Raw genomic sequence first — 57,671 nt, 5'->3', positions numbered from 1 at the left:
AGAATCTTCAGAATTTTTACATTCTCTATCCCCTCTTTTGCAAGAAGAATACAGATTTTTTGTAGCAGATATATTGAAAATTCCTTTAAATCTCATTGTTCCTAGCTATAAAGGGAGTGCAAAGGTTTATCCAAAAAATATAGCCCCAATATCTATCAAGGGCAATACTTATGATAGATTAGAAAATCTTGTCATAAAGTATATTTTAGAGGATAGATCCTTGCTTGATATGGCAGTGGAATATATTGATGAGCGAGTATTCCAATATAAGAAAAAAGAATTTTGTGCTTTATGTAGAGGAGATTTTCAAGATGAGGGGCTCATTGGTATAGAGATCGATGAAGAGTTACTCTTGCGAGAAAATGGATTTAAAGATGAGTTGGTGATGTTGATTTTAAAATACAATCAAAATCAACTTGAAAAAGTAATAAATGATTCCAATTTGAATTTTCAGGAAAAAAGCTTCAAAATCAGACAGATAAAAAATAATATTATCAGATTACGAAAAGGAGAATTGATAGGGGTATGAAAAAAGCATTAGCATTATTCAGTGGTGGGCTTGATAGTATGATTAGTATGAAACTACTTAAAGATCAAGGTATTGAGGTTGTTGCACTTCATTTTAATATCGGCTTTGGGGCAAACCGTGATAAGCTTGAATATCTTCAAAATGCTAGTGCTCAAGTTGGGGTTGAGCTCAAGATTTGTGATATTAGAGATCAATTTTTTAATGAAATACTTTTTAGTCCAAAATATGGCTATGGAAAATTTTTTAATCCTTGCATTGATTGTCACGCCAATATGTTTGCACACGCATTTGACAAACTTTTGGAACTCAATGCTGATTTTGTTATCAGTGGAGAAGTGATTGGTCAAAGGCCTAAAAGTCAAAGGAGACAAGCCCTTGATCAGGTTAAAAAGATTATCAGGGAGATAGGTCAAAATCCTGCATTTGATGATATTGTTAGCCACGATGAAAAAGATAGTTCTAAACCTTTTTATCTTGATGAACTTATTTTAAGACCAATGAGTGCGAAGCTTTTGGAACCTACTTTTCCTGAGAGGGCAGGTTGGGTAGATAGAGAAAAACTCTTAGATGTCAATGGCAGAGGACGAAATAGACAACTATCTATGGTTGAAGAATTTGGTTGGAAATATTATGAAAAACCTGGTGGGGGTTGTTTATTGACTGATATGGGTGTGAGTTTAAAACTCAAAGATCTCAGTTCGCATCGAAAAATGGTGATAGAAGATACCGTGATGGTAAAAGTTGGACGCTATATGGTGTTAGAAAATGGTGCTAGATGTATTATCGCTAGAAATGATGAAGAAAATTACAAGCTAGACAAGCCTCATCCATTGATGGATAAAATTGAATTACTTGATTGTGTTGGTCCTATTGGATTGGTCGAAAAAACTGCAAGTGATGAAGATAAAATTTTGGCAGGAAGGATAGTGCTTTCTTATGGAAGAACTCAGATGAATCAAAGCTATAAAGTCAAGATTGGAGAAGTATTGATGGAACTTTTCCCTTATGAAAAAGAGAAAGCTAGAAAGTTTTTGTTGTTCAATACCTAAGAATTATACTAATCTGCCAAGTTATTTTTTTAATTTGATCCAAATTGATACAAAAACATCTCAATTAGGCTATTTCAAGTGGTTAAGAAATTATTATGTCGAGGATTTAAAAATAGAAATTATCAGACATTAAGAATTATTTAAAATATAATACCTAAAAAATGCTATTTAGGTTAGCCTATTGACTATTTATCTTCAAATAATTCTCATTACCTAGATTTAATCAGTCTAGTTCTGTTTTTTTGGGTAACATAAATGCCACGATAAGTGCAATTACAAGCATAATCGTAATATAAACAAAAAATCCATTTTCAAACCCCTTTTCTTTGAAACTCAGTGCCAAAGCTGGAGCGGTTCCACCAAATATTGTATTGCCTATTGCGTAAGATAATCCTGTTCCTAGTGCCCTAATATGTGTTGGGAAGAGTTCAGATTTTAAAATCCCTGCTACAGAAGTATATAAACTCAATATTGCTAAAAATAGCGTTATGATGAAAAATGCCATTGTTGGAGTATTAACCTGACCTAAAGCGATCATTAAAGGATAAGTGCATAGGGTTGCTAAAATGCAAAAAGCTATCAATAGGTTTTTGCGTCCTACTTTATCACCAATAGCCCCAAAAATTGGTTGAAAAACAACATAACAAAATAGCGCACCTAGCATTATGTAATTAGATGTCTGAGAAGCGATTCCAGTGCTATTTATCATAAATGTTTTGGTATAAACGGTGAAAGTATAAAAACATAAAGAACCAGCAGCTGTAAATCCTAGAACCATAAAAAATGACCTTTTATATTTCAAGAGTTCTTTCAAAGACCCCCTATTTTTATGCATCTGAACATCTGGCACTGTATCATGCATTTTTTTTCTAGCTAGTAATGATAATAAAGCCAGTACTCCTCCAAAGGCGAATAAAATTCTCCAAGCATACGAGCTAAGCTCTGATTGTGTGAAAAAAATTTCCATTATCACCGCTGATAAAACCGCAAGAAGTTGCCCACCAATGAGCGTGACATATTGAAAAGATGAATAAAATCCTCTATGTCCCTTGCTTCCAAGTTCAGATAAATAGGTTGCAGCGATTCCATATTCTCCCCCAACGCTAAGCCCTTGAATTAATCTAGCAATCAGTAAAAAAATAATAGCAATATCTCCTACTGTCTCTTTGGTAGGTAAAATAGCTATCAAAAAAGATCCTATCCCCATTAAAATGACCGAATAAACCATTGATTTTTTACGCCCAATTCTGTCTGCCAAAGATCCAAATAACCAGCTACCAATAGGTCTCATCAAAAATCCAAGTGCAAAAATAGCATACACAGAAATAAGCTCTATGGTTTTGTTATCTGATGAAGAAAAAAGATGAGCAAAATAATGAGCTGTAAAAGCATAAATGTAAAAATCGTACCATTCTACAAGATTGCCAGATGAGGCTGCAATGACAGAGGTGATTTTTTGTTTTTTGCTGAGAGTTTTTGATTCCATAAGAGCCTTTCGTCTAGTTGAATTATTTGTTTGGTGCGAGATTATGTCATAAAAATATTTGTTAGTGTGTAAAATAGTTATATTTGAATATCTTTTTGAAGTTAAATTTTTACTAGAAGTAACATTATTCAGATTATAATAAGTTTGATTGCAGTTTGAGTTGAAGGGTTTAGAAAAAACAAATTCTTGAACTCAATCTGTGCTTAAATGAAAATCTTCTCAAGAATACAAGAATACGTTCATGTATTTAGTGATATAAAATGCTATTAGTGAAAATATATAAGCCACAATGGTGGTAAAAATAAACAGATACAAGACAAATTTTATCCCCCCAGCTTCTTTGCCAAAGGATATTGTAGCAGCAAAACATGGAATATAAAACATCACAAAAACAATAAAAGCTATTGCTGTTGGCATACTAATGTTTGCTTTGAGGGCATTTCTGAGTCCTTCAGAATCTTCTGCGGCTGCATCCCCCAAGGAATATAAAACCCCCAATGTGGAGACAACCATTTCTTTTGCTGCAAATCCCGTGATGATAGAAATTGAAAGTCTCCAATCAAAATTCATAGGTGAAAAAATGGGTTTGAGGGCTATTCCAATACGTCCTGAATAGCTTTGCTGAAGGGATAATTCTTCAAGTTCATTTTTTAATTCTTCAATCTTTTTTTGCTGTTTTTCTTTTGAGATGTTTTTATTTTTTTCAATGGCAATGATTTTTTTCTCATAAGTTTGATGCAATTCTGGATTTTTGGGATAATGTGAGGCAAACCAAACCAGCATAGAACCTAAAAAGATGAATGTAGCTGCTTTTTTGATAAACATTAATACTTTCGTATATATACTAAACCAGATGATTCTATAGCTAGGGATCCTATATTTTGGCATTTCCATCACAAAGGGCTCATCTTTTCCCCTAAAAACACTCAATTTGAGAAATTTTGCCATCAACAAGGCTATTAGGGCTCCTAATATGTAGATTCCAAAAAGTGCTATTCCAGCGTATTTATCAGAAAAAAATGCTCCCACAAAAAGTACATAAATAGGCAATCTTGCACTACAGCTCATAAACCCAATGATAAATAAGGTGATGAGTCGTTCATTTTTGTTTTGCAAAGTTCGTGTTGCCATATAGGCAGGAACAGAGCAACCAAAACCAGTCACAAGGGGTATAAAACTTTTGCCATGAAGTCCAAATTTATGAAAAATGCCATCAAGTAAAAAAGCAACACGGGACATATAACCTGTAGCTTCTAACAAAGATATGCCGAAATATAAAATAATAATTAGGGGCAAAAATGATAATACCGCTCCAACTCCACCTATAATGCCATCTCCTATCAAAGAGGCAAAATCCTCATTTGTTATATATGTTTTCACAAGCGATCCAAGATTATCAATACCATCTTGAGCTAAGTCTTGCAGTACTCCACCGACTAAAAAACTCATATTAAAAAGCATGAACATCAAAAGAAGAAAAATAGGCAATCCTAAATATTTATTTAACATAATGGCATCAATTTTTTGAGTTTGATGAAGTGATTTGTTTGGTCTAGATAAAACCTCTTGTGCCGCTCCTTTTCCAAAAGATAAAGCATCAAAGATGAAGATATTTTGGACATTATTTTCTTTGGAAAACTTGTAGAGGTTTTGAATACAGTTATTCACAACTTTTGAAAGTTCTAACCAACAACCCTTGTTATGTAGATATGAATAAATCCTTGTTTGTTGAGATAGTAGCATCACAGAGATTTCTCTGAAAGAAATATTTTCTGTGCTCTGATGGGATGTTATAAAAGTTGAAATTTCTGGATAAGATTTTTGATGCAAAAAATCTGATAAGGTCTGAATTTGAGATTCTATAAAATCAGCATATATTCTTTTAGGCGGGGTGAATTGATTTTCATAGAGTTTTATTATCGATTCTATCAACAAAGTAGTGTTTAGATTTTTATTTGCAGAAGTTGGAATACATGGGACTCCTAGTATTTCTGAGAGGAGTTTTTCATCGATAGTAATATTTTCTTTTTGTGCTTCATCCCACATATTGAGTGCGATGAGAGTTTTTTTGTTTTTTTCTAAAACTTGAGCACTTAAGGCTAGATTTCGTTCTAAGTTTGTCGAATCGACCACATTCAAAATGATGTCATAAGGTTCATTGTCTAAGAAATCTTTGGTGATTTTTTCTTCCATCGTGAAATCATTTAAGGAATAGGTGCCAGGAAGATCAATAATGGTGATTTTTGTGTTGTTATAAAATAGGTAAGCTTGGGCTTTTTCTACTGTTACACCCGTAAAGTTGCCGACCTTAAGGTGTGCTCCACTGATACTATTGATGAGGGAACTTTTCCCAACGTTAGGTTGTCCCACTAAAGCTACGATAATCTCTTGCATATTTCTCTCAAATAATTTTTTTCCAATTATACACAAATTAAGATTAATTATTATTATGAGGTTGTAGAGAGTGCTTAGGTCTTTGCAATCTTAAAAAGAAAGCCTGATACCACCATTTATTTGCGTTGTATTGGGAATATTGATAGCATCTTTGTGAGTATTGAGAATATTTAGTACTCCAAAAACATTATTCGTGAAGCCTATTTCTGTAGAAAAATCAACTTCATTTTGCCTAGAAGATATTCCATAAGAGGTGCTACCATAGGTAAGGGAAAATTTGAATTTTTGTACATTTGCACTGATGCTTCCATATATTAAATTTGCATTTGGTTGTGTTTTGATGGCTCTTCCTCCCCAAATAAAAAACGGATCAATATTATCACCCATAATTCCTAGATTGCCCCAGCCTGAATCTTTGCTTGTATGAATATAGCCTGCAGAAATTTCAAAGTATTTCATTCCAAAAAATATTTTTGCATCCAGTGCTGAAGCATTGTGAATATAGCCACTATAGATAGGATTACCTTCAAAACTATAAGCATACCCAATATTTCCTCCAACAAAAAAATCTGAAATATTAAAGCGTCCATCAAGACTAGCTCCTAAAGCAGTGAATATTTTGGGTGTGAAAAATGTGTACGCTTTGATTGTAAATGTTTCAGTGATATAGTATTTTGCAGCAATATTGACTAGGCCAAAATCAGAATAGGGATTGATTTTTTCAAAGGAAGTCATTTGATAATACGCCACACGACCATAATCGTGTGCCCAAAATCCTTCAAGCATAAGATTATCAATGGAGCGATTGCGTATCCATATGCCATCACTCATTGTATTTATCCATTCATTAGGAATAGTGAATCTTCCTGCTTTGATATTGGTATCTCCATCAAAGTATTCAAAAAATGACTCAGCTAATGTAGCTTTATTTTGATTAAAAAAATCCTTTGAAGAATCTCCATTCCCATAGGAGGTGATGAGGTCTTTGTGCACGTTCCAAAGCGATGCCCCAGCCCTAAAACCAATAGCGGCACGAACATATTTGTAGAACCCAGATGTATAGCTGAGTCCTACACTTCCTTGCAAGTATCCTGTTTTTCCTAGATAGCTGTATGTAGCGATATTGTTTGGAGTTAAGATGGTGGCATCACCTTTATTCAACCCTTGATAATCCCCATAAAAAATCACATCACCTTTAGAGACTCCATTTTTTAGTGCCTCATCAATGCTATCATAAGCCCAAATGCGAATAGATCCAAATAGTAAAAGAGGTATGATTTTTAATAAATTTCTCATTTCGCTCCTTATTTATAGCCATAGATTATCTAATAATCTTGTCTTTCCAACTTTTGCAGCAATGAGTGCAATGCTAGAATTTTTTTGTATATATGCGATAGGGTTAAGATCGTGATCGCAAATATCTAGATATTCTACATTCAAGTTTTCAAGTTCAATTTTAGCCAATTCTATTAGGATAGAAGTTTTTAGCTCTCCTTTTTGAACAGCTTCAGCAATTTTTTTCAGTGCGGTAGGGATTTTGAGTGCTTCTAATCTTTCTTCCTTGCTTAAATAAATATTTCTTGAACTCAGTGCCAAGCCATCAATGTCTCTTTGTGTAGGACAGGGAATAATTTTGGTTTTTAAAAAGGTATCTTGTATCAATCTTTTGATAATAAGTAGTTGTTGAGCGTCTTTTTCCCCAAAATATGCGTGGTGAGGAGTGCTGAGATGCAACAGCTTTAAAACGATACGTAAAACTCCATCAAAGTGTCCTTCACGAATAAAACCCTCATGTGTATAACCCATATTTTTTGGTGGCCTGAGTGATATTTCATCATCTTTTGGATACATTTCAGTGGGATTTGGAGCAAAAACCACAGCCACTCCATTTTCTTCACAAAGTTTGAAATCTTTGTTTAAATCTCTAGGATACTTGCTAAAATCTTCATTTTCACCAAATTGGGTTGGATTAACAAAAATTGATACAATGGTTTGAGTGTCTTTTTTTCTAGAGCATTCTATGAGGCTTTTGTGACCATTATGTAGTGCGCCCATTGTAGGAACAAGCCCAATGATAGAATCTTTAGGAAGAGAGTCTTTATAATCAATAAGTTCTTTTTTGGTCTGTATGAGTATGGTTTTCATCTTATCTTTTCCAAAATCCTTTCAACAACTTTTTTTGGATTATCAGCTTTGTAGATAGGTCTTCCTATAACGATAAAATCTGAAAGAGCCTTTTTCGCCCCCTCTATATCAGAAACCCTTTTTTGATCATCGCTATCTTCAGAAAATGGACGGATTCCAGGTGTTAGCGTCAAAAACCTAGAATCTGTGTTTTTCTTGATATTCTCGCTTTCATATACTGAACAAACCACCCCATCAAGGTTGCTTTTAAAAGCTAATTTTGCCAAAGTTTGAACATGCTCATCTAATGGCATGTTGTAGATGTATTTGAATTCTTGCGGACTAAAACTAGTCAGCGCGCTGATGGCAAACACTAAGGGACGCTTTTGGATTTTATTTAGACGCTCCATAACTGTTTTCATCGCTATTTCCCCACTACTTGCGTGTAGAGTAATCATATCCACATTGAGTTTGGCACATTCAAATGCTGCATCTGCCATTGTATTTGGAATATCATAGAGTTTTAAATCTAAAAAGATTTTAAAATTTCCATCTATTTCTCTGATTTTTTCAATAAATTCTTTTCCATCTCTGATATAAGATCTTAAACCCACTTTTATCCAAATTGGAAACCCTTTTAATGACTCCAAAAGTTCTAAATTTTGTATTTTTTCTTCAAGATCTAAAGCAACACATAACTGCATTTATTTCCTTCTTTTTTGATAAAAAATATATCCCAAAGCAATAATAATAACAGATCCAATCGTTATCACAATGATTTTATGTAAATGGTTTTTAATATCTAACTCGCCTGAATCTAAAGAAGCAGAAGTGAAGGTTTTAATAATCGTTTCTATATTTACATTATAGCCCATCCACGTTCCTATGTAATATCCAAAACAGGTCAAAATAACTACCCATATCCCAGCCCCAATTCCTGTATAGATGCAGAATTTTACTAGGTTCATTTTTGAAAGTCCAGCAGGGAGTGAAATATATTGTCTGAGTACGGGAATAAGTCTGCCTAAGAATGTACTGATTTCGCCGTGTTTTTTGAAATACATTTCCATTTTTTCCATTGTTTTTTCACTGAAAAAGAAATATTTTCCATACTTGATAATAAAACCTCTACCAAACTTCAATGCAAGGAAATAGTTAAATAAACTTCCTGCTATGCTTCCTAATATTCCCATTGTGATTACTACGTAGATATTCATTTCATTTTTATAAACCAAATATCCTGATGGGATCATCACAACTTCAGAAGGAAAAGGAAAAAAACTTGATTCTAAAAACATCATTAAAAAAATGCCCAAATACCCAAAACTTCCAACAAATTCAACAATAAAATCAATGATCTGCGACAAAATATCCTCCAAAGCTTTGGAATACTGTTTTGATATTATATGCTATTACTTTGGTATAATTCAAGACTTTAGTTTTTTTGATATAGAAGGTAAGAATGAGAGAGTTATTTGAAGGTGCATTGAAATTTCAAGAAGACGATTATAATAAATATAAAGATTTGTATGAGAGTTTGAAAAAACATCAAGAACCTCATACTCTATTCATTACTTGCGTGGATTCTAGAGTTGTTCCAAGTATGATTACTAACGCCCTACCTGGGGATTTATTTGTAGTGAGAAATATGGGTAATATTATTCCTCCTTATCGTGAAAATGATAATATAATGCGTGCAGGTTATCTTGCTACGACTGCTTCAATTGAATATGCACTTAACATACTAGATATCAAAAACATTATTATTTGCGGTCATAGTAATTGTGGAGCGTGTAGTGCTGCTTATGCTCCAGAAGAAAAACTTCAAAATGCTCCTTATGTAAAGAAATGGATTGAACTTCTTGAACCTGTGAAAAAAAAAGTAAAAGCTCTTTGTCCATCCAGTAAAGCAAAAGAACTTTGGCTAACTGAACAAATCAATATAGAGCATCAGTTAGAAAATTTAATGACCTATCCATTCGTAGAAGAACGTTTTGATAGGGGAGAGATAAATATTTATGGTTGGTATTACATTATAGAAACAGGTGAGATTTTTAATTACAATATGATCACACGTGAATTCAAACCTATTAATAAGGAAAAAAAATAATGACAAAAATGATACTTTTAAGTGGTCCTTGTGTAATAGAGAGTTATGAAAATCTTCACACTGTTGCTAAGGGCATGAAATCTATAGCTCAAAATCCAAAAATCGATTTTTATTTCAAAGCAAGTTTTGATAAAGCCAATCGAACAAGTCTTGAAAGTTATCGAGGACCAGGACTTGAAGCTGGAATGGAGATGTTAGCTCAAATTAAAAAAGAGTTTGGCTACAAAATCATCACCGATATTCACGAGAGTTATCAGGCTCAAAGTATTGCTAAAGTAGCTGATGTCATACAGATTCCTGCATTTTTGTGCAGACAGACAGATTTGATTGTAGAGGTAGCAAAGACAAATAGCATTGTCAATATCAAAAAAGGTCAATTCATGAATCCTGAAGACATGAAATATTCCGTTCTTAAAGCTATCAAGACAAGAGGTGGAAACAGTGCAGAATATTCTCAGGCACAAAAATATGGGGTTTGGTTATGCGAGAGAGGCAGTAGTTTTGGATATGGAAATCTCGTTGTGGATATGCGTAGTTTGGTGATTATGAGGAAATTTGCTCCCGTGATTTTTGATGCAACTCATAGTGTGCAAATGCCAGGAGGGGCTGGAGGAAAAAGTGGTGGTGATAGTTCTTTTGTACCTTATTTGGCAAAGGCGGCTGCCGCAGTGGGTGTGGATGGCTTTTTTATGGAAACACATCCTAGCCCTAAAGATGCACTAAGTGATGGTCCAAATATGGTTTGTTTGAATGATTTGGGAGATTTGGTGGAAAAAATTTTAGATATACAAGGAGTTTTGAAATGAATATTATTGAAGGAAAAATCAGTTTAAAAGGTGATGAAAAAATTGCAATCATAGCAAGTAGATTTAACCATATCATAACAGATAGGCTTATAGAGGGGGCAAAAGATAGCTTTTTGAGACACAATGGGGATGATAAAAAACTTGATTTGATTTTAGTTCCAGGTGCCTATGAATTACCCTTTGCACTTGATCGAGTTCTTTGTAGTGGAAAATATGATGGGGTTTGTGCTTTGGGAGCTATTATAAGGGGTGGTACCCCTCATTTTGATTATGTGAGTGCGGAAGCTACCAAGGGGATAGCCAATACAACTTTAAAATATAGCACCCCTGTGAGTTTTGGAGTATTGACTACAGATAACATTGAACAAGCTATTGAAAGAGCTGGAAGCAAGGCAGGAAATAAAGGTTTTGAATCAATGAATGCATTAATAGAGCTTATTGATTTATATAGACAATTAGGTTAAAGATGGCGACAAGAACTCAGGCTAGAGAAGCTGTAGCGGGACTTTTGTATGCTTATGATAGTGGAAATACTAGTATCAGGGATTTTGCACAAAACATACTAGGAGAAAAAAAAATAAAAAATAAACAGCAAGATTTTGCACTAACTCTTTTTGATGGAGTAATTGCAAATATCCAAGAACTTGATAATTTGATTAAAACTCATTTAAAAGATTGGGATTTTGAAAGACTTGGAGGAATGGAGAGGGCCATTTTGAGACTTGGGGCATATGAGATTAAATTTACCCCTACAGATTCTCCTGTTATTATTAATGAGGCTGTTGAACTTGGAAAAATGTATGGCGGAGATAATGCCCCCAAGTTTATCAATGGAGTCCTAGATTCTTTATGTAAAATCAATAAAGATATTTTTAAAGAAGCTTCTAGATAGTCATTACCGAATCCTAAAGTTTATTTTTATTGGATTTATAAACGTATTATTTGGATGCTATTGTGGCAATTATACTAGGACAAAACACATCATATTAGGAAGAAGGATATTGTCTATGATGGAATAAATTTCTAGAGCTTAAGAGCCACAATACAAGAAGATTTTGAGCTCAATTATATTTTATGATTCTAGCGTCATAGAAGCAAACACATTGATTCCCTAAGAGATAAAAGTCATACTAGAAGGAATCGCCATCGTAGGAAAGAGTTTAAGAGGATATTCTGAAGGTATCCATCACCTACAAACTATTGAATATATCAAGGAGATTGCAAGCTAAAAAGAAGAACTATCACAATGGCAAATTAAAACAATACATTCGCTCATATTAAAAAATATTGACAATAAAAATGCTGGAAAATATCAAAATGCAATGTCAAAATAAGCAGTGCAAAACATATTCTCGCTGACTATTGAATCTAAATGATGAGATGATAAATTTCATCAAGTGGTGTCAAGAAGACACACAGAAACTACATCCAATCATTGGTGCATCTAGGGTGCATATTCATTTTATTAGCATACATCCCACAAAATTGGTTGTCCTCTTTTTTTAAGTATCTCAATCGTTTTAGTATCTAATTGTTTGCCATGCAAGTAAGCTTTAGCTGTTTTGTATTCTAGCAAGGATTCCTGGTTCCCACTCCTAGCTTCTTCATAAAAATAGCTGAGTTCTGTGATGTCTTTCATATGTTTCCTTTAATATTTTTATAGTGACCTACCATATCGTGATGCTTTGTCTTTCTTGTAGGGCTGGATTTTTAAATTTCATTTTGTGTTTAAGATTTCTATCAGAATAAAAGGTTATAATTCGCTCAGGAAAAGGCAACTGGTTTCGGTCGCTTCCGTCGTGAGAAGCACCTTTTCCCCTGTTACCCACTACGATTCTAAATCTCACTCCATCTTTATCTTTCCATTCATAAATCCTACTACCGTTATTATCAATATAAGGTTCTTTATGGTTTTTAAGATACTCTCGTATGGAATTGCCCATATCAAGTAATTCATTTTGACTCACATAGCCTATGTTTTTTGGATTGCTATGCCTAGCATTGATATGACTTGCTCCAAAGCCACTATCATTTTTGTGTCTCCCCTTTTCGAATAAAATAGCCTTATCAATAGAGTCCAAATCTTCTTTTATGACTGTGGATTTTTTATTATTATAAGCCACATTATAAATCCCTCTTTTTTCTTTTTGAATTTGTTTTGTAAAGGCAGTGTGGATTTCCTCTTTTTTATCTGGAAAATAATGCAACAAGACATTCTTCAATACATTCTTATTTCTTTTTAGCAAGTATTCAACTGCTTTGCCTCCTAAAACAGCACTCAAGCCTCCTAGTAACATATCACCTTCATCATTCTTGCCATCTTGGTTGTAGTCTATCTCTAAGCCTGAGATTGCCCCAAATAATCCTATCCCTGCATAGGGGTGGGATTGGATTTTTACTTGTAATTCTTTGATGAGTTTTATGTGTTGTTTTGTTTTTTCTTCGAGTTCTTTTTGTTTATCAAATTTCTTCAGAGAATTCTTGAGTATTGGCAAGGTTGTTTGTGCATTTTTGAGTTCATCTTGCATTGCTATGAGTCTTTGGGCTTTAAAGTAATTGTCTATTTTTATGAGGGCTCCATTGGTTTTAAACTCTTGTTTTTTTGTGGTGCTAATAAGATAGCTTTGCTCACTTACAGGGGAATGTGCGATGAGATCAATACTTCCAAATTCACGTTTAGAAAAAGAAGCTTCAATGATAAAGCCATTGTATTTATAGATATTTTGGATTCTTTCATCGATTTTAATCTGATCAAGTGCATCGGCAAGTCCATTGTTTTTCTCTCCTCTGATGTACGTAGTATTCCCTATTTGAACTGTGTTTCCGCCTTTGTTAAACGCCTCCATATCTGTTTTAAAATCTTGTATTTCTTTGGGTTTGTATTTGATTAGTTTTTCTAAAGCGTTTATTTCTCTATTAGTCCGCAAATTGATATTGGCGATGTTTTTTTGCAAGGCTTGAAGACTCTCAATGTCTCTTTTAAGATTCAAGATATCTAGATGTCTTTTATCTTCTAATGTAGCTGCTTGAATTTCTGCAAAGTTTAAAACTTCATCGCCTATATCTTCAATCTCTCTACCACTGAGTTCTCCTTTTCTTAGCTGAGAGATGAATTTTGATTTGGTCAGAAGCTTTTCAAATATCATCGTATCTAACATTCCTTTAGTAACATAGGTGTAGATATTCACTTTGAATGTATCTTTTCCGTATTTATCATAAAGACTATTGCCTTGTCTGATAGCACGGCCATTTCTTTGCTCTATATCAGCAGGTCGCCAGGGGGCATCTAGATGATGAATCGCAACGATTCGCTCTTGCACGTTTGTTCCTGCTCCCATCTTACTAGTAGATCCTAGCAGGATTCGCACTTCACCATTATTGACTTTTTCAAACAATTCCGCTTTTTTCTTATCTGTGTCAAAATCATGAATAAAAGCGATTTCTTTTTCTGGGATTCCTTGTTTGATTAATTTCTCTCTAATATCTTCATATACAGAAAATCCATCACCATTAACGACTTTGATATAATCCGCCCCACCTTTATCTTTTAAAATCTGCTCTGCTTCTTCATTTCCTTGCTCTATTGCTTTAAGAAGGTTATCGAGTTCTTGTTTTGCTTTGGGATTTTTATTTTTGGGCGTACTCATATCTAAAAATACAAGTTGGGTGCCCTTATCTTGTTTATACTGCTCATATTCTTTCAAGATATTGGCGATGCTTTGATTGATTTTAGAATCAGGAGAGTCCTCAAACAAGGGGTTTATGAGTCTCATATCCAAGCTCCCCTTCTTCCCATCGGTAGTGACTTTGAGATAATTGTCTTTTGAAGAGTCTAATCCATTATCAATAGCTTTGCTTCGCTCCATAATTTCTTGCATAAATTTCTCTTGTAAAGGACTCTTTTTGATTTGCACGGTAATAAAATCTGCTTTTGGCAAATCAAACTCTTTGCCCTGAAGTTTTAACATTGCTTCCACATCTTCATTTACTATCACATCAGAGAATTTTTTGTATTCTTTGATAAGTTCAGGCATATTGATATAGCCAACCAGGCGATTAGCGAGTTTAAAATCCCCTTTGGGGTGGTATTCAAATCGTGTTTGTACTTTTCCAAAAGTCTTGCTCCACTGATCAAAACTATGGATTCTTTTTTGCTCCAATCCTTTATAATCAAGGTATTTCTGAAGGGTATAGAGTTCAGCGATTGAATTGCTGATAGGCGTTCCTGTAGCAAAGACTATTTTTTTATTGTTGTCTTGCAAATAGCGAGTTTTCATAAAGAGATCAAAGGCTTTTTTTGAGCCTTTTTGATTGCCTAATCCTGAGATGTTTTGCTTAGAAAAAAACTCTAAGTTTTTAAATTCGTGTGCTTCATCTAAAAATAAAGCATCAATGCCTAATTCTTCAAACGTGATGGTTTCATCTTTTTTGCTATCCATTAGCTCTTGAAATTTTTTTCTTTTTGAAGCAAGGGCTTGTTCGAGTTTTTTTATAGAAAGTGGATTGACCTTATCAAATTCTTTTATGGCTTCTTCAAAAATACCGATTTGTTCGCTCATAAAATTTAGCTCAGATTGTTTGCTCATAGGAAGCATTTCAAAGTTGCTATGCCCTATAATGATAGCGTCCCAATCTCCTGTGGTGATAGCAGAAATAGTTCTTTGTCTGCTCTTTTTATCAAATTTTCTAGTGGCTAGGATATTTGCATTAGGATAAAGCCTAGCAAACTCTGACCCAAATTGATTCACGATGTGATTGGGCACGACGATGAGAGGTTTTTGTGCTAGTCCTAATCTTCTTAGTTCCATCACGCTTCCTACCATCGTATAGGTCTTCCCTGTACCAACAGTGTGATCTAAAAGCGTACTAGGAGAGCTTATGATGCGATAGATTGCATTTTTTTGGTGAGGACGCAAATCTATCAGATCGCTAGAACCTTCTAGTTTCAAAAAATCTCCATCAAAGTTTCTAAGTTTAGTGCTATTAAAAATATCATTATAAATATTCTCGACACTCTCAGCCCTTTTATAATCTTCATAAATAAAATTCTTAAAAGCTTCTTTGAGTGCTCCTACTTGTTGATCTAAGGCCTGTTGCCCTTGTGAATCAGGGTAAAATAAATCTCCTTCTTTTTTCCCCATATTGATTTTTTTATCATTTAATGCTATTTCAAACACATCAGAGGCACTGATGTGTTTAAATTTCCCTTCTACCCCAAAGGTTTTATCTGCTTCAATAGAACTTTTGAAATTCACGATGAATTCATCAGTGAGTTCTTGATAACTCACGCCCTTGTGATTTCCTCCTAAAAATTGCTTTGCAAAATCTTCATAGATTTCTATAGGGATATAGTTCGCCCCCATATTAATTCCAATTCCTTCTATCTCTACCTTTTTTGGCAATGCTTTTTGCAAGGCATCTAATGCTTTTGCTTGATAGCTATCAAGTTCTTTTCCTTCAAAGTTTTTTATTTTTACAGCAATATTTCCACTTAAAAACTCAGGGGCATAGATAATATTTCCTTGTGCATCTTTAAAAGCTAGATTCTTATCTAATATCTCTTTTGTGATGGATTCACTATCGTTACCTAATAGCCCAGCAACACGATCAATATCTAGCTTTCCTGTTTGATTATAACAGATGGATATGCCATCTTCAACACTGTGTGCTTTTGTGGGTCTCACATAAGGAAATTGCGTTCTTTTAGTAAAAATATCTGCTTTTTTAGCACGGTATTTTCCATCTATTTTTTTATAATCTTCTTCTAATGAAGCAATGTGTGGATAAGTAGGATCTCCATCAAAGGCTCTAGCGATTTTATGATCACTTAAATAGGTGTTAAATTTATTTCTAAAATCATCATAGAGGGTATTGAGTTCTTTTCTTTGATTGAAGATGCTATCTTCAGTTGCTAAAGGGTCAAGTTGCATTTGTTTTAGCTTCATAAGGGTGTCTCTGATTTTTGAAACAGCAGGGATTATTTCTTTGATTTCTTTGATTTGTGCTAATTTGGCTTTTTTTCCTGTATCAGTTAATCTATCAAATTCTTCTGGTGTCTTGTCAATAAGCTCTAAATCAGGTATTTTCTCTAGTTTTTCTTGATTGATTCGATAAAACGCTCCATCTTTACCACTAGCGATACTTCCAGATCTAGCATAGCTAGAATGTATCAAATCATCTTTGATAGAAAGATTCAATGAAGGATTATCTAGCATCTTTTGTGCGATTTCAAACCCCGCTATAACAGGGCGAGTGTCTATATGAATGCCTTCAGAGAGTTTATCTATGGCTTCTTTGAGTTGCAATGCTGTATCGCCATTAGCTTTAAAGCCTACGCTATCAGCTCCATACATTCCACCATATCTTCCAGGAGTTCCTAGCATAAAATGTGGATTGTCTGCAAAATAAGAATTGATAAGAATATCTTCTTTTCCTTGTGTATCAGGAATACTTTTGAGATTCACCCATTCAGAAGAAGGCCTATTCTCTCCACTTTTAAGTTTTCTGAAAAAGACAATATCTGTGGCTACTTGAGTATCTTCAAAAGACCCCTGTGGCAATCTTATCGCTCCTAAAAATTCAGCTTCTTTAGCTATGAGTTCCCTTACTTCAGGGTTCTTTGTATCTAGAAAATGAGTGGTGATGATTTGTGCTAGAATCCCATCTTCTTTAGTAAGAGCGAGATTTTTAAGCATAAAGTAGTTGTGTATGTTAAAGCCACTTTCTTTTTTAAAATGCTTATCATAAACGCTAAAGCTTCCATAAGGAGGATTGCCTATGATTAAATCATAATTATTTTTAGGTAAAAGTGCCTCTTCATATCCCATATGATCTATTGTTGCACGGGGGTAGAGATATTTAGCGATTTTAGCAGTGGTATCATCAAGTTCTATTCCTTTTAGATTGGTTGTGCTTTTCAAGCTATCAGGGAGCAATCCAAAGAAATTTCCTACGCCAACAGAAGGTTCTAGTACTTCTCCGCCCCTAAAGCCCATCTTTTGTAGTGCCTTCCACATAGAATCCACAACAAAATAAGGGGTGTAATAGCTAGAGAGGGTACTATTTCTAGCTTTGGCATATTCTTCTTCACTTAAAAGCTCTCTTAATAGCGTATCTTCAGGGGCATTGTCTTTAAAGCTATTAGCTAGTCCTCCCCAGCCTACATAACGGCTTAGTTTCTCTTTTTCTTCTAAAGAGGGCAAGGTTTTATCTTCTTGTAGCTTTTTAAGGATTCTTATCGCTTCTATATTGTCATCAAATCTTTTTTTAGGGCTTTTTGAAATGACACTATCAGGATTTATACTGAAGTTACTTTCTAAAGAAGAAATTTGAGAAGAGCTAGGAGCAGAGGAACTAGAGGGCGAACTGATAGGGAGCTTGACTTCAGGGTTTTTGAATTCTACCTCTTTTATACTTTCATTGGTTCTTAGATCTAAGGTTTCTTTGATGGTTTGATTGCCTTCTTTTTGTGTGCTAGAGATAAAACTAGGAGTCACTAAGACCTCTTTTATCTCATTACCCAAGCTATCATATTCCTTATATCCATTAGGAGAGATGATGGCTTTAGGAGTACTAGGAATAGCTAAGGGCTCTAGATCTTTATTGATTTCTTGCACGGGGTGAGAGATGATGGTATTGTTACCTTCAAAGGTCACTTTATTGCCTTGTTTTTCTAAAAGCTTTTTAAGCGTATCTAAAACATATCCGTGCAGTTTTATCTCAGCAAAAGCCTCTGCTATCAAGTCCTTATTTTCTTCTTCTTTTAAAGCAGATTTGCCATAGATTTCGCTTATCTTTTGTTCATAAGCTTGTTTATCTGTTTGAAGTAATTCTCTAAACCAATCAATTTTATCAGGTTCATAAGTAGGACTTTGTTCATATTGTTTTATTTTTTCTTCATAAGTCTTGATCCTTCTTTGCAGCTCTAGCGTATCAAAAATATCTTCATTCATAGATTTAACAAATTTCTCTACTTGGGGGTCATCAAGCATGTTTATGATGTATTTAGCTTTTTGTATTCCTTGCTTTTTTAGTTTTTTACCTTCAAAGGTTTTAGTATCTAAGATGCTTTGGTATTGTTTTTTGAGTGCATCATACGCATCATCTTCATTTAGCTTTGCTTGATGTTTTTTATAATCCCTATAAAAACTCAGGGAGAAGTCATTAGTATTGGGGTATTTCTTTTGTAGTTCTTTGTATGTTTGTAAAAGTTCTTGATTTTTTAGCTGTTCTGTGGTAGGATTTGCGGGAAGATCTTCAGAGGTTTTAGAGAGAGTCTCCTCTATATGATTAGCATCAGAGGATATACTTGGTGCTTCCTTGTCCTTTTCATACGCTGTGACAACCCATTTATTCTTTGTAGGTTCCCCTTTCCAATTGCTTTTTAAAACAACTTTGTAACCATCTTTTTCAATCTTGACTGCTTCATTGTTTCTTATAGTGAATTCACCTTCTGTAATAATATTCTCTAATTTTTCAGGCGTGATGTTAGGGTGTTTATCTATGATGTGAGCTAATCCATAACCTATGTGTTTTTCTGCACTAGTTACTTCACCCCATACCAAATCAATATCTCCTAGACCTTCTTTATGGAAAGCTCCTTGTACTTGTCCAAGTTTATAAGTGAGTAAGCTTTTAATCGCTGAGATTCCCCTAATAGGACTTCCATCATATTGAGTGAAATTGATCCCAAAAGGTTCATTTAATTCTTCTTTGATCCAATTATCATATTGTTTTAATACTAAAGGATCTTTTTTGAGAAAGCTATTGGCTTGTTCTACTGTGATGTCTTTTTTAGCATAAGGAGTGGCAAGGCTATTAGATTGATTTTGATATTCTTTGGTTTGAGTGATTTTATGTAAATCATAATATGGCTTTAAACTATGAGGGAGTTTAGCAGAAGTTTCTTGCAAGTTCAGGGATTCTTCTTTGGGTTCTGGTGAGAGTGAAGATAGCGTTTTTTGAGATGTTTGAATTGGAGAAATAGGCTCTAAATCTTCGTATAAATGTTTTGAGAACGCATTGTCTGATAGTACGCTAATTATGTTATGCTTATTATCCATTAATAATACATAATCATCTTTAATAAAATAAAGATCACTAGTGTTAGGATTTTTAAAGAGTTTTCCATTATTGATAATATCAGGAAGTTCATTTATTGTCATTAAGCCATAGTTGTATTTAATTTTTTCTAAGCTATGAGAAGAGAGATTAATATCCCCTATTTCTTCTCTATAAAAAGCCCCATCAACTCTTCCTTGTTTTGTTTCTAGGATCTTATCTATAGCTTCTTTGCCTTTATGATAATATTGTGGATAGTTTTCATTAGTAGGGAGAGGTAAATCTTTGAAACCTGCTTTTTTTGTTTTTTTGAGATAAGTGATGATTTTTTGTTCATCATCTTTTAGATTATAAAAATGATCTTCTTGGAATGTGTATTTGAGTTCTTCTAAAAGATTATCGATTTCATTACCACTAAAAAAAACATGGGTATATTTATATGCTCTTGAATTTTCTTTATCAAGCTCTATTCCAAGATCTTTTTTAAATTTTTTCATCTCTACAGTATCTGCAATATCATAAACAAGCTCTCTTTCTAGATAAGTTAATTTATGTTTCAGATCAAAATATTTAAAAATTTCTTCAGGGGATTTTAGATAGTTTTCTATCTTTAAAGCCTCCTTCATTCTAGTTATCCCTGACTCTTTTAAGACATCTTCAAACTCTTGTATGGTTGTGATTTTTTCATCTTTGATGATTTCTTTTTTAATCCTTAGTCTTTCTTTCATTAAATCTGCATTCAGTAGATTTTCTAATAAAAGGCTGTCTTCATTTTCTGTATTCTCTTTGGTGCTTTTATCTCTATTAGTTTGTTTGATTTGTTTGTCTTGATTTTTTAGTTGTTCTGTGGCATTATTACCTTGAAGATCTTCAGAGGTTTTAGAGTGAATCTCCTCTAAATTTTGGGAAACAGAGTCAATACGCTTGTTTCCGCCTCGTGTATCTTCATATGCTGTTAATACCCAATGATTCTCTGTAGGTTTTCCTAAAATATTCTTTTTAAACACAACCGTAAAATCATCATCAATAATTTTTGTTGCACTATGAGGGCTTTTTACTATCTCCCCTTTCTCTATAATCTCAGGAATCTTATCTATGACTTCAGGGTGTTTATCTACTATATGGGCTAATCCCATCTTCTCATTACCCCAAACTAAATCAATATCTCCTAGACCTTCTTTATGGAAAGCTCCTTGTACCTGTCCGCTTTTAGTTTCTAAAAGCTTATTGATAGCTTCTTTGCCTTTATGATAATACTCAGGATAGTTAATTCCAAAATCACTGATAGTTTCTAGGGGTTTGTTTTGATCTTTAGTTGTTATATGGCATTATTAGGAGGAAGATTGTTTGAGGGTAGAACATCCCTTGAGGCAACTCCATTACTTGGCAGAAGGTCTGAATGGGGCAATCTCTCAACTTCATAAAAGGTTAGCATCTAATGATTCTAACCTTTTTCGCCCCCAATTTTTTTGATAATCCTGCTTTGTATATTAATCCTTGTTTTTAAGTCAGAGGACATTACATCCAATCAAGAAGTTTTGTGACCTCTGTTACTTCATAGCATTTGATTTTTGAAGATGTACTTGGTTTTTTTGGAATGATAGCTTTACTAAAACCATAACTTTCCATCTCCTTGAGTCTTGTGTCTATATTGCTAATTTCTCGTATGTCTCCTGTTAGACTCACCTCTCCCATAAAAACCGTAGTATTATTTAATGGGCGATTTTTAAAACTAGAAATGACACTTGCGATGAGTGCTAGATCCGCACTTGTTTCGTTAATTTTGATCCCACCTGTAACATTCACAAAAACGTCGTAATGGTTCAATGGAATTTCGAGTTTTTTCTCTAAAAGAGCCAACAGCATATTGAGTCGATTGCTATCAAAACCAGTAGCAGATCGTTTAGGTACAGCAAAGCTACTTTCACTCACAAGGGCTTGAATCTCAAGCACAATAGCACGAGAACCTTCTAATATTACAGTTATTGCACTTCCAGATGAGGCTTTTCTTTGAGAGAAGAATAGTTTGGAGGCATTTTTTGCACTCACCAATCCTTCAGCTTTCATTTCAAAAATTCCAATTTCGCTAGTGGTGCCAAATCGGTTTTTAAATCCTCGAAGCATACGGAGTTCCCTGCTAGGATCTCCCTCAAAATACAAGACTGTATCAACCATATGTTCAAGTACTCTAGGACCAGCTATAGAGCCTTCTTTGGTAATATGCCCAATAATGAAAATTGCTATATTGTATTGCTTTGCTAATCGCATTAATTCAAATGTTATTTCTCTAACTTGAGAGATGGAGCCAGGTGCGGAAGTGATTTGAGGAGAATAGATCGTCTGAATTGAATCAATCACACAGACAGGATACTCTTTTGTAACAAGGTTGGATTTGATGGAATTCAAATCAATCTCATTTAGCAAATAAAGATTTTCTTCTACACAATCAAGTCTTTGTGCGCGAAGTTTTATTTGTCCTGCACTTTCTTCTCCACTAACATATAAAACTTTTTTCCCATTTTTTGCAAGTCCTCCTGCAACCTTTAGTAAGAGTGTGGATTTTCCTACACCTGGACTCCCACCAACAAGATAAAGTCCACCTGGTACAATTCCTCCTCCCAAAACAATATCAAGTTCTTCTTGCGAAGAAGAAAATTTCACAACATTTTCGTATTCTATGGAAGTGATAGAGGTGGCGGAGGTGTTTGAAAGCATAGTATTTGTTTCTTTGATGCTTTGAATTTGTGAAGGAGTGAGTTCAACAAGGCTTTCCCACGCACCACAATTGCTGCACTTGCCCATCCATTTTGTGCTTTGAAAGCCACAATGTTGGCATTCAAAAAGATTTAAAGATTTTTTTGCCATATGCTACTCAAAAATAGATTCAAGGATACTCTGAATATATGCTTTTTCATCAAATAAAACCAGATCATCTTCTTTTTCTCCCATTCCTAAAAACATAATGGGTAGTTTGAGTTCATATAAAATACTTAAAATTGCTCCACCCTTACTAGTTCCGTCCAATTTTGTAATGATAATTCCATCAATTTCAAGCATTTGATGGAATATTTTTGCTTGAGAGAGTGCAGAGCTTCCTTGTGTGCCATCTAAGATGAGTATTTTACGAAACGCTTCTCCATTGAGTGCCTTAGAACAGGTACGAGAGATTTTTACCAGTTCATTTTTTAGGTTAGTTTGATTGTGTAATCTTCCTGCGGTATCAATAATAATGTTATCCATATTCCTTGCTAATCCAGCTTGAATGCTATCATATGCCAATGCACTTGGATCGGCTCCATTTTGTGCACTGATGATACTAACACCAACTTTTTCACTCCATAATTTAAGTTGTTCGTTTGCAGCTGCTCTAAAAGTATCTCCTGCCCCTAAAAGAACTTTTTTTCCTTGAGATTTGTAGAGTTTTGCCAACTTTCCAATAGTGGTTGTTTTTCCCGCTCCATTTACTCCAATAATGAGCTCTACAAGAGGTTTAGTTTCAATGGGTTTGAGTGTTACTTTGTCATAATAACTTTCTCCTCTAAAGAATCTATCTAAGGCAACTTCAAGTTGATTTTTATTGATAATTTCTGGTAGATGTTCTAGCATAGAATCAATGATATCATATTGAATATCTGCTTCTATGAGGATATTTTCTAGCTCATCTTTTGATATATTTTTAGTTTTTCTGCCCATTATGGAGGAGATATTTTGAGCAGTTTTTTTGAATATTTTTAACATTGCACTCGCTTTTATTTTTAATGTTTTTTAGATAAATAATCAATATCGTGATCAAACATTTCCTCAGGAATGACTCCACTGTAGGTTTGGTATTTTTTTCCATGTCTGTCATACATCACAAAGAAGGGAAGTTTTACAGATGAAGTCATTTGATCTGCTTGAGCTTTATCTGCTGGGTCTGTTTTTTCTTCAGATTCATTTATTTTTTTGAAAAAATCATTGAGTAAATTTTTATTATCCGCTGGATTTAGCACGGGAAAAGAGACTTTATTTGCTTGAACATATTCTTCAATCTCTGTTTTGGGATATTTCTGAGTTAGTATTGTGGCTATATAAACTTTAGGAAATGAAGTTCTCAGGTGATTCATGCTAACGATATAGTTTTTAGAATCTTCAGAGTTAAGATCTAAAAACATTATAAGGGTCGTTTTCTCAATATCTTGAGGTTTTGGAATATCATTAAAGATGTCAAAGGTCTCAAAATCACTCATAATTTTCATACTCCTACCTTCTTGATCGGTGAATTTATAAGTGATTTGATTTTTGTGTGAATGATCTCCACAAGCTATCAAAAAAAACCCTATTAATATGGAGTAAAAATACTTCATTTTCAAATCCTTTTTATCTTTACAAAAATCACAATGGTGTATTATACATCAAGACAAATTAAAGGAGCGATCATAAAGGCTGATTTTCGTAATTTTTGCAAGAAAGAATTGATGAGCTTGTCTAGGGGTTCTAATTCCAAAGATAAAAGAGTAAATGCAATCCTAAAAAAAGAAATCCTTAATCTAAAAAGCAAGAATATTTTGCTATATTGCCCAATAGAAATGGAATTAAATATTTATCCTCTAATTTATTGGCTTAAAAAACAAAGAGAGATAAAAATTTTTATTCCATATGTGGAGGGGGTTAGTTTTAAAATGATACCATTTCGTTTACCCTTGACAAAAAATAAATATGGTATCTTTGAATCTGAAAAATCTTTATTTGATTTAATTAAAATAGATACGGCTATAGTCCCATTTATAGGCATTGATAGAGATTTTAGACGAATAGGTTTTGGGAAGGGGATGTATGATAGGTTTTTTGCAAATCTTTCCTATCGCCCAAATATTATTTTTGTAAGCAGAAAGGTAATATATTCTAAAGAAAAAATTACCGATGGGCACGATATTGTAGGCGATATTGTGATTAGTGAGGGTTGCAAACTAAAAAGAGGAATCAATGGTAGAATACTTGGTGATAGGTTTTATAATATTTGGTCTAATCGTGGGTATTAGTGTTTTTTTTCTTGCTAAAAAAATATTTACTTCAGATGCTAATGCTATTATCGGTCAGGCTAAAGCTAAAGCTCAGGCGATTGAATATGAAGCACAAAATTTACTCAAAAATGGACAGTTTAAAATCAAAGAAATAGAGCTCGAACTTGAGAATAAACACAAGGAAGAGACCTTAAAAGTTATCAAAGAATATGAACATAAACTTTCTGTGTTGCAAACCAAAGAAGACAAGATGGTTCAAAAAATTGCCCGTGAAATACAGTTTATTGAGGAGGAAAAACAAAAAATTTCAGATCTAAAAAATAAACTTTTAATCGAACAGCAATCTCAGAGCAAACTTCACAGACAATATCAAGAGGCAAAAGAAAAAGCACTCAACATACTTGTTGAATATACTAGATATACCAAAGAAGAAGCAAAGTCATTGTTGCTAAAGTATTTAGAAGATGAGCTAATGATTCAAAAATCAAATATGATTCGCCGATATGAGCATCAAGCTAGAGAAGAGGCGATGAAAAAAGCAAATTATATTATTGCACAAGCGACCACTCGATTTGCCGGTGAATTTGCTAATGAAAGATTGATTAATGTCGTCACTCTGCCTAATGATGAGCTAAAAGGTCGAATCATTGGCAAGGAGGGCAGGAATATAAAAACCCTTGAGACTATTAGTGGCGTGGATGTTATTATTGATGATACGCCTGGAACTATCATCTTAAGCAGTTTTAATCTCTATAGACGTGCAATTGCAACAAGAACAGTTGAATTGTTAGTGGAAGATGGAAGGATTCAGCCTTCTAGGATTGAAGAAGTTTATGCAAAAGTAAGTTCTGAAATGGAGGAACAGATCCTCCAAGATGGAGAAAATATCGTTTTGGATATGGGGTTAGGCTATATGCATCCTGAACTTAAAAAGCTCATTGGTAAGATGAAGTATCGAGCAAGTTTTGGACAGAATGCCTTAGGGCATTCCATAGAGGTTGCTAATCTTGCTGGCATCATTTCTGGAGAGCTTGGTGGCGATGAAAAACTTGCTAGAAGGGCAGGATTATTGCACGACATTGGAAAGGCACTCACCCAAGAATCTGGCGGCAATCACGTTAGCTTAGGGATGGAAATTTGCAAACGCTATAAAGAACATCCTGTGGTTATCAATGCCATCATGTCTCATCATGGAGATGAGGAGATTGCTAGTATTGAAGCCGCGGCTGTTTGCACAGCTGATGCATTATCGGCAGGACGACCAGGTGCTAGAAGAGAAGTTTTGGAGAGCTTTTTAAAACGAATGCAAGATTTAGAGCGTATCGCAATGGAAAAAATAGGTGTCAAGCAAGCTTATGCATTGAATTCAGGCAAAGAAATCAGGGTGATTGTACGGGCAGATTTGGTCGATGATGCTCAAAGTGTGGTATTAGCTAGGGATATTGCCCAAGAGATAGAAAACACTTTGCAATATCCAGGTGAAATCAAAGTCAATGTCATTAGAGAGAGTCGTGCGGTTGAGTTTGCGAAATAAAATCTAAGGCTTTTTGCAGATCATTAGGTGTGTCAATACCGATGCTTTGACTCTGAACTATTTCAATGAGAATCGCTTTTTTGTGATAGATTGCACGAAGTTGCTCTAGTTTTTCTATATCTTCTAGAGGACTTTTTGAGAGTTCGCAAAACTCCTGTAAGGTTTGAGCATAAAAGCCATAAATTCCTAAATGTCCATAATAAGGATTTGTATCAAGCAATGGATTTTCCATTCCATCACGACTATAAGGGATAGGAAGTCTTGAAAAATAAATAGCTTCTTGGTATGCATTAAGAACTACTTTTACTAAATTTGTATCAGAAATTTCATTTTTATCAATGATTTTTGCACAAGTTGCCATAAAGGAGGCTCTTTTCATAGAAGCAATAAGCGAAGAGATAATTTTTGTTTCTAAAAATGGTTCATCAGCTTGAACATTGATAATGACTTCATCATTTTTGAGCTTTAAAATCCTGCATACTTCCGCACATCTGTCCGTACCGCTTGTATGCGATGGATTTGTAAGGAGTGCTTTGAAATGGTATTTATTGCATAACTCAAGTACTTCCTTGTCATCACAAGCAATAATGACCTCATCCACTTTTTGTGCATTTTGAGCAGTTTTGATGATCATAGGGGTGCCATAAATGTCAGCTAATATTTTTTTTGGAAATCTGCTTGAATGCAATCTTGCTGGAATGATAATCATCTCAAATCCTTTGTTTTTTATTTTTTGATACAAGCTTAACACAAAATAGAATCAAAAATATCATAAAGATGATATATGAGGCCATAGAAGGAATCTTTTGTCCTATTAGATAATGAACACTTCCAAGAAGACCTATGAGATAAGAAAGCGAAGAAAGATAATAAAAATATTTTGAGAAAAAAAACGAGAAAAATCCTAGTATTAAAAGTCCCAATAATCCCCAAAATCCTAAGAATAAATACACACGAAGTAGGATTTCATAAAAGGTATTTTTGATATCCCAATTTTGTTCAAAAGCCATATAGGCTAGGAAATGTAAAATCACATAAAACAATCCATACAAGCCAAACGTTTTTCCTAAAATTTTTAAATTTTTATTTAATAGGTTAGATTTTAAGGGTTTTGAAAAAACAGAAAATAATAGGGAAATTAGTATGAAATAAATACCCCAATCCCCCAAAAAATGTAAAATTCTTTTGGTTGGTTCTGCCCCGTAATTTTGAACTAAAATATTGTAAATGAGATAAGCAAGTGGAAAAATACCTCCAGAGATTCCTAATAAAAAAGTAAAATATCTCAAAATATATCCTTATGTTGTTTTGATTGACTAATTTTATATAAAATTTGTGGCATTAACTCTTCAAAAAAGGAAAAATCAATGAATAAAATATTAAGCATAGTAGCTATCGCATCTTTTGGCATCAGTGCTTTAAGTGCGGATGTCTCTGATAATATTGTGAAGATTCTTCAAGAACAAACAGGAAAGAAAATATCTGTACTTGAAGTAAAATCATTAAGTGGTAGCTCTGATTTTAAAATAGCCATTATCAAAGATATGGATACAAGATATGAAATTCCTATTTTTGTGAGCAAAGATGGTAAAACAATGATTGGTTTGAGTAATGTATTTTTCAGTGCCAATAAAGGAGATGCAACGCTTGTAAATGAGGTTTATAAAAAAACTCAAGACCATAATATTCAGCAGCAAAATAGTGCTAAACTCAATACGTTATTTGAGTCCATACCAAGTGATTATGTGATTTCTATCCCCTCAACAACAAAAGGAAATCAAAAAATCACTTATATAGTCTCAGATCCAATGTGCCCTCATTGTCAGCAAGAACTTAAAAATATTGACACTCGTTTAAAAGACACTAACATAAGACTTGTTCTTGTTAGTTTTTTAGGTAGAGAATCAGGGATAAAATCAGCTCTTGTGTTGGAAAAAATCAAAACTGCTAAAACCCCTAGCGAGAAAATATCTATTCTTAATGAGATATATAATCCTATGTATAAGCCTAGTGGTGCTAAGGATACTGAGATTAAAAAGGTTGAAAACATTAGTAAAAAGATTTCTGATTCAGATATTATCAAGTATGTTCCTTATATTTATGAATATCAAAAATGAGGCTCTGAAAAATTTTATGACAAGGATGATTGGATGAAACATCTTAGAAAAATATCTGATTATACCGTGATTGGGGGTCTGAGTGCCTTGGTTATGGTTTCTTTGGTGGCTTGTGGGAGTGATTCAAAAAACTCTAAAGATGAAAACTCTCCAAATATTTCAAGTACGTTGCAAAAGGGAGCTTTTGTAATATTAGAAGAACAAAAAAATGGTACTTATAAAATTGCCGAAGAATACCCTAGTGCAAAAACTCACGTTGTAGTACGGGACATTAATGGAAATGAAAGAGTGCTCTCTCAAGAAGAGATAGATAAACTTATAAAACAAGAAGAAACCAAGATTGATAATGGTACAAGTGCTCTAGTAAATCCAAATTCAAATTCAGGACTTGGACTTGGTGGAGCATTGTTGGCAAGTGCAGCAGGGGCAATATTGGGAAGTTATATAGGTAATAAGCTCTTTAATAACCCCACTTATCAGCAAAATCAGCAACGTAATTATAAGTCTCCTCAAGCCTATGAAAGAAGCAAAAATAGCTTCAAAAATACTACACCTACAGCAAGGACGGGCTCTGCTCCTAGTAGTGCTAAAAGTGGATTTTTCAGAAACAATTCAGCATCTACTGGTGCTAGAACCACAGGCTCTTTTGGCTCATAAGGAACAACATGAAAATAATACCTCTGGAAGCACTTGATAATGCCACTCTTGAAGAGATTGGATTGCATTGGCATACTGATATAGACAATACCCCTTATATAGAAAATGAAATGATTGAACTCACTCAGAAACAAGCTGATGATTATTATAATGCTTGTAATGAACTCTACGATATGTATATAGAGGCAGGAGAATGGGTGATTGAAAAGGATTTGTTTTTTGATTTAGACATTCCTCCTGTTTTGATTCCTATGATTAAGCAAAGCTGGGAAGAAGATGTTCATTGGCACTTATATGGTCGTTTTGATTTAAGCGGAGGTCTTGATGGGAGACCTATAAAACTTCTTGAATTTAATGCTGATACCCCAACAATGCTTTATGAAACTGCAGTAATTCAATGGGCATTATTAAAATTCAATGGATACGATCATGCTTCACAGTTCAATAACATTTATGAAGCTATCGGAGAAAATTTTAAACGGATGATTACTTTGGGAGAAGACACGAGTAATTTTTCTCAAAATTATGAAGGTTGGAAGATATTATTTTCTTGTGTTAAGGGCAATATAGAAGAAGAAAGAACAACAAAATTCCTCCAGGAAATAGCCAAGAGTGTAGGGTTTGAGACGGAATTTTCTTATATTGATGAGGTAAAATTTTCTGAGGAACAGGGTATTTTCGTCAATGATGCCAATTATGAGTTTCTTTTTAAGCTTTTGCCTTGGGAAAATATTGCTATTGATGAACCAGAACTAGCACTTATAATGCGTTCAATGATGGAAAATAAAAACACCATATTTTTAAATCCTGCTTACACGTTAATGTTTCAAAGTAAAAGGTTTTTGAAATTATTGTGGGATTTGTTTCCAAATCATCCTTTGCTTTTAGAAGCTAGTTTTGAGCCATTAAAAGGCAAACAACAGGTGAAAAAAAGTGCTTTTGGTAGAGAAGGTGCGAATATCGACATATTAGATACTTCTTTGAAGTCTGTCATTTCAAATGGTGGGATATATGAAAATCACAAAAGTGTTTATCAAGAATTTTATGAGCTTAATAAAATAGGAGAGTTTTATTATCAGCCCAATGTTTTTTATGCTTATGAGTCTTGTGGGCTGGGCTTTAGAAAAGGTGGAATGATTTTAGATAATTACTCAAAATTTGTGAGCCACATCATCAAGTGAAACTAAAATAAATTTCTGTTTTCATAAATAATTTACTTTTAACTATTAGAATTTTAATTCCTAATCTTTCTTAAAGGATTGCAATGAACCTAAAAAAATTTTCTCGCGAATTTCACCTTTATGTGAGCGTATTTTTATTGCCAATGGCACTACTTTTTGCAATCACTGGTATTGTGTATATTTCAGGTATCAATCAAGATTTTGGAGCATTAAAACAGAAGTGGGTTGTTGCAGAAGGTATTTCACAAGATAGACAATTTGATTATTTGATTAATTTTATGCAAAAAGAAAATATTCCGTTTCCAGAGGATATAAAGCCAAAAAAATATAGAGGTTCATTGATGATAGGGAGTGCAAAATATAGCATTACTATAAATTCTCAAGGCGATAATACAACCATAGAATCTATAAAAAGGAGTTTTATAGGTAATATGATCATGCTTCATAAGGCAAAAGGAAAATGGTATTTTGATATACTCAGTATCGCATTTGGGGTTTCTTTGGTATTGTTTTATATTAGTGGAGTTATAATGACTGCATTTTGTAAGAAAAATCGTAGAGAAGTTATCATTTCATTTGTTTTAGGGTTTTTTATCGCTGTATTATTGGGCTATATTAGTCTTTAAGTTTGTTTTTATTGACATAAACTTCATACCTTCTTTGTCCAAAATTAATACAATATAATTATCATTATCATTTTTAATATATCAATAAGAGGATATACAAATGATAATGAATTTTATAAAAAAATCTCTATGGCTTTTGCCTTTATGTTTATCTGCACAAGAGCAAAAAACTTACACTCTGAATAAGTCTGTTGTATCTGCATCAGGTTTTACGCAAGATATTAAAGAAGCTCCTGCCTCCATTTCTGTTGTGACTCAAGAGCAATTAAAAGATAGGCCTTTTAGAGATTTAGCGGAGGCAATTTCAAATGTTCCAGGCGTGAGCATTGATACAGGCGTTACAAAAACAGGGGGTTATGCTATCTCTATACGTGGTATGCCAGCAAGCTACACTTTGATTTTGATGGATGGAAAAAGACAAAATGTGACTTCAAGTGTTTTTCCTAATGGTTTTCCTGATGGCGTTTTCAGTTCTTTTATGCCTCCTTTAGGGGCTATTGAGAGGATTGAAGTCATTAAAGGACCAATGAGTACTTTATATGGAAGTGACGCAATTGGTGGTGTGGTGAACATTATTACAAAAAGAAATTTTGATAAGTGGTCATCTAGTTTTACTATTGATACAACAATTCAGGAGGAAAAACTATTTGGAAATTTATATGGAGGAAGTTTTTATACTTCAGGTCCCTTAGATAAAGCAAAAAAATGGGGACTTGCTTTAAGGGGTACTGAAAGTTATCGAGCTTTTGTTCCAACTTCTAATCTTAGAGTGATACCAGATGCAAAGGGTGGAGAAAAAGCCATCAGTAGGAATAATATTGTAGGTCTTTCAGAGTCAAATATTTATAGCATTGGTGGAAGAATTTCTTATTCGCCAAGTCAAGAAAATTATTTTTATATTGATTATCAAAATGCAGAGCAATGGTATAATAATGCACAACAACTACTTGGTACACTTGGTTATGGAGCTTCTGGGGGATATTCACCCAATGTTTATTTCAGACAAAATAATGCAATATTTGCACATATGGGCAATTATTCTTTTGGAAAAACTGACACTTCTGTTCAGTATTTATCCACAAGCAATACAGGAAGACTGATTACTTCAGGTGGTATACCAAAGAGTGCTTCTGATGATATTAAAGCTCAAGCTGGTCAGGATAGAGGGCTTCGTGGAGATGATGTCATCTTAGATGGCAAATTAATATCAGCTTTTGGAAAAAACTGGTATAGCAACAAGCTTACCGTGGGTTATCGCTATTGGTTTGCTAGTATGAGAGATAAAATTGCATTTAGTAGTCCTTTTATGTATCAAAACAACGCAGCACTTTTTGCTGAAGATGAGTGGAGCTTTACAGATTTTTTATTTTTGACTTTAGGCGTGAGAGAAAATTATAATTCTGCTTTTGGTTTCAATACCTCCCCAAGAGCCTATCTTGTATATAATGCTTTTGAATGGCTTACTTTTAAAGGTGGAATATCCACAGGATATAAAACCCCAACTGTTGCACAACTTGTATATGGGGTCAATGGTGTCACTAGGCAGGGTGCAACCTCTACTTATGGAAACCCTGAACTCAAGCCTGAAAGTTCAATTAATTATGAATTTTCTATTCTTTCTGAGACAAACTGGACTGATATTGGTATAACTGGATTTTTCAATGATTTTAAGAACAAGATCACAAGTGCGACAGTTAATACAGGTTTTATTGTTCCAGTGATGGGGGGAGGTGTTTGTACTGGCACTACAAACTGTTCTTATAGTATCAATGCTGATACGGCCATCACCTATGGAGCAGAAGTATTTTTTGGAATCAAACCCATTGATGTTGTATATGGAAATATAGGCTTGAATGTGAATTATACTTTCACAAAAACAGAAATTACTTCTGGCAAAGGCAAGGGTTTCCCATTAAATTATGTCCCTGAACATAATATTAATGGAGCTATCAATTATTCAATTGGGGATTTTGGATTTTATATCCGTGGAGAATTTAAAGCAAAGCAATTTAAACGTTCTATCTCATCTGATAGTATTCTAGCAGACTTGCAAAATAGTAATCCTAACTTTAGTTCTTATTACAAGAATTTTGGCCTACTTCACATAGGAGGGCACTACAATATTAGCAAATCTATTTCAGTGCACGCAGGAATTTATAATCTTCTCAATCATAATTTTATAGATTTTGATCCACAAATAAGCCATAATGCAAAAAATGTTGCTATCACCACTTATGTGAATAATTATGAATACGCACGTGAAGGAAGGAGATATTTTCTTAGCTTGAATATGGATTTTTAGATCCTTTATTCAATTCGATTTAGGATCTATGCTTAGATTGTATCATTCCCGCTTCATATAAAAAAATGGAAGGCTCATAATCGATATTTTTTATGGAGTCTTTTTTTGCATAAGAGAGGAAGAGATTTTCTTTTGCCCTTGTGGTTGCAACATAAAAAAGCCTTCTTTCTTCCTCAAGACTCCCACCTTTTGACATTAATTTGCGATTAGGAAATCTACCATCCATTAAATCAATGATATACACATCTGTAAATTCAAGTCCCTTACTAGCATGTATGCTAAGTAAATTCACCCCATTCCCTTCACTTGCTTCTCCTGCGCCTAAAATCATCGCATTTAAGAAACGTCCAATATCTTCATAATGCTTGGCTAGATCGCCAAGTAATATGAGTTTTCTTGCAATCCTTTCCATTGCTTCTTTTCTTCTATTTTCATCAAAGCTCCCATCTTTATTTTTGCTTCTTTCTTTGCAAAAAATATCACTGATATATTTGAAAAAATCAGAATCAGCAATACTTTTAATGATTGAATATGGAGAAATGAGTTTGTGTGTTTGCTTATAAAGATTAAAAAATTTACCTAAAAATATTGCTCCATCTTTTGTGAGTTTTGGATGAGAAAGAAGCGGATGGGAAGCAAAATCTTGTGGCAAGAATTCATCAAAACGAGCACTTGAGTTCAAGGCAAAAAAATCATCAAATAATCCAAGTTGAGTATTTTTTGTCCTGGTTGCATAGGGTTTTTTTGATTTATCAGGATCTAGAAGTCCTTTTTTTGCATTTCCTTCACCTAATGTATTTAAAGCTTCATAAATGTCTTTGGCAATAGAATTACCAATACCGCTTCCATAGCTCAGAGTATGAATGTGTGCCATCATATCTTTTGGATTATAAAGGAGAGAACAAATATCAAGTGCGAGTGATATTTCTTTGGTATCAAAAAAACTAATACCTCCTTTTCGTTTAGAAGGGATTCCTAGCTCTCTTAGTGAAGCTTCACAACCATCAGCACTTGAATTATTTCTGAAGATGATAGCAACGTCTTCAAAATTATAATTACTTGTAGCGATTCTTTTTGCAATTCCTTGATATTGTAAAAATAGTTCGTCAAAACTTAGTAGTTTTGGTAGGGAATAATCCCCAATTTTGACCACTTCAAGGGTTTTTTCATAAATGCGTTCATTTTTTTGAATCACACGATTAGCAAGATCTAAAATGTGATGAGAGGATCGGTAGTTTTTTCTAAGTGTGAAAACTCGAGCTTGAGGATATTTTTGTGTAAAGTTGCTTATAATGCTAATGTCTGCACCATTGAATGCATAAATGCTTTGATCATAATCTCCAACACAGAATAAACTTTTTGGATTGATTGCATTGATCACCGAATCTTGAAGGGGATTGGTATCTTGGTATTCATCACATAGTATTTCAGCATAAGGACTTTGCAATTTTTCCATCTCTTTTTTATACATTATGAGCAAATCATTATAATCTGCATAACCATATTCTTTTTTCAAATTCAGAAATTCATCTAGGATATCTTCATAAATGGGTAAATATATTGTTTGTTCGGGGGATTTTTCACTCAGCCACTCTTGAAAAGTTTGATTTTTTTGAGAATTCAAATAAAGAGAGTGAATATCATAGAGATATTGTGGAGAATAGGGATTAGAGCTACTTCTGTCCATATAGATTCGACGCTCAGCGATACTCTTGAAGAGAGTTTTTAATTCTCTTGGTTGCTTAAGAGAGATTTTAAAATGTTCTTTGAGATAGCGATAAGCAACGGCGTGAAATGTTCCTGATTCAATTTGTTTGGCGGTTTTTGTGCCAAACATTTTAGATACGCGCTCAATCATCTCCGCACTCGCTTTATTGGTAAAAGTTAGCAGAAGAATCTCTTTAGGAGAAATACCATTATTTAACAAAAAGGATATTCTACCTACAATGGTTGAGGTTTTGCCTGTCCCAGCAGATGCGATAATAAGATTATAACCACTAGGTGCACTTGCAGCAGAACTTTGCTCAGCATTGAGATTAAGGTCTTTTTGGAAACTCACGGATTGATTATCCTCTAAAAAAGTTTGACGAAATTATAATGGGTTTTGTTTGAATTCTTGCTTCAGTGATGTTTGCACTCTCTGAAGCTTTTATTAAGAATTTTACGCCAGAGTGGGGAATCTAATTTTTACTTATTTCTTTAAATTAATGGCTTCTTTAATGAGATCATCCCCAGTACTGAAGGCTTTGGCATTCATTGAATATCCTCTTTGCATCAAGATAAGATTGGTGAGTGCATTCCCAACATCCACATTGCTAGTTTCTAGGTTTTTATACATCACTTTGCCAAATTTTAATATACCATCTTCATTCCAACCCAATATTGGATTGCCACTGAGCAGTTTATTCTCTCCATTAACCGTATTAGAGGTCATTTCTAGTAGATTTCCTCCAACCTTTCTAAGTCCTTGATCATTCACAAATGCAGCTATTCCAACCCTTCCCATCGCTTCACTCACGCCATTACTGAATGCTAAATAGATGATTCCATTCCCATCGACTCGAATTTCACGTAACGATCCTTCAGGTTTTCCATCTTGAGTGATTTGAATGAGCTTGGAATCTTGATAGGGTAGATTTGTAGATTTATATTCTTTACTGCCTTTTAATGAATATTCTATCTTGTTTTCTTTGAAATCAACTTCTATTGGATTGGCAATGATATCTCCATTTGAATCAAACTCTATGGTTTGACTCACGGGCTTTTTGCTCACCATAATATCGCCCTTGAAATCATATACAGCTGTTTTCACTTCCCATTTTTGGTTAATAGGGGGAGTGGATTTGTTATCTCCAGAGTCAAGCATCACATAATCACTCTTGAGTAGGAATTTTTTCCCATCTGTATCATAAATCTCTGTACTAGTGCTATAAAATGGAATTTTTATGGGGTTTGAATCCTCCGAACCTCCTTTTTTTAGAGGCAATTCAGAGACACTGAGCCCTAATTGCTGAGCTATTTTTCCTCCAACACTTAGATTTATATCTGCCACATTATTGAGAATCCTGAGCGATAGAGGTATTTTTGGGTTATTGTTTTTATCTCTTGCGACATCTAATTCTAGACCTGTTTTATCTTTGATAAGTTTTTGAAGATCTCCAATAGTTCTGAATTCATTTTGTTTTTCCCCGCCTTCTCCGTATTTAAAACTAAATTCACTAGTGTTTCCATTTTCAGAGATTTTGAAATCAATATCATTGTAGATATTTGTATCAAGAGGTTTATCATCATTATTTGCTATGGCGTTCATATCTTGATTTTTAAATTTATCTTCAATGAGCTTACCTGAGGTATCTAAAAAAACATCCTGGGCATTTTGAAAATTGCTTTTTGGGTTGAGATTGATACTTATATCTACTTTTGATGTTAAAAGAGGCTGGAATTTTAGTTCTTGAGGAATATTCAGAGGTTTAAGATTGTTTTCGCTGAGTTCTTTGAGGTCTTTTTCATTATCGTTGTTGGAAACAAAAACACCATTTTTTATTTTGTCTAGATTGATTCCATAGACATAATAACCCTCAGAATTTACCAAATAACCATCTGCATCACGTGTAAATGCACCATCTCTAGTAAAGTAATTGGCTTGTTGTTGTTCATAGCCATCTTTATCTATTTTGAAATTTCCTTTTTGATTTGGACCTACAATAAACCAACCCCTTCCTTGATATGCCATATCAAATTCACCATCAGTTTGATGGTAATTTCCACTTTTTGTAGAAATTGCATTACTTGCACCACTAGATCCAAAATTTCTATCACTACTCACTGCTGATGAGCTACCTAGAGAGTCTAAATGTGCAGAAAAAAGACTTTTAAATTCTGGAATATTCTCTTTATATCCTGTGGTATTGACGTTGGCAATGTTGTTGGAAATGCTATCTAATCCAAATTGATGAGTTTTGATGCCACTATAAGAATTTAAAATCGTATCATTCATAGATTTTTTTCCTTATCATAAAATTCTATAGCACTATCAATGGGCAATATCATCTCCCCCATCCTGATCATTGGTTTGCCCTTATCAAAAAGTACGCTTTGCACCTCTCCTCTACCTACACGTGTCTGATGATATTTGTTGCTTTTTGGATCCAAGTTATATTCTGCTCTTATGCTATAGCTCCCTTCTGGAACTTGAACGCCTTTTTCATCTAGCCCATTCCAACTAAAATCAAGATAACCACTTTGGCCATCTTTGCCTTCAACAGGAAGGGTTTTGATGAGTTGTTTTTTTTCATCAAATATTTCTATCACAGGATTGCCTTTGGTCGAATCAATTTTTTCATCAAAATAAAGTGAAAAATTCACTTCACCAGGGGCTTTGATATTCACGCCACTGATGTCTGTTTCTGCGATTTTTCCTATCATAGATACAGTATTAAGGGCTGAGATCTGTGCCATATGCGAGTTTGATTCCACATTGTTATTCATACCCTTATCAAGATTTTCTAGTGTTTCTTTAAGAGAAGTCTGAAAATCTTTGAGTGAGTCATTGGTTTCTTTGGTGGATTTCATTGCTTCGGCAACTTCTTTCATCGTTTTTTTATTCTCTTCTTGCATTTCTACTTGGGTGAGTTGTGCGGTTTGCGTGATAATTTTGTCAGTTTCCATTGGAGCAGTGGGATCTTGATTTTTAAGTTGCTCTAAAAATAGCTTCATAAAAGCATCTTTGTCTAGACCATTGGCTATTTTTGATTCATCTTTTTTCTTCGCGTTGGCGACTTTTGCACCTGTTACTTCAGCTAGATCAATTGCCATTTTATCTCCTATGCATATTTAGGTAGCACAATTTCCATTGTGTCATAAGGGGTTTGAGAGATTTTTTTAATGTCTTCGTATTCTTTCAAGCTATTTTTGTTCCTTTTTTGATTATCTGAATCCTGATTTTGTTTTTGTGAGCCATCTTGGGAAGAGAAATTTAAATCCACGCCAGAGAATCCTATCATTGCGAGATTTTGCTTCAAATCAGCTTGATTTTGGACAAACAAAGCTATCGCTTGATTGTTTGATACCACGCTTACGTGTAGATTATTCCCTATCTGCTTGATAGTTAGTTCTACTTTGCCCAATTTTTCTGGATTGAGTTCAAGTGAGATTTTGCTCATAGGAGGCTTGTAATTTTTGATTTCTTCGCTGAGGTTTTGAGCAAAATTTTTGATAGTTTCTTTGGCGTTTGAACTTTTATAGAGCAGGTCATTTTTGGGCACCACTCCAAGAGTAGAGGTAGAATCTTTTTGAGTAGGTGTTCCTTGCGTGGTTTTATCTTTTGTTTTTTCAACCTCTTTTGCATCGGTCGTTTTTTTGTTTTTAGCAATTGTTGTGGATTGAAGAGTCTCTTCCTGGTTTAGAAATTTTTCTTCATCAAGTTGGTTTTGTATTTGCTTATTTTGATCTTGAATTTGGGTTTTTGTATTTTGATCATTAGATGCTTGATTCACTCCAGATTTAGATTTTGAAGAAGTGCCTAATTTTTTAGTTTTTTTTTGTACATTTTCCTTTGAATCATCAATTTTTTTTTCTTCAGGACTAGTTTTGAGCTTGATGTCTTTTGTGATTTTTCCACCTATGGATTCTTGGAGGATTTGATTTTTTGAATTCATTTCTTCAAGTTTTGTAGCTCTTTTTTCTTGATAAATTCTAGGTTCCACAATATTTTTTGGTAAGTTTTTGCCTCGCTCTATGATTGCAATTTTTTCTGTTTTATTCTCAATTTTATATTCTATCTTATGATCGCGATTAAATTTTTTTCTTGTTTTGAGTTCTTTTTCATCAATACTTTTAAGCATTGTAGAAAGGGGCTTGTTTTGTTCTTTTGCATTCTTTGAAGTTAGCATAGTGGTTGTTTTTAGTTTTTGATCCAACACGCTTTGAGTCGTTGGTTTTATAGCTGCAGATGACTCTATGCTTTTTGATTGTGTTGTTGAGTTTGGATCTAAATCATCCATTTGAGTTGTGCTTTGATTGGTTTGAAGTTTTATATTATCTGCTTTGAGGTTTTTTTCTTTTCCCAATGCTTGAATATCAGAGAGTTTTTTTTCAGAATTTTTGGTAGATTTGATATCTTTACTATCAATGTTTTCTAAGGCACTACCACCCAATTTTGTCGTGAGGTTTTTTTCAGATTGAGGGTTATTTTTTTCTGAAGTTGCACTGAGCAATTCCTGTGTGGGACTAAGATGATTTGCGTTCTTTAAGGTATCTTTAGAAATAGGTTTATCTAGCCCCATAAAATGAGAGTCTTTGTCTGCAAGATGAGAGAGTGAATCATTTTGGGCGTCATTTGAAATTTTAGGCTTAGATGGTTTTGATTCTTCTTTTGTCTTTTCATCTTCTTTGGAGAGATGTTTTTGAAGTAAATTTTTGAAACTATCGCTATTGGGGATTTCAGCAGTATCTTCAGATTTTTTGACATCGTTTTTTGGTTTGAGCACTTCTTGAGTGGCATTGACATTGTTTAAGATATTCTCTAGCATCTAAAAATTCCTTAGAAGATTATAATGATTCAATTAAAGCAAAAAAGATTCCATAAACCCTGAAATAAAATCAAATAAAAGTATAAGGATAAAGTCTCTATACTTACAGAATAATTTTGTTACAACCACAAGAAAGAGAGTAAAAATGCAGAATATAAGAAATATTGCCGTTATAGCACACGTTGATCACGGAAAAACCACTTTGGTTGATGGGTTATTAACCCAATCAGGAACATTTGGTGAACGTGAAAAAGTTGATGAAAGAGTGATGGACAGCAATGATTTAGAGCGTGAAAGAGGAATCACAATCCTTTCAAAAAATACTGCAATCAGATATAAAGGCACTAAAATTAACATCATAGATACCCCTGGACACGCTGATTTTGGCGGAGAGGTTGAGCGAGTGTTGAAAATGGTAGATGGAGTGTTGTTGCTAGTAGATGCACAAGAAGGAGTGATGCCACAGACAAAATTTGTTGTCAAAAAAGCTTTGAGCTTTGGCATCAGACCTATTGTAGTGGTGAATAAAATTGACAAACCTGCCGCTGAACCAGATAGGGTCGTAGATGAAGTATTTGATTTGTTTGTCGCAATGGGTGCGAATGATAAACAACTTGATTTTCCAGTTATTTACGCTGCAGCAAGAGAGGGATATGCTATCAAGAATTTAGAAGATGAGAAAAAAAATCTTGAGCCATTATTTGAAGCCATATTAGAATATGTACCGCTTCCTGAAGGGAGTCCTGAAGATTCACTGCAAATGCAAATTTTTACTCTTGATTATGATAACTATGTTGGAAAAATAGGGATTGCTAGGGTTTTTAATGGAAAGATTAAAAAAGGCGAGAATGTGATGCTTGCTAAAGGCGATGGAACAAAAGAAAACGGAAAGATCACCAAATTGATAGGGTTTTTAGGATTAGCAAGGACAGAGATAGATGAAGCTGAGGCAGGTGATATTATCGCAGTAGCTGGATTTAATGCTATTGATGTAGGAGATAGCGTTGTGGATCCAAATAATCCGATGCCATTAGATCCTATGCACCTAGAAGAACCCACAATGAGTGTTTATTTCTCGGTCAATGATTCACCACTTGCTGGACTTGAAGGAAAACACGTTACAGCCAATAAACTCAAAGATAGATTGCTTAAAGAGATGCAAACTAATATTGCTATGAAATGTGAAGAGATGGGAGAGGGTAAATATCGTGTTTCTGGTAGAGGAGAGCTTCAAATCACCATTTTGGCAGAAAATCTACGAAGAGAAGCTTTTGAGTTTAGCATATCTAGACCCGAGGTGATTATCAAAGAAGAAAATGGTAAAAAACTCGAGCCTTTTGAGCATTTGGTTATTGATACTCCTCAGGATTTTAGTGGAACTATTATTGAAAGATTGGGTCGCAGAAAAGCTGAAATGAAAGCGATGAATCCTATGGGTGATGGATACACAAGATTGGAGTTTGAGATACCTGCTCGTGGATTAATAGGATATCGAAGTGAATTTTTAACAGATACAAAAGGCGAGGGTGTTATGAACCATTCATTTTTAGAGTTTCGCCCACATAGCGGGAATGTAGAATCTCGAAAAAATGGAGCTTTGATCAGTATGGAAAATGGAGATGCCACGGCTTTTTCACTTTTTAATATCCAAGAAAGAGGAACTCTTTTTATTGAGCCTCAAACAAAAGTCTATATAGGGATGATTATCGGTGAGCATAGTAGAGATAATGATCTAGATGTTAATCCTATCAAATCTAAACATCTTACCAATATGCGTGCTAGTGGCAGTGATGATGCTATAAAACTTGTGCCACCTAGAGATTTGACATTAGAGAGGGCACTTGAATGGATAGAAGATGATGAGATTCTTGAAGTTACCCCGTTAAATATCAGAATCAGAAAGAAGTATCTTGATGCAAATCAACGTAAAAGAATGGGAAAAAAATAAATTTTCCTAAAATATCAATAATATGTTAAATATAATTTGGCAAAATGATTAATAGTCATTAATAGTAAAAGCTTACTTTTAAAATAGTTTTATTATTATTTAATAATTTTTTTTAGGATCTCAAAATGAAACAAAATAATTTTATCGATATATTGCGTTTTAGACATGCCTGTAAGATATTTGATACAAGTAAAAAAATATCTTCTGAAGATTTTGAGCTGATTTTGGAATCTGGAAGACTTTCACCAAGTTCTTTTGGTCTAGAACCCACAAGGCTTATGATCATAAGAGATAAAGACCTTAAAGAGAAGATGAAACCATTGTGTTGGAATCAAGAACAAATAACCACAGCTAGTGAGCTTGTCGTCTTTAAATCCAAAGTTGCTGATCTGAAGGCACCTAGCGATTATGTTGATAAGATGGTATCTCGTCGTATGGCTAATGATAAATCCGCTTATGAGGCCTATAAGCAAAGAATCAGAGGTTTTTTGGTTGCAAACGATCTTCTGGGAGAGAATATTATCAATTGGACAGCTAGACAAGCTTATTTGATGGCAAGTTCAATGATGAGTTGTGCCGCTTCTTTGGGGATTGATTCTTGTCCTATGGAGGGATTTGAGCAATCCTCTTTAGAAAAGCTTTTTGGTATTGATACTTTCAAAGAAAGGATTGTTTTGATTGTTCCTTTTGGCTATCGCTTAAAAGAACAACCTGCAAGTAAGTATCGTATTAGCATTGATGAACTAGTCGAATATAAATAAAATATTAGGAGTCCCTTGTGATAACGGTTATAAAACGTAACGGGAGAGTCGAAGTCCTGGATATCTCAAAAATACAAAAGTACACTTCAAGTGCTGTAAAGGATCTCACTGGTGTGAGTCAAAGTGAGCTTGAAGTGGATGCTAAAATCCATTTCAAAGATAAAATTACCACCGAAGACATTCAACAAACATTGATTAAAACAGCCGTGGATAAGATTGATATGGATACTCCTAATTGGACATTTGTAGCAGCTAGATTATTTTTGTATGATCTTTATCATAAGGTGACAGGATTCACGGGTTACAACACTTTGAGAGAGTATTTTGATAGGGCAGAAAAAGAAGGAAAAATTCTCAAAGGATTTAAAGAAAAATACGATTTAGAATTTTTGAATGCACAAATTAGACCTGATAGAGATTTGCAGTTTAATTATTTGGGAATAAAAACTCTCTATGATAGATATCTCATAAAAGATAGGCAAGATAATCCTATTGAGCTTCCTCAACATATGTTTATGGCAATTGGAATGTTTTTAGCACAAGATGAAAAAGAAAATCGCAACGAATGGGCAGTTAAGTTTTATGATGTTATCAGTAAATTTGAAGTTGTGACTGCCACACCCACTTTGGCGAATGCTAGAACAACCCGTCATCAATTGAGTTCTTGCTACATAGGAAGTACGCCAGATAATATTGAAGGTATTTTTGATGCTTATAAGGAAATGGCATTATTATCTAAATATGGCGGTGGTATTGGTTGGGATTTTAGCCGAGTTAGAGGTATGGGAAGTTTTATAGATGATCACCAAAAAGCTGCAGGGGGTGTTGTTCCGTTTTTAAAGATTGCCAATGATGTTGCTATTGCTGTAGATCAGCTTGGTACTAGAAAGGGAGCCATAGCAACTTATCTTGAAGTTTGGCATAATGATATTGATAGTTTTATTGATTTGCGTAAAAATAGTGGCGAAGAAAGATTGCGTGCTCACGATCTTTTTCCTGCACTTTGGATCTGTGATTTATTTATGAAAAGGGTTCAAGAAGATGGCTTGTGGAGTCTTTTTGATTCTTATCAGTGTAGTGATCTCACGGAGTTATATGGCGAAGATTTTGAAAAACGATACATTGAATATGAAAATGATCCTTCGATAATTAAAGGCACTGTCAAAGCAAAAGAACTTTGGAAGAAGATTTTGACCAATTATTTTGAGTCTGGACTGCCTTTTTTATGTTTTAAGGATACAGCAAATCGAGCAAATCCTAATCCACATGTCGGGATTATAAGAAGTTCAAATCTCTGCACTGAAATTTTTCAAAATACAAGCCCTAGCCATTATGTGGTGCAAGTAGAATATTGTGATGGCACTATGGAGTACTTTGAGGAAAAAGATGAAGTCACTACCGATGTTGGTATCATAAAAAAAGCCAATAAACTGACCAATATTGATTCGCTCAATGGAAAAAAGATATTTATCACGACTAAAAAACAAGTTGATGGAGAAACCGCAGTGTGCAACCTTGCTAGTGTGAATCTGAGCAAAATCCACACACAAGAGGATATTCAAAGAGTTATTCCTATTGCTGTTCGTATGCTTGATAATGTTATTGATTTGAATTTTTATCCTAATCGTAAGGTAAAAGCAACCAATGCACAAAATCGTGCCATTGGACTTGGCGTGATGGGAGAGGCAGAAATGTTAGCTACCCAAAAAATACATTGGGGCTCTGAAAAGCATTTTCAAAAAATTGATGAAATTATGGAAGCTATCAGTTACAATGCAATTTTATCAAGTTCAAATCTTGCAAAAGAAAAGGGCAAATATCCTCAATATGAAGGCTCAAATTGGAGTAAGGGAATTTTTCCAATTGATAGGGCAAATAAGGAAGCTCTTAAGCTTGTAGATCGTGGAGGACTTTTTGGTAGTAGTTGTGATTGGTCTGCCCTCAGAGAAACCGTAAAGAATCAGGGTATGCGGAATGGTTATTTGATGGCAATTGCACCTACAAGTTCAATCTCCATTCTTGCAGGAACGACTCAAACTATAGAGCCTATTTATAAAAAGAAATGGTTTGAGCATAATTTAAGTGGAATGATTCCTGTAGTTGTACCCAATCTTACTCTTGATACCTTTGAATATTATACTTCCGCATATGATATTGAACAATTTGAACTAATCAAAGCCGCAGCAATCAGACAAAAATGGATAGATCAAGGTCAAAGTACAAATATTTTTATGCGTCTTGAAAAAGCAAGTGGAAAGCTTTTGAATGATATTTATATGCTCGCATGGAAACTTGGTTTGAAATCCACTTATTATCTCAGAAGCGAAAGTCCTACGATTGATGATAATGTCATGGATAGATCCATTGAATGCGTGAATTGTCAATAAACTTATTGATATGAAGTGGCTTCTCCCGCGACTTGCAGGAGAAAGCTAGTCAGTTTATTTTTGCGATTATCTCTTCATCTTTTGTATCAAAAATGACCTCATTGCCTTCTTTAACTTTGTCTTCTAGTATTAATTCTGCTAGAGTATCTTCGATTTTTTCATAGAGTGCTCTTTTGAGTGGTCTAGCACCATAAACAGGATCAAATCCTGCTTTTGCTATAAACTCTTTGGCTGCTTGAGTGATCTTGATTTGGATACCTCTTTCGATCGCCTTTTTAGCAATATCTTCAAACATAATTTCTACAATTTCTACAATACCTTGAATATCTAATGGATTGAAAATAACAATATCATCAAGGCGATTTAAAAATTCAGGTTTAAAGTATTTTTTGAGAGCTTCATTTACTGTTGCTACTTTTTCTTTCTGATCTTTAATTTCTATTATTTTATCACTGGCGATATTGCTTGTGAGAATGATGATAGTATTTTTAAAATCAATTGTTACTCCTTTGTTATCTGTAAGCCTACCATCATCAAGAACTTGTAAAAGAATATTAAAAACATCAGGATGTGCTTTTTCAATTTCATCAAATAGCACTACAGAATAAGGTTTTCTTCTCACAGCCTCAGTGAGTTGTCCGCCCTCTTCATATCCAACATATCCTGGAGGAGCTCCTACTAAGCGACTTGCAGCGTGTTTTTCCATATATTCACTCATATCAATTCTAATAAGATTTTTATCACTATCAAAAAGAAACTGAGCCAATGATTTTGCACTTTGAGTTTTTCCAACTCCTGTAGGACCCAAGAACAAGAAACTTCCAATAGGTCGGTTATTTTCACTCAATCCAGCTTTGTTTCTCTTGATAACTCTAGAAATTGCCTTGAGAGCCTTTTCTTGGCCAACCACAGTTTTTCTAAGCTCATTTTCAGTATTCAATATCTTATCTTTTTCACTTTGAAGCATCTTTTTTATTGGGATTTGTGTCCATCTACTCACTACTCCTGCGATACTTTCTTCTGTCACTGCATTTTTAAGCAATGTTCCTTCTGATTGCATTTTATCCCATTTCGCATTGAGTTCTTTTTCTTTTGCCTCATTTTCAGGGATTTTGCTATAATCAATCTCAGCTGCCTTGTTGTAATTCCCATCTCTTTTGGCAAGTTCAGATTCGCGCCTTAGTGAATCTATATCACTTTTGATTTGTGCGATTTGTCTGAAAACATTTTTTTCGTTTTCAAATTGAGCTTCTAAGAGATTCTTTTCTTCAATGGCATTGATAAGTTCTTTCTCTATTTCTTCAATTCTTGCCTGATTGCTTTCTTTTTTTTCCATATTCAATGCTTGTTTTTCAACTTCAAGACGTTGGATTTGACGTTTTATACTAGATAACTCTGTTGGTTCGGACTCAATTTGCATTTTTAGTTCTGCTGCTGCCTCATCAATAAGATCTATGGCTTTATCGGGTAAAAATCGCTCAGTGATATATCGGTTACTTAGCTTGGCTGCAGCAACAAGTGCTGAATCTGTTATATTTACATTATGATGAGCTTCTAGTTTTTCTTTTATTCCTCTTAAGATCCCTAAAGCTTCATTCACGCTTGGTTCATTTAAATTAATAGGTTGAAATCTTCTTGTAAGAGCCGCATCTTTTTCAAAATATTTTCGATATTCTTTGAGTGTTGTAGCTCCTATCGTGTGAAGTTCTCCTCTTGCAAGTGCAGGTTTTAATATATTTGCTGCATCCATACTGCCTTCAGAAGCACCTGCCCCTACGATGGTATGAATTTCATCAATAAAGAGTACAATATTTCCAGCTTTTTTAACTTCTTCTATGACTTTTTTGAGTCTTTCTTCAAACTCTCCTCGATATTTTGCTCCTGCAACTAAAGCACTCATATCAAGGGCTATGACACGTTTATTTTGTAATGACAAAGGAACTTCTTTTCTCACTATTCTTTGTGCTAGTCCTTCTACAACAGCAGTTTTACCCACACCTGGTTCTCCTAACAAGATAGGATTATTTTTTGTTTTTCTTATTAGTATTTGCATCATTCTAGAGATTTCTTCATCTCTACCAATAACAGGATCTAGAGTATTTTCGAGTGCTTTTTTTGTCAAATCTATACCAAACTTCTCCAAAGATTCAAGATTGGCATCATCGTTTTCATTTTGTATCTTTACTCCTCCACGCATAGCTTCTAGAGTTTTTTTAAGTTCTGTCATATCTATATATTTTGAAAAAACATTCATGAAGCTCTCTGTCTTCAGATTCGCGATGATAAAACTATCAAGTGCAATATATTTATCACCATTTTTTGTTGCAAACCCTTCAGCTTGATGCAGATTTTCTTGGAGATTTTTACTGAGTGTTATATTTTCTTTTGAAATGTTTGAAACCTTTGGTAGTTTATCCACAAGGGCTTTTGCTTCAAATTCTAAATTTACCTTATCTATGTTCATTTTATTAAGGCATTGATTGAGTACTGATTGGGTATTAGCAAGCATTGCCCATATTAAATGAGTGGTATCAACCTCTTGGTTTTTTGAATGTACAGACAAAGAAACAGCTTGATCAAGGGTTTCTTTTAATTGATTGGTCATTTTGTCAAATATATTCATAGCTGACTCCTTAGATAAAATTATATATGATGTCATTATATAAGTTTAGTCTAATAATGTCAAGTTATTTTATTGCTTTATGCTAAGGTTTTATCATTTTAAATTTGAGATTCTTTGACATTACGATAAGATTTAGACAATAATAATAGTATTGTTTAATGAAAAAAATCAAAATTTTAGATAGAATTAAGTCCAAAATAAAATTCATAGGCGGTTTGTGATGAATAGATATCTGGTTTCTGGCGTACTGGTTTCATTTTTAAGTACATCTTTATTGTTTAGCGGACTTTCTGCTCAGGAAGAAAAAAATGCATCCATAACGCAACAACAGAGAATACAAGCCTACAATAAGCTCACAAAAATAATAAATACCGTTGAAGCCTATTATGTTGATGATATTAATATCAATGAAATTGTTGATAAAGCTATTGATGGCTTGATGACCAATTTAGATGCCCATTCAGGCTATCTGACAGAGAAAAAATTCAAAGATTTGAAGGTGCAAACTGATGGTGAGTTCGGAGGATTGGGCATCACAATTGGAATGAAAGATGGTGCTTTGACAATTATTGCACCCTTAGATGATACACCTGCACAAAAAGCAGGACTTAAAAGCGGAGATGTGATTCTTAAAATTAATGGCGAGAGCACCTTAAATATGAGCATTGATGACGCTGTTAATATTATGCGTGGAAAACCGAAGACTTCTGTAAAATTAACGGTTGTTAGAAAAGGGGAATCAAAGCCTTTAGATTTTGATATCACTAGAGATATTATCAAGGTCAAATCCGTGCATTCTAGAAAAATAGATGGTACCGATTATCTTTACATAAGAGTGAATTCTTTTGATAAAAATGTCACCCAAAGCGTTCTGAATGAACTAAAAAAATCAAACAAAATTGAAGGAATTGTTTTAGATCTTAGAAATAATCCAGGTGGATTACTCAATCAGGCCGTGGGTTTATCAGATCTATTTATAAAAAGCGGAGTGATTGTTTCTCAAAAAGGAAAGATTAAAGAAGAAAATGTTGAGTATAAGGCTAATGGAAATGCACCTTATGCAAATCTTCCTATTGTTGTGCTAGTTAATGGTGGAACTGCTAGTGCCAGTGAGATTGTTTCAGGAGCATTGCAAGATCACGATAGGGCGATTATTGTTGGTGAAAATACATTTGGAAAAGGGAGCGTTCAAGTCGTTCTTCCTATCGACAAAACAGAAGCAATCAAATTGACCACAGCAAAATACTATCTCCCTAGTGGCAGAACTATTCAAGCTATTGGAATCAAACCCGATATATTGGTACATCCAGGTCTTGTTCCTCAAAATGAAAGTAGCTTTGAAATAAAAGAAGCAGATTTAAGAAATCATTTGGAAAATGAGTTACAAAAAACAAACAATGAAGCTGGAAATAAAAAATCTGCTGAAAAAGCAGATAAAAAATCTGAAACAAAAAAAATAGAAGATATCAAGCTAATCACTCAAAAAGATATCAATACTGACATTCAGCTAAAAACAGCTATTGATGTGCTTAAAGCTTGGAATATTATTAAAATATCAGGAAAAACTAAGGCTCAATAATGGATAAGGTGAAAATGCTATATGAAGGAAAAGGAAAGAAGCTTTATAGTACGCATAAAGAAAGTATTCTAGTTGCTGAATTTAAGGATGATTTGACGGCTTTTAATGCCGAAAAAAAAGGAAGTGAAAGTGGCAAAGGTGAACTTAATTGTCAAATCACTTCTTTTTTGTTTGAGCTTTTAGAAAAAAATGACATTAAAACTCATTTTATTAAGCGAATTGATTCTAAAAATATCCTTTGCAAAGAAGTGAAAATTATTCCCATTGAGGTGGTTGTTAGAAACGTTGCTACAGGATCTTTGACAAAGCGTTTAGGAATTTTAGATGGAAAGGTTTTGCCCTTTTCGCTTGTAGAATTTTACTACAAAGATGATGCCCTTGGAGATCCACTTATTAATGATGAGCATTGCAAGATACTTGATATTACTCAAGATGTCCAAGAGTTGGATTTTCTAAGACATCAGGCCAGAAAAATAAATTCTGTTTTAAAACAATTTTTTGATTCTAAAAATCTTAAGCTGATTGATTTTAAGTTAGAATTTGGCAAGGATGCTGATGGAAATATCATTCTTGCTGATGAAATCAGTCCTGATAGTTGTAGATTTTGGGATAAAGACACGAACGAGAAGCTTGATAAAGATCGATTTAGACAGGATTTAGGAAATGTTAAACTTGCTTATGAAGAAGTTTTAAATAGAATATTATCTTAAGGGTTACTAGATGATTATTGAAATCAATGTGAGTTTGAAGCGTGGTGTTTTAGATCCACAAGCTAGAGCTATTCACCAGGGACTAAAATCTCTGGGATTTTTAGATGTTGCTAAAGTTTGTTTGAGTAAAAAAATTATTCTTGAATTTGAACACAATGATAATCAAAAAGCATTATTAGAGGCTGAAAAAATGGCAAAAGAACTTTTGGCAAATACGATTATAGAAGATTATCAAATTGAATTAAAAAAAGATTAAAAGATGGTAGTTGTTCTATGCTTTCCTGGCACAAATTGTGAAAGAGATATGGAATATGTTTATAGGGAGATTTTACATCAAGAAACTCTTATCTTGTGGCATCAAGAAACTTCACTTCCAAAAGATACAGAACTTGTAGTCATACCTGGTGGTTTTAGTTATGGAGATTATTTGCGAAGTGGTGCTATCGCTAGATTTGCTCCAATCATGAAGAGTGTTATTGCGTATGCAAATAATGGTGGAATTATTTTGGGTATTTGCAATGGATTTCAGATACTCACTGAAGCAAGATTGCTTCCTGGAGCATTAAAACGCAACGAAAGACTTTTATTTATTTCAAAAACCCAAAAACTCAAAGTTGTCTCAACTAACAATAAATTTTTATCCTCTTATGGAAAAAATCAACAAATTTCATTGCCTATTGCACACGCTGATGGAAGTTATTATGTGGATTCAAAAACTCTCCAAGAAATGAGAGAAAATTCTCAGATTTTGCTTGAGTATGTGCATAACCCCAATGGGTCAATAGAATCTATTGCAGGAGTTTGCAACAAGGACAAGAATATTTTTGGCTTGATGCCTCACCCAGAACGTGCCATAGAAGAAATTCTTGGAAATTCTGATGGTTTGTCTATGCTGAAGGGATTGCTAGGGGCGAAGAAATGAAAAAAAATCTTTTTTTGAGTATTATTTTTATTCTATTTTGTCATTTTTTATACTCAGATGATGATAATGGATCAATACCACCAAGTATGATTGACTCAAATAAGGCAAAGATCATCTATGTAAAAGTTGAAAATCTTGATGAAATTTCAAAAAGTTCTATTTATGTAGGACAAAACATAAAAATCACCTACAGTCTATTGCTTTTTTCAAATGCTCGTTTTGTTGGTACTGAATTTGTTGGGGGGATTGATGAAAATCAATTGATTTTGCGTAACCCAAATACCAAATGGAAATTATCCGCTGATGGTTCCTATCAGGCCGTTTATGAATATAAAATCAAAACAACTGATGCCATCATTCCCCCATTAAAAGTGATTGCACTATCAAGTGATGGTGGCTATAGTGATTCTTCTACCTCTCCAGCCATCAAATTAAATATCATTGATTTGTATCAGAATAAAAAATATGTAGGTGTTGTCGCTGATGAATTGAGTGTTAGTAGATATAGGACAAAAACTTATGATAACCTGAATAACATTTTAGTCTTTGAATTAGAGAGCAAAAATTCAAATTTAGAAGATATGAAAATACCCAATGTTCCCAAGCAAGGATTTGAAAGTAGTAATTTTGACACAGATAATCCCGAAGGCATTTATTATTGCATTTTGCCTAAGAATATCCAAGATATTAGTTTTGAATATTTTTCATTACAAGAAGATAAATTTAAAACTATCAAGATGAGGATTATTCCTGTAGATGATATTGTAAGCACACAAGATGATGTCAAACCTAAAAATAATTTCTTGTTATTTTCAAATATTTTTACGATGGTCATTCTTATTCTTCTTTTGATTGCATATTTTGCATTTAAAAGAAGAAAAATCTTTTTGGTTCTTTTTGTAATTTTATTGGTTTATCTCCTTTGGAACACATTTTATACTCAACAAGTGATTCTTTTAAGTGGCTCTAAAATAAGAATTTTACCTACTTATAATTCAACCATTTTGGAAATTCCTACCAAAGATGAGAGGGTAGAGATTATTGATAGACATGGGAAATATTACAAGATAAAAACCGATGATGAAAAAACAGGATGGGTAGATAAAAATGATATTAAATAAGCTAAAGGGTATTTACGCTAGTTTAGTTATTGCTATAGGATTGGGAGCAATTGTCTTTTTTATTTTTTTCTGGAAAAGAGATCATAATGCCAGACGAGTAAGAAAGTATTGCCGCTTGTTTTTTGACTTTTGTGGAGTCAAGCTTGAAAAAGTTGGAGATTTTGATCTGAGTGCCGACCTTATTATAATGAACCATCAAAGTTATGTTGATATTATTATTTTGGAGGGTTATCACCCCAGAAATATTTGTTGGGTTGCAAAAAAAGAGCTCGGGAAAATACCTTATTATGGGTATGCATTGAAGGGGCCTGAAATGATACTCATTGACAGAGAGGACAAAAAAGGTCTTGTGTTCTTGCTCAAAGAAGCCAAAGAGAGACTAGCTCAAAATAGACCTCTTGTGATTTTTCCTGAAGGCACTAGGAGTTCTGGAGGGGAGAAATTTCTACCATTTAGAAGTGGAGCTAAACTTCTAGCAGAAAAATTCAATCTCAAAGTTCAACCTATTGTCCTTATCAATAGTCGAAAGGTTTATAATAGCGATACCCTAGAATCCACAACCAATTCAATGAGGATGGTGATTTTGGATTCATTTGTGCCTGAAGCAGGGAGTGATTGGTATAAAAAATTAGAATCCCAAATGCAAGAAGTCTATCTAAAAAACTATAGGGAGTTGAATTCTTGAATGAGAGTTTATTTTATAGTATAATACGAACCTTCTTGAATTTATTGTTTTCTATTTTTTGGGGTGTTAGCTCAGCTGGGAGAGCGCGACGCTGGCAGCGTCGAGGTCAGGGGTTCGAACCCCCTACACTCCACCATTACATTTTATGCCCTTTTCTTAAACTTTCATTTTATTTCATTTTAACTCCCAAACTTTCCTAAATACGAGATTTGTTTGATATAATCATTTTCAATTGAACTCCTAAAATTTCATTTACTTTCATTTAATTTCATTAAAAAAAGGGGACAGATTGGGGACAGAAAAAAATATAAGTAGCTCAAAATATCAGGGCGTAAGATATAAAAAACTAAGTAATGGAGATATGGCTTATTATTTTGCTTAAGAGGTTCAAATCATTTTTATAAACAAACACTATTTTGATTTTAAAAGAAGAATGATTTTAATTTCTGTGTATTGAAATTCTCTATTACTCCTCCTTATTTAGGTTCTCCTAACCCCATCCTCGCCACTGCGGTTTTAGCTACTCTAGCAATGATAAACAAGCTTATAAAAAAGCACAGAGCTATTTTAAATCCATCAATGCCAACAAGAAAAGGGCAACTTAGAGTTGCTAGGAAGACCCATATACACAGGTTTTAATTGGAGTTACAAGTAGATAGGCAAACAAGTGGCATCTATATCTCTATGATATTTAAAAGTCTCTCATAGAATCATTTTAAGCAACTCGTGCAAATCAGTGGAGTTTGGTTAGAATAAATGCTTGAATATGGAATTTTTTTTACTATTAGTGTTGTAAATTTATAAAAGGCCAAGGTATGGAAATGTCAACACTCACCACAATCTCAGGTTGGGCAATTGGTATTGTTGGGGTTTTTGTAACAATTATGGCAGTATTTATTGCAGTATATGGGATCTATTTTCAGAAATCCTTATCATCAAATGCAAAAAGAGAGATTCTAGAGAATACAAACAATAAACTCAATTAAGTTTTAAAAGATTCAAAAAATATAGAGGATTTTCTCAAGATTGCCCTTGAGAGTGAAGGATTTAAAAATAGATTTTCAAATTTTATAAACATAGAAGTAGAGAATATTTTAAATTCTAGGGAATCACTAAAATGTGAGGATCTAGAATTTTCTAAAACTAAAGATTTAAATGGTACCATTAAACAGAAGATTAGTCAAAAGGAGTGAAAATGAAGCTTGAAAAACTAAAAACAATGCTCATAGACAAGACTCCAGAGGATATTATAAAATTATTTGAAATAAAATCCCGTAGATATTAAGGCACTTATAAGAGATGGATTGAATATCACTATTGATGAAAAATTAGATTGGGATAAATTAGCCCTAGATGGCTGCGTTTATCTTAAGAATGACTATCCTGAAATTTGGCTTAATAATGGCGTCTCAGAGCCTAGACAAAATTTCACACTAGCTCACGAGTTAGGGCATATCGTGAATGATATTTTACCAGATGTTGAAAAATATATAAATCCTATAAAAGATGACTACGATACTCTATATAGGAGCGGAGTGAGCCCGATGGAAAGAAAAGCAAACGACTTTGCAGCAAGACTCTTAATGCCCAGTGATTTTATTGCCAATGAGGCTAAGAAGCTTACTGAAAGTGAGGATTTTGAGCAAATCACTTTAGAAGATGTTATTAAAAGATTGGCAAGTCGTTTTAGAGTCTCTTATGATGCAATGAAATGGAGACTTGTGAATTTAGGATATGTCAAAAAAAGATAGAGTGTTTGGCTAATAGGGGGGGGGGGATTTTACTCTAGCAAAGCCACTTGATGAATGGCTAATTAAAAAGCATAGGCAGTAAATATCTAACAATAAGATAAAAAAAGATAAAAACCCCCATCGCATATCAATATAAAAAGCATCAATATATTAAAGCTGACAATAGCCTTATCTTTAAAGATACAATCAGGGTTCTTCTCGCCTATATTTTTGATAAAGCGAAAGAGATAATAAAGAATATTCGTGGTAAAACAACAAATGAAGATCATCATAAACACCAGTCGATAGATACTGCTTTTATCGATGTTCGCAAACACGGAGGTTGAAAAGATAAAACCACCCACAAGGGTTAAAACAATCGAGGCAAAGATTCCTAAGATGGTGATGTATTGGTTTTGTTGATTTCTGATACTTGCTTGAATATCCTCGCTATCTTTTTTTAAGTTTTGAAGTTGGATTTGAGCATCTTTTATGTTTGTTTGAATAATCTTATTGTTGTCTTGTAGGTTTTGAAGTCCGTTTTGGGTGTTTTCTATGGACTTGTTTATATCTGATAAACGATTTTCTATATCTGAGAAACGATCTTTATAATATCCTACACGAACGAATTCAAGGTTGATATGATCCCATAGCTTAGTCAGCTGATGAAGATAGTGTTTGCTATCTTCATCTTTATCTTCTTCTATTCCCTCCTTAACAATTCTAAGATTTTCGACTAGTTTTTCTAGATCAGCACTTTTTAAAATCTGGGCTGTGATATCAGAATAATGATGCCTAAAATCTCTATCAGAGTATATTTTTCTGATCTCTTCCTTAGCTCTTTGATATTTATCATCAGTATCAAATTCTTCTGTAGAAATTCTTTTTAAAAAAACTAAAATTTTCTTATTAGTATCCAAGAGCTTCCTCTTGAATTAGATTATCAGGAATTGCAATATCTTTATAGTCTTCCCCATCTTTGTATACTTTTATCCACGCACCATCTGGATTATGGCTTCTTTGGACAAGTTCCCAAGGTTTCAACTTGATACATTCATCTAGAATCTTATCTATTGACTTTTCTTCTTCGGGTTTTAATTCAATATGACATTCTTGGATATCATCAATGGTAAATCCACCATAGATTCTAAACTTATTATAGACACTCTTTATCACGGGTCCATATTGCCAAGCTTTAAAACTTTCATCATCGATAAGTTTTCTATGGGTTTCTCTCAAAAATCCTAAATGAACAAAATATGTAATTTTTTGGAGCTGAAGATTGCTGATAGGTTTGCCCTTTTCTATGCATTTATTGATAATATATTTAGCTACATCTAATGCTTTCATAACATACTCCTTCTTCAATTATGTGGAATATTATAACACTAAATATCCAATGTTATAATAAAAGCATTCAGATTCCTATATATAGAGTTTAGATAGGATTCAGTTAGTTTTTTATACGGAATTTTGCTATTAGTGTTGTAAATTCATAAAAGGCTAGGGTATGGAAATATCAACACTCATCACAAAATCAGTGATTATGGATTGGATTCTAGTTATCTTTATTTTCTTCAAGCAACCTATTCATGAATATTTTGAGCAATAAATAGATGAAAAGAAAATTTATAAAAATAGCCGTGACCAAGATATTCTTAAATATCACATTCAAAATAGCATTATTGACTTTTGAAAATAGCAAATACAACATTGATAGCACGATACACATTAAAGCCCAATGAGCACTGTTAATGAAATAAGCTTTTAGCGTGTGTATTTTTCGTTGGGTTTGCTTTTTGGGGTCAATTTCATTGTATAGACTTTTTGCATACTTTGAACCATATAAGACAGACAAGCTAGTCATATAAAATCTATTTCTTCTAGTAAATTTTTTTCGCACTGTATCTTCTTTGTATCGTCCAGATGCATCTTTTTCTATATTGATAGATATTTTTTGTGTAAATTTTGAAACATTAAAAATAGATTCCATTTGGTTGTCATCTCTCCCAATGCAAATCAGAGACTGTAATTTATCGCTTTCTTTTTCAAAAAAATTAATGATTTTTTTTGGAAAAATATCTGTAATTTTTCTATTACAATATTTAAGCTTGATCTTCAAACTTTCTGCCTCACCTAAGCCAAATATATCTGGTTTGACATCAAAAAGCGATTTAGAAAAAAGATTATTTATTGACGTAAAACTTATGCTAGCAATTGTTTTAATGCTTTTAGTAAATTCTTCTAGATTTATGTACAGATTCTTAATTACCACCTCTTTTGAGAGCATATCAGTTAGATATTCTTGAAGAGTTTTTTTTGAGTTTTGAACTAGAAATATAAAAAATATGATTTTGAAAGCCATGAAAGGTCTTTTTGATAATATTGGATAAAGTTATTAGCCAAAATCCTTCAGATTTAGAGCAGGTAATTCCTCCCTTCGTTGAAGCTAGGGAGGGAGTCATCATCCTGTGCCTTAAGAATGATATCAAAAAGGATTATCAAAGGAGTTGCACCCCCACCATTAAAACCTTCTTTTATATCAATCACAGTGTATTTCATTCCTTTAAGAGCGATAAACAACAACACTTATTAACCATATCTCAATATTCAATTGTGTTCATTTTATCAATCCGCTTAAAAGGTCAAGAAAGACTAAAATTCCATTCCAAGTAAATGAAAGTAAATGAAAAAAACAGAGATTTCATTTACTTTTGAGTGAAATCAGAGGGGATTTGGAGTGAAATTGAGTTAAAATCAGTGAAATTTCTGCTGATGAATAGAATTCTTTCACTTTATTCAACTATCCTTTTCTCAATACATCATTTTGTCTTCTCAACTCTCCAAATTCCCATTTTATCGATATTTGTAAGATTGAAAAGTTTATTTAGAATGATTACTTTTGGATTTTTTTATGACAAGTTCTGTGGATTTTTCTTACTTTTTAAGAATGTTTTAAACATTATTTATTTGGAATGCAGTATAATTTCACTGGATTTAATGTATCAACAACAACAACTCAAATGATGAAGGATTCCTATGACAACAATGAATTTTTTACGTACCATACTGCACATCAGTGCCAAAAATACCGATGTAAGTGATAATTATTCTCTTGGGGGGGGGGGTTCAGATCTCTTAAAAGCTCCCTGTTCAAATCATTCTGAAGAATTTAACGATACTGAAGGTTTTGAATTTGAGAAATCATTAGATTTCCCTTATCATACTAGAGAATCTCAGAGTGCTAGATCTAGGAATGAACGATTTTCTGGAGATTTTCACAACCATAGTAGTGCTAAGCAATGGGATAGTTTGTTAGCATGTTCTGCTCAAGCTAGTCTTGATAAAAAGACAAGAGAAGGATTTGCCCCTGATGGTCCTTCAAGACCTGTGAATCCCAAATCCTCTAAAAAAGCATTTTTTCCTTTATTTTCATTAGTGCTTTCTACGCTTTTATTGCCATTCACAGCAGATATAGCACAAGCAGCTCTATCATCTTCAGATATAAGGCTTTTATCTGCAGATCATGGCAACCTCAATAGGCCTGAAGTTTATAGTTCAGGAGATGCCAGATGTCTTTTAAGTGGAGATAAAGCTTGTGGTAGAGTCACTCAGAGTTTTGCAAATATGTTCAACATCACTAAAAATTCAACCTATAGCGATGTTTATTATTTGAAATATAATTACAATATTGGCA

At 33.7% G+C, this 57,671-nt stretch carries 47 protein-coding genes and 1 tRNA gene (1 of these 48 running past the window's edge); 26 read left to right on the top strand and 22 right to left on the bottom strand.

Features of this window, described 5'->3' with window-relative positions; all coding sequences use genetic code 11:
• Both dnaG and BKH42_RS04865 read left to right on the top strand, forming a co-directional pair.
• Nucleotides 1–529: the 3' end of a DNA primase gene (gene dnaG / locus BKH42_RS04870; RefSeq protein ID WP_095295480.1), read on the top strand. The gene continues 1,127 nt to the left of window position 1, outside the view; 529 of the gene's 1,656 nt are visible here — the last part of the coding sequence; the start codon falls outside the window, past its left edge; its stop codon occupies nucleotides 527–529.
• The gene (locus BKH42_RS04865; protein WP_095295479.1) at nucleotides 526–1,578 is read left to right on the top strand and encodes an argininosuccinate synthase domain-containing protein; all 1,053 of its coding nucleotides are present in this window, start codon (nucleotides 526–528) and stop codon (nucleotides 1,576–1,578) included. The genes dnaG and BKH42_RS04865 overlap by 4 nt, the downstream gene beginning before the upstream one ends.
• Nucleotides 1,579–1,801: 223 nt before the next feature.
• On the opposite strand, the gene BKH42_RS04860 is transcribed toward BKH42_RS04865, so the two are convergent.
• The 6 genes from BKH42_RS04860 to BKH42_RS04835 form a co-directional block, all read right to left on the bottom strand.
• Nucleotides 1,802–3,064 (bottom strand): MFS transporter, encoded by a 1,263-nt coding sequence (locus BKH42_RS04860; RefSeq protein ID WP_095295477.1) that lies wholly within the window; start codon nucleotides 3,062–3,064, stop codon nucleotides 1,802–1,804.
• 219 nt (nucleotides 3,065–3,283) lie between these two features.
• The gene (gene feoB, locus BKH42_RS04855; protein WP_095295475.1) at nucleotides 3,284–5,458 is read right to left on the bottom strand and encodes a ferrous iron transport protein B; all 2,175 of its coding nucleotides are present in this window, start codon (nucleotides 5,456–5,458) and stop codon (nucleotides 3,284–3,286) included.
• A 90-nt stretch (nucleotides 5,459–5,548) separates the two neighbouring features.
• The gene (locus BKH42_RS04850) at nucleotides 5,549–6,754 is read right to left on the bottom strand and encodes an Opr family porin (protein WP_095295473.1); all 1,206 of its coding nucleotides are present in this window, start codon (nucleotides 6,752–6,754) and stop codon (nucleotides 5,549–5,551) included.
• Between the two features lie 12 nt (nucleotides 6,755–6,766).
• Nucleotides 6,767–7,603, bottom strand: a complete 837-nt coding sequence (gene panC, locus BKH42_RS04845) for a pantoate--beta-alanine ligase (RefSeq protein ID WP_095295471.1) — start codon at nucleotides 7,601–7,603, stop codon at nucleotides 6,767–6,769.
• Nucleotides 7,600–8,286: an orotidine-5'-phosphate decarboxylase gene (gene pyrF, locus BKH42_RS04840; RefSeq protein WP_095295469.1), complete on the bottom strand. Its 687-nt coding sequence runs from the start codon at nucleotides 8,284–8,286 to the stop codon at nucleotides 7,600–7,602. Before pyrF ends, panC begins: the two co-directional genes overlap by 4 nt.
• A complete protein-coding gene (locus tag BKH42_RS04835; protein ID WP_257874273.1) occupies nucleotides 8,287–8,952 on the bottom strand; it encodes a DedA family protein in 666 nt (221 codons plus the stop codon).
• A gap of 92 nt (nucleotides 8,953–9,044) precedes the next feature.
• Between BKH42_RS04835 and BKH42_RS04830 the strand changes: the two genes are divergently transcribed.
• The 4 genes from BKH42_RS04830 to nusB are packed head-to-tail and all read left to right on the top strand — an operon-like array spanning nucleotide 9,045 to nucleotide 11,390.
• Nucleotides 9,045–9,692, top strand: a complete 648-nt coding sequence (locus BKH42_RS04830) for a carbonic anhydrase (RefSeq protein ID WP_095295467.1) — start codon at nucleotides 9,045–9,047, stop codon at nucleotides 9,690–9,692.
• Nucleotides 9,692–10,498, top strand: a complete 807-nt coding sequence (gene kdsA / locus BKH42_RS04825) for a 3-deoxy-8-phosphooctulonate synthase (RefSeq protein WP_095295465.1) — start codon at nucleotides 9,692–9,694, stop codon at nucleotides 10,496–10,498. Before BKH42_RS04830 ends, kdsA begins: the two co-directional genes overlap by 1 nt.
• Complete coding sequence (gene ribH / locus BKH42_RS04820; protein WP_095295463.1) at nucleotides 10,495–10,962, top strand: 6,7-dimethyl-8-ribityllumazine synthase; 468 nt, start codon at nucleotides 10,495–10,497, stop codon at nucleotides 10,960–10,962. Before kdsA ends, ribH begins: the two co-directional genes overlap by 4 nt.
• 2 nt (nucleotides 10,963–10,964) lie before the next feature.
• Entirely contained in the window at nucleotides 10,965–11,390 is a 426-nt protein-coding gene (gene nusB, locus BKH42_RS04815) for a transcription antitermination factor NusB (protein ID WP_095295461.1), read from the top strand.
• A 573-nt stretch (nucleotides 11,391–11,963) separates the two neighbouring features.
• On the opposite strand, the gene BKH42_RS09490 is transcribed toward nusB, so the two are convergent.
• The 5 genes from BKH42_RS09490 to BKH42_RS04795 form a co-directional block, all read right to left on the bottom strand.
• Nucleotides 11,964–12,137, bottom strand: coding sequence for a hypothetical protein (locus tag BKH42_RS09490; RefSeq protein WP_180673981.1), 174 nt, complete (start codon nucleotides 12,135–12,137; stop codon nucleotides 11,964–11,966).
• Between the two features lie 28 nt (nucleotides 12,138–12,165).
• Nucleotides 12,166–20,790: an SNF2-related protein gene (locus BKH42_RS04810; protein ID WP_257874272.1), complete on the bottom strand. Its 8,625-nt coding sequence runs from the start codon at nucleotides 20,788–20,790 to the stop codon at nucleotides 12,166–12,168.
• Between the two features lie 286 nt (nucleotides 20,791–21,076).
• The gene (radA, locus tag BKH42_RS04805; RefSeq protein WP_095295457.1) at nucleotides 21,077–22,423 is read right to left on the bottom strand and encodes a DNA repair protein RadA; all 1,347 of its coding nucleotides are present in this window, start codon (nucleotides 22,421–22,423) and stop codon (nucleotides 21,077–21,079) included.
• A gap of 3 nt (nucleotides 22,424–22,426) precedes the next feature.
• A complete protein-coding gene (ftsY, locus tag BKH42_RS04800) occupies nucleotides 22,427–23,296 on the bottom strand; it encodes a signal recognition particle-docking protein FtsY (RefSeq protein ID WP_095295455.1) in 870 nt (289 codons plus the stop codon).
• Nucleotides 23,297–23,313: 17 nt separating this feature from the next.
• Nucleotides 23,314–23,904 carry a hypothetical protein gene (locus BKH42_RS04795; protein ID WP_095295453.1) on the bottom strand — a complete coding sequence of 197 codons (591 nt, stop codon included), beginning with the start codon at nucleotides 23,902–23,904 and terminating at the stop codon, nucleotides 23,314–23,316.
• Nucleotides 23,905–23,937: 33 nt separating this feature from the next.
• On the opposite strand from BKH42_RS04795, the gene BKH42_RS04790 reads away from it, so the two are divergent.
• Together BKH42_RS04790 and rny are read left to right on the top strand one after the other, a co-directional pair.
• Entirely contained in the window at nucleotides 23,938–24,579 is a 642-nt protein-coding gene (locus tag BKH42_RS04790) for a 5-formyltetrahydrofolate cyclo-ligase (RefSeq protein WP_095295451.1), read from the top strand.
• Nucleotides 24,524–26,095 (top strand): ribonuclease Y, encoded by a 1,572-nt coding sequence (gene rny / locus BKH42_RS04785; RefSeq protein ID WP_095295449.1) that lies wholly within the window; start codon nucleotides 24,524–24,526, stop codon nucleotides 26,093–26,095. The genes BKH42_RS04790 and rny overlap by 56 nt, the downstream gene beginning before the upstream one ends.
• Here the strand turns inward: rny and kdsB are convergent.
• Entirely contained in the window at nucleotides 26,061–26,804 is a 744-nt protein-coding gene (kdsB, locus tag BKH42_RS04780; protein ID WP_095295447.1) for a 3-deoxy-manno-octulosonate cytidylyltransferase, read from the bottom strand. The two genes, rny and kdsB, sit on opposite strands and share 35 nt — an antisense overlap.
• A 1-nt stretch (nucleotide 26,805) precedes the next feature.
• A complete protein-coding gene (locus BKH42_RS04775; RefSeq protein ID WP_095295445.1) occupies nucleotides 26,806–27,384 on the bottom strand; it encodes a ferric reductase-like transmembrane domain-containing protein in 579 nt (192 codons plus the stop codon).
• Nucleotides 27,385–27,462: 78 nt separating this feature from the next.
• Here BKH42_RS04775 and BKH42_RS04770 point away from each other — a divergent pair, with 78 nt between their 5' ends.
• The 5 genes from BKH42_RS04770 to BKH42_RS04750 all read left to right on the top strand — a co-directional run bounded on the left by BKH42_RS04770 (nucleotide 27,463) and on the right by BKH42_RS04750 (nucleotide 32,978).
• Nucleotides 27,463–28,212: a disulfide isomerase gene (locus BKH42_RS04770; protein ID WP_095295443.1), complete on the top strand. Its 750-nt coding sequence runs from the start codon at nucleotides 27,463–27,465 to the stop codon at nucleotides 28,210–28,212.
• A gap of 33 nt (nucleotides 28,213–28,245) precedes the next feature.
• A complete protein-coding gene (locus BKH42_RS04765) occupies nucleotides 28,246–28,869 on the top strand; it encodes a UPF0323 family lipoprotein (protein WP_095295441.1) in 624 nt (207 codons plus the stop codon).
• Between the two features lie 8 nt (nucleotides 28,870–28,877).
• Entirely contained in the window at nucleotides 28,878–30,050 is a 1,173-nt protein-coding gene (locus tag BKH42_RS04760; protein ID WP_095295439.1) for a glutathionylspermidine synthase family protein, read from the top strand.
• A gap of 83 nt (nucleotides 30,051–30,133) precedes the next feature.
• The gene (locus BKH42_RS04755) at nucleotides 30,134–30,676 is read left to right on the top strand and encodes a PepSY-associated TM helix domain-containing protein (RefSeq protein WP_095295437.1); all 543 of its coding nucleotides are present in this window, start codon (nucleotides 30,134–30,136) and stop codon (nucleotides 30,674–30,676) included.
• A 100-nt stretch (nucleotides 30,677–30,776) separates the two neighbouring features.
• The gene (locus BKH42_RS04750; RefSeq protein ID WP_095295435.1) at nucleotides 30,777–32,978 is read left to right on the top strand and encodes a TonB-dependent receptor; all 2,202 of its coding nucleotides are present in this window, start codon (nucleotides 30,777–30,779) and stop codon (nucleotides 32,976–32,978) included.
• Between the two features lie 19 nt (nucleotides 32,979–32,997).
• Here BKH42_RS04750 and BKH42_RS04745 read toward each other — a convergent pair whose 3' ends face one another.
• From BKH42_RS04745 to BKH42_RS04730, 4 genes are all read right to left on the bottom strand, one after another.
• Nucleotides 32,998–35,037, bottom strand: a complete 2,040-nt coding sequence (locus BKH42_RS04745) for an ATP-dependent helicase (protein ID WP_095295433.1) — start codon at nucleotides 35,035–35,037, stop codon at nucleotides 32,998–33,000.
• A gap of 132 nt (nucleotides 35,038–35,169) precedes the next feature.
• Nucleotides 35,170–36,975, bottom strand: coding sequence for a flagellar hook-basal body complex protein (locus tag BKH42_RS04740; RefSeq protein WP_095295431.1), 1,806 nt, complete (start codon nucleotides 36,973–36,975; stop codon nucleotides 35,170–35,172).
• Nucleotides 36,972–37,793 (bottom strand): flagellar hook assembly protein FlgD, encoded by an 822-nt coding sequence (flgD, locus tag BKH42_RS04735; RefSeq protein WP_095295429.1) that lies wholly within the window; start codon nucleotides 37,791–37,793, stop codon nucleotides 36,972–36,974. Before flgD ends, BKH42_RS04740 begins: the two co-directional genes overlap by 4 nt.
• A gap of 8 nt (nucleotides 37,794–37,801) precedes the next feature.
• A complete protein-coding gene (locus BKH42_RS04730) occupies nucleotides 37,802–39,508 on the bottom strand; it encodes a flagellar hook-length control protein FliK (protein ID WP_095295427.1) in 1,707 nt (568 codons plus the stop codon).
• A gap of 145 nt (nucleotides 39,509–39,653) precedes the next feature.
• Here BKH42_RS04730 and typA point away from each other — a divergent pair, with 145 nt between their 5' ends.
• The 3 genes from typA to BKH42_RS04715 all read left to right on the top strand — a co-directional run bounded on the left by typA (nucleotide 39,654) and on the right by BKH42_RS04715 (nucleotide 44,604).
• A complete protein-coding gene (gene typA, locus BKH42_RS04725) occupies nucleotides 39,654–41,456 on the top strand; it encodes a translational GTPase TypA (protein WP_095295425.1) in 1,803 nt (600 codons plus the stop codon).
• A 125-nt stretch (nucleotides 41,457–41,581) separates the two neighbouring features.
• Nucleotides 41,582–42,217, top strand: coding sequence for an NAD(P)H-dependent oxidoreductase (locus tag BKH42_RS04720; RefSeq protein WP_095295423.1), 636 nt, complete (start codon nucleotides 41,582–41,584; stop codon nucleotides 42,215–42,217).
• Nucleotides 42,218–42,234: 17 nt separating this feature from the next.
• Nucleotides 42,235–44,604, top strand: a complete 2,370-nt coding sequence (locus BKH42_RS04715) for a ribonucleoside-diphosphate reductase subunit alpha (protein WP_095295421.1) — start codon at nucleotides 42,235–42,237, stop codon at nucleotides 44,602–44,604.
• A gap of 49 nt (nucleotides 44,605–44,653) precedes the next feature.
• Here BKH42_RS04715 and BKH42_RS04710 read toward each other — a convergent pair whose 3' ends face one another.
• Nucleotides 44,654–47,227, bottom strand: a complete 2,574-nt coding sequence (locus BKH42_RS04710; RefSeq protein ID WP_095295419.1) for an AAA family ATPase — start codon at nucleotides 47,225–47,227, stop codon at nucleotides 44,654–44,656.
• 220 nt (nucleotides 47,228–47,447) lie between these two features.
• Here BKH42_RS04710 and BKH42_RS04705 point away from each other — a divergent pair, with 220 nt between their 5' ends.
• From BKH42_RS04705 to BKH42_RS04670, 9 genes are all read left to right on the top strand, one after another.
• Nucleotides 47,448–48,806, top strand: coding sequence for a S41 family peptidase (locus tag BKH42_RS04705; protein ID WP_095295417.1), 1,359 nt, complete (start codon nucleotides 47,448–47,450; stop codon nucleotides 48,804–48,806).
• Nucleotides 48,806–49,516, top strand: a complete 711-nt coding sequence (gene purC, locus BKH42_RS04700) for a phosphoribosylaminoimidazolesuccinocarboxamide synthase (protein ID WP_095295415.1) — start codon at nucleotides 48,806–48,808, stop codon at nucleotides 49,514–49,516. The genes BKH42_RS04705 and purC overlap by 1 nt, the downstream gene beginning before the upstream one ends.
• Nucleotides 49,517–49,526: 10 nt before the next feature.
• On the top strand, nucleotides 49,527–49,772 hold the full coding sequence (purS, locus tag BKH42_RS04695; RefSeq protein WP_095295413.1) for a phosphoribosylformylglycinamidine synthase subunit PurS: 246 nt from the start codon (nucleotides 49,527–49,529) through the stop codon (nucleotides 49,770–49,772).
• A gap of 3 nt (nucleotides 49,773–49,775) precedes the next feature.
• Nucleotides 49,776–50,438 carry a phosphoribosylformylglycinamidine synthase subunit PurQ gene (purQ, locus tag BKH42_RS04690; protein ID WP_095295411.1) on the top strand — a complete coding sequence of 221 codons (663 nt, stop codon included), beginning with the start codon at nucleotides 49,776–49,778 and terminating at the stop codon, nucleotides 50,436–50,438.
• Nucleotides 50,435–51,559 (top strand): GW dipeptide domain-containing protein, encoded by a 1,125-nt coding sequence (locus BKH42_RS04685; protein WP_095295409.1) that lies wholly within the window; start codon nucleotides 50,435–50,437, stop codon nucleotides 51,557–51,559. Before purQ ends, BKH42_RS04685 begins: the two co-directional genes overlap by 4 nt.
• Entirely contained in the window at nucleotides 51,546–52,244 is a 699-nt protein-coding gene (locus BKH42_RS04680; protein ID WP_095295407.1) for a lysophospholipid acyltransferase family protein, read from the top strand. Before BKH42_RS04685 ends, BKH42_RS04680 begins: the two co-directional genes overlap by 14 nt.
• Nucleotides 52,245–52,304: 60 nt before the next feature.
• Nucleotides 52,305–52,380 (top strand) — tRNA-Ala (locus BKH42_RS04675).
• Between the two features lie 679 nt (nucleotides 52,381–53,059).
• Nucleotides 53,060–53,230 carry a hypothetical protein gene (locus BKH42_RS09480; RefSeq protein WP_180673979.1) on the top strand — a complete coding sequence of 57 codons (171 nt, stop codon included), beginning with the start codon at nucleotides 53,060–53,062 and terminating at the stop codon, nucleotides 53,228–53,230.
• A 318-nt stretch (nucleotides 53,231–53,548) separates the two neighbouring features.
• Complete coding sequence (locus BKH42_RS04670) at nucleotides 53,549–53,995, top strand: ImmA/IrrE family metallo-endopeptidase (protein WP_180673978.1); 447 nt, start codon at nucleotides 53,549–53,551, stop codon at nucleotides 53,993–53,995.
• Between the two features lie 86 nt (nucleotides 53,996–54,081).
• Here the strand turns inward: BKH42_RS04670 and BKH42_RS04665 are convergent, their stop codons facing one another.
• The 4 genes from BKH42_RS04665 to BKH42_RS09475 all read right to left on the bottom strand — a co-directional run bounded on the left by BKH42_RS04665 (nucleotide 54,082) and on the right by BKH42_RS09475 (nucleotide 56,563).
• Nucleotides 54,082–54,894, bottom strand: coding sequence for a hypothetical protein (locus BKH42_RS04665; RefSeq protein ID WP_095295403.1), 813 nt, complete (start codon nucleotides 54,892–54,894; stop codon nucleotides 54,082–54,084).
• Nucleotides 54,884–55,324: a type II toxin-antitoxin system antitoxin SocA domain-containing protein gene (locus BKH42_RS04660; protein ID WP_095295401.1), complete on the bottom strand. Its 441-nt coding sequence runs from the start codon at nucleotides 55,322–55,324 to the stop codon at nucleotides 54,884–54,886. Before BKH42_RS04660 ends, BKH42_RS04665 begins: the two co-directional genes overlap by 11 nt.
• A 208-nt stretch (nucleotides 55,325–55,532) precedes the next feature.
• Complete coding sequence (locus BKH42_RS04655) at nucleotides 55,533–56,339, bottom strand: hypothetical protein (protein WP_095295399.1); 807 nt, start codon at nucleotides 56,337–56,339, stop codon at nucleotides 55,533–55,535.
• 53 nt (nucleotides 56,340–56,392) lie between these two features.
• Nucleotides 56,393–56,563, bottom strand: coding sequence for a hypothetical protein (locus tag BKH42_RS09475; protein WP_180673977.1), 171 nt, complete (start codon nucleotides 56,561–56,563; stop codon nucleotides 56,393–56,395).
• 450 nt (nucleotides 56,564–57,013) lie between these two features.
• On the opposite strand from BKH42_RS09475, the gene BKH42_RS04650 reads away from it, so the two are divergent.
• A partial coding sequence (locus BKH42_RS04650; RefSeq protein WP_143428549.1) for a hypothetical protein occupies nucleotides 57,014–57,671 on the top strand: 658 nt, incomplete at its 3' end.

Origin of the sequence: Helicobacter sp. 13S00482-2, from assembly GCF_002272795.1 — a bacterium.
Taxonomy (GTDB): domain Bacteria; phylum Campylobacterota; class Campylobacteria; order Campylobacterales; family Helicobacteraceae; genus Helicobacter_J.
The sequence above is the reverse complement of the archived record's forward strand: the minus strand, read 5'-3'. Positions and strand labels throughout refer to the sequence as shown.

Coding starts and splice junctions, on each gene's coding strand:
- BKH42_RS04865 (WP_095295479.1), top strand. CDS start 526: ATGAAAAAAGCATTAGCATTATTCAGTGGTGGGCTTGATAGTATGATT.
- BKH42_RS04860 (WP_095295477.1), bottom strand. CDS start 3,064: ATGGAATCAAAAACTCTCAGCAAAAAACAAAAAATCACCTCTGTCATT.
- feoB (WP_095295475.1), bottom strand. CDS start 5,458: ATGCAAGAGATTATCGTAGCTTTAGTGGGACAACCTAACGTTGGGAAA.
- BKH42_RS04850 (WP_095295473.1), bottom strand. CDS start 6,754: ATGAGAAATTTATTAAAAATCATACCTCTTTTACTATTTGGATCTATT.
- panC (WP_095295471.1), bottom strand. CDS start 7,603: ATGAAAACCATACTCATACAGACCAAAAAAGAACTTATTGATTATAAA.
- pyrF (WP_095295469.1), bottom strand. CDS start 8,286: ATGCAGTTATGTGTTGCTTTAGATCTTGAAGAAAAAATACAAAATTTA.
- BKH42_RS04830 (WP_095295467.1), top strand. CDS start 9,045: ATGAGAGAGTTATTTGAAGGTGCATTGAAATTTCAAGAAGACGATTAT.
- kdsA (WP_095295465.1), top strand. CDS start 9,692: ATGACAAAAATGATACTTTTAAGTGGTCCTTGTGTAATAGAGAGTTAT.
- ribH (WP_095295463.1), top strand. CDS start 10,495: ATGAATATTATTGAAGGAAAAATCAGTTTAAAAGGTGATGAAAAAATT.
- nusB (WP_095295461.1), top strand. CDS start 10,965: ATGGCGACAAGAACTCAGGCTAGAGAAGCTGTAGCGGGACTTTTGTAT.
- BKH42_RS09490 (WP_180673981.1), bottom strand. CDS start 12,137: ATGAAAGACATCACAGAACTCAGCTATTTTTATGAAGAAGCTAGGAGT.
- radA (WP_095295457.1), bottom strand. CDS start 22,423: ATGGCAAAAAAATCTTTAAATCTTTTTGAATGCCAACATTGTGGCTTT.
- ftsY (WP_095295455.1), bottom strand. CDS start 23,296: ATGTTAAAAATATTCAAAAAAACTGCTCAAAATATCTCCTCCATAATG.
- BKH42_RS04795 (WP_095295453.1), bottom strand. CDS start 23,904: ATGAAGTATTTTTACTCCATATTAATAGGGTTTTTTTTGATAGCTTGT.
- BKH42_RS04790 (WP_095295451.1), top strand. CDS start 23,938: ATGGTGTATTATACATCAAGACAAATTAAAGGAGCGATCATAAAGGCT.
- rny (WP_095295449.1), top strand. CDS start 24,524: ATGGTAGAATACTTGGTGATAGGTTTTATAATATTTGGTCTAATCGTG.
- kdsB (WP_095295447.1), bottom strand. CDS start 26,804: ATGATTATCATTCCAGCAAGATTGCATTCAAGCAGATTTCCAAAAAAA.
- BKH42_RS04770 (WP_095295443.1), top strand. CDS start 27,463: ATGAATAAAATATTAAGCATAGTAGCTATCGCATCTTTTGGCATCAGT.
- BKH42_RS04765 (WP_095295441.1), top strand. CDS start 28,246: ATGAAACATCTTAGAAAAATATCTGATTATACCGTGATTGGGGGTCTG.
- BKH42_RS04760 (WP_095295439.1), top strand. CDS start 28,878: ATGAAAATAATACCTCTGGAAGCACTTGATAATGCCACTCTTGAAGAG.
- BKH42_RS04755 (WP_095295437.1), top strand. CDS start 30,134: ATGAACCTAAAAAAATTTTCTCGCGAATTTCACCTTTATGTGAGCGTA.
- BKH42_RS04750 (WP_095295435.1), top strand. CDS start 30,777: ATGATAATGAATTTTATAAAAAAATCTCTATGGCTTTTGCCTTTATGT.
- BKH42_RS04740 (WP_095295431.1), bottom strand. CDS start 36,975: ATGAATGATACGATTTTAAATTCTTATAGTGGCATCAAAACTCATCAA.
- flgD (WP_095295429.1), bottom strand. CDS start 37,793: ATGGCAATTGATCTAGCTGAAGTAACAGGTGCAAAAGTCGCCAACGCG.
- BKH42_RS04730 (WP_095295427.1), bottom strand. CDS start 39,508: ATGCTAGAGAATATCTTAAACAATGTCAATGCCACTCAAGAAGTGCTC.
- typA (WP_095295425.1), top strand. CDS start 39,654: ATGCAGAATATAAGAAATATTGCCGTTATAGCACACGTTGATCACGGA.
- BKH42_RS04720 (WP_095295423.1), top strand. CDS start 41,582: ATGAAACAAAATAATTTTATCGATATATTGCGTTTTAGACATGCCTGT.
- BKH42_RS04710 (WP_095295419.1), bottom strand. CDS start 47,227: ATGAATATATTTGACAAAATGACCAATCAATTAAAAGAAACCCTTGAT.
- BKH42_RS04705 (WP_095295417.1), top strand. CDS start 47,448: ATGAATAGATATCTGGTTTCTGGCGTACTGGTTTCATTTTTAAGTACA.
- purC (WP_095295415.1), top strand. CDS start 48,806: ATGGATAAGGTGAAAATGCTATATGAAGGAAAAGGAAAGAAGCTTTAT.
- purS (WP_095295413.1), top strand. CDS start 49,527: ATGATTATTGAAATCAATGTGAGTTTGAAGCGTGGTGTTTTAGATCCA.
- purQ (WP_095295411.1), top strand. CDS start 49,776: ATGGTAGTTGTTCTATGCTTTCCTGGCACAAATTGTGAAAGAGATATG.
- BKH42_RS04685 (WP_095295409.1), top strand. CDS start 50,435: ATGAAAAAAAATCTTTTTTTGAGTATTATTTTTATTCTATTTTGTCAT.
- BKH42_RS04680 (WP_095295407.1), top strand. CDS start 51,546: ATGATATTAAATAAGCTAAAGGGTATTTACGCTAGTTTAGTTATTGCT.
- BKH42_RS09480 (WP_180673979.1), top strand. CDS start 53,060: ATGGAAATGTCAACACTCACCACAATCTCAGGTTGGGCAATTGGTATT.
- BKH42_RS04660 (WP_095295401.1), bottom strand. CDS start 55,324: ATGAAAGCATTAGATGTAGCTAAATATATTATCAATAAATGCATAGAA.
- BKH42_RS04655 (WP_095295399.1), bottom strand. CDS start 56,339: ATGGCTTTCAAAATCATATTTTTTATATTTCTAGTTCAAAACTCAAAA.